Below are 56890 nucleotides of genomic sequence, written 5' to 3'. Positions count from 1 at the left end.
TGGCGATTTTCATCAGGGTTCCGGCCAGGGTCTTCAATGCGCCGGAAAGCGCTGCAAGCGGCTCGTGACCGGCCAGTGCGGCGAACTTGTTGGGCGCAGTGACGAACGGCAGCCCGGACAGTGCAGCCAGCTCTGCTGCAATGGCCTCGGCAAAGCCTTTCGGTGAGTTGAGCCCGGTACCGACCGCAGTACCGCCCTGGGCCAGCTCATAGACGGCGGGCAGCGCAGCGCGAATGGCCTTTTCTGCGTAATCCAGTTGCGCGACGAACCCCGAAAGCTCCTGGCCAAAGGTGATAGGGGTCGCATCCATCATGTGCGTGCGCCCGGTCTTGACCAGTTTCATGTGCCGCGCAGCCTGCTCGGCCAGTCCGCTGGAAAGCTCGGCGATGGCTGGCAGCAGCTGTGCCTTGACCGCCTGAGCAGTGGCGATGTGCATGGCGGTCGGGAAGCAGTCATTGGAGCTTTGCGAGCGATTGACATGATCGTTGGGGTGGACCGGCGATTTGCCGCCACGGCCTTGGCCAGCCAGTTCGTTGGCCCGGCCTGCGATCACTTCGTTGACGTTCATGTTGCTTTGCGTGCCACTGCCGGTCTGCCAGACCACCAGCGGGAATTGCGCGTCGTGCTGACCGTCGAGCACCTCATCGGCAGCCTGTTCGATCAGGCGGGCAATGTCGGCGGGCAGGTCGCCGTTACGGTCGTTGACGCGTGCCGCGGCTTTCTTGATCAGGGTCAGCGCGTGCAGAACGGGCAACGGCATTCGCTGGTCGCCAATCGCAAAATTGATCAGTGAGCGTTGGGTCTGCGCGCCCCAGTAGGCATCTTCGGGGACTTCGATCGGGCCAATGCTGTCGGTTTCGGTGCGGCTCACTGTTCTTACTCCTTTAAGTGCGTTGCAGGGTTAGGTGTCCATATGTCGACAGGGTTCCCGCGCAGTGCTTTTTAACCGCTGGGTGAACCGGGGGTTGAGCCAAAAGCCCAGATAAGCGCAGAATGGTCGGCCCTGGGGTAATGCCTCGTTTGCTAGATAAGGAAACTCGATGACCCGTCTTCGTGCCATTTGTACCGCGGTAGCCCTGGTCTGTGCCAGCGGCCAGGTCTTCGCCGACACCGCCAGTCACAACGCGAGCGCCGAAACGTTCCTGAAGCTTGCCAACGCCGATCGCCTGGGCGCTCCGGTCTATGCACAGGTTCAGCAGATGTTCGCCCAGCGTTTTGCTGAAACCAAGGCACCTGCATCGAAAAAAGCCCTGCTTGAAACCTATCAGGCCAAAGCCAACACGGCTCTGGACCAGGCCATTGGCTGGAACAAGCTCAAGCCTGAGATGGTCAAGCTGTACACCGCCAATTTCACTGAAAGCGAGCTGAAGGACCTGGTTGCGTTCTACCAGTCTCCGCTGGGCAAGAAAGTGATGACCAAAATGCCTGAGCTGGCTCAGCAATCGGCTCAACTGACCCAGAGCAAACTGGAAAGCGCAGTGCCGGTCGTCAACAAGCTTCTGGCTGACATGACTGCCGAACTGGAACCTGCCAAGGCAGCCGCTCCGGCTCCTGCCAAAAAGCCCTGACAGGCGATTGCTGCCATGACCATGCAACAACGAATCGAGTCGGCGCTTGCGCTGCTGCAACCGCACCATCTGCAAGTGCTCGACGAGAGCCACATGCACAGTCGTGGTCAGCAGACCCATTACAAGGCTGTTCTGGTCAGTGATCAGTTTCAGGGCCTGAATTCGGTCAAGCGGCACCAGAAGGTTTACGCCACGCTGGGTGCCCTGATGGGCGAGTTTCATGCGCTGGCGTTGCACACCTACACGCCCGAAGAATGGTCGAAGGTCGGTGCAGCGCCTGCTTCACCGACCTGTGCTGGCGGTCACTGATCAGGCTTTTTGGCTGATTTGCGCCCTTTTACCGGGGCGATTGATCCGCTGACCTGCCTGCTGCACTCCGGTTTTTGCTAGAATCCGCACCGCGCCGCCTGGCCGGTGCGTTTTTTTGTCCGCACATTTTTACCCGGTAGGCCCTTTGCGAGGGTCGCCACTGGAGAGATACATGACTCAAGAGCCGATGACTCAGCCGATCGTCGTAGCTGCGCTATACAAGTTCGTGACCCTCAGCGATTACGTGGCATTGCGCGAGCCGCTGTTACAGGCGATGGTCGACAACGGCATCAAGGGCACGCTGTTGATCGCCGATGAAGGCATCAACGGTACGGTGTCCGGCAGCCGCGAAGGCATTGACGGCCTGATGGCCTGGTTGAAGAGCGATCCGCGTCTGATCGACATCGACCACAAGGAATCCTACTGCGACGAGCAGCCGTTCTATCGCACCAAGGTCAAGCTCAAGAAAGAGATCGTGACCCTGGGCGTAGAGGGTGTCGACCCCAACAAGAGCGTCGGTACGTACGTCGAGCCCAAGGATTGGAACGAGCTGATCACTGATCCTGAAGTGCTGTTGATCGATACCCGCAACGACTACGAAGTCTCGATTGGCACCTTTGAGGGCGCCATCGATCCGAAGACCACGTCCTTTCGCGAGTTTCCGGAGTACATCAAGGCGCATTTCGACCCGGCGGTGCACAAGAAGGTCGCCATGTTCTGCACCGGTGGCATTCGCTGCGAAAAAGCTTCCAGTTACATGCTGGGCGAAGGTTTTGAAGAGGTCTATCACCTCAAGGGCGGGATTCTCAAATACCTGGAAGAAGTCCCTGAGCAGGAAAGTCAGTGGCGCGGCGAGTGTTTCGTGTTCGACAACCGGGTCACGGTGCGCCACGACCTGACCGAAGGCGACTACGACCAGTGCCATGCCTGCCGTACGCCGATCAGTGCCGAGGATCGCGCCAGCGAGCATTACTCACCGGGTGTCAGCTGCCCGCATTGTTGGGATTCGCTGAGCGAGAAGACTCGCCGCAGCGCCATCGACCGGCAAAAACAGATCGAACTGGCCAAGGCACGTAACCAGCCCCATCCGATTGGTCGTAACTATCGTCTACCCTCCGAGGCCTGAGCCATGTCTGCCCGCCTGATCTATGTCATGGACCCTATGTGTTCGTGGTGCTGGGGCTTCGCTCCGGTTGCCGACGCATTGGTGCAACAGGCTCGGGCGGCGGGTGTGCCGCTGCATCTGGTCATGGGCGGTCTGCGCTCTGAGGGTGCAGCGCTGGAACCGGCCAAGCGTCGTTACATTCTTGAGCATTGGCAGGCGGTCGAAGAGGCCACCGGCCAGCCGTTTCTTCGCGACGGTGCGCTGCCGGAAGGGTTTGTCTACGACACCACGCCTGCCTGTCTGGCCGTCACTGCGGCGCGGCAGTTGGACCCGGACCGCGCCTGGGAACTGGTCGGGCTGATTCAACGGGCTTTCTACAGCGAAGGTCGTGACGTAACACGTCCTTCATTGCTGGCCGAACTGGCCGAGCAGGCGGGGCTGTCGCGTCAGGCATTTGCCGATGAATTCGAGAGTAAGGAGCGGCAAGCTGCAACGGCCGCTGATTTCGCCTGGGCGCAGGATCTGGGCATCGCCGGCTTTCCGACTCTGCTTGCCGAGCGCAACGGCCAGCTGGCGCTGTTGACCAACGGTTATCAGCCGTTGAGCAGCCTTTCGCCCTTGCTGGGTCGATGGCTGGAGCGTGCAGCCAGTGCGTGATGAATCGCCCGAGGCCGCCCGACAGTCGCACGCCCCGCATGGCGATGCGTTGAGTTGGGCCGAGATCCGTCGTCTTGCATTGCTGCACAAAAAAGCCCTGTGGCTGGCCAATGGTGTCGCGGTTCTGGCGACGCTGTGCAGCGTGCCGATCCCGTTGTTGCTGCCGTTGCTGGTTGACGAAGTGTTGTTGGGGCGCGGCGATGCGGCACTGAAAGTCATGAATCACTTGCTGCCTGGTGGCCTGCAAAAGGCTGCGGGCTACATCGGCCTGATGCTCTTGCTGACCCTGGTGTTGCGTGTCGGGGCGCTGGTGTTCAACGTTCTGCAGGCGCGGCTGTTTGCCGGGCTGGCCAAGGACATCGTCTACCGTATCCGGCTACGTCTGATCGAACGGCTCAAGCGTATTTCCCTGCGTGAATACGAAAGCCTGGGCAGCGGCACGGTGACCACGCATCTGGTGACCGATCTGGACACGCTGGACAAGTTTGTCGGCGAAACCCTCAGTCGGCTGCTGGTAGCCACGCTGACCCTGGCAGGCACGGCGGGCATTCTGATGTGGATGCACTGGAAGCTGGCGCTGCTGATCATGCTGTTCAACCCGCTGGTGATTCTGCTCACGGTGAAGCTGGGCAAGCGCGTCAAGCACCTCAAAAAGCTGGAGAACGACAGCACGTCGCGTTTTACCCAGGCGTTGAGCGAAACGCTCGATGCAATTCAGGAAGTCAGGGCGGGTAATCGACAGGGTTTCTTCCTTGGCCGCCTGGGCGTGCGGGCGCAGGAAGTGCGGGATTACGCCATCAATTCGCAATGGAAAAGCGACGCATCGGGGCGTGCCAGCGGGCTGCTGTTCCAGTTCGGTATCGATATCTTTCGCGCCGCAGCGATGCTCACGGTGCTGTTCTCGGACCTGTCGATCGGGCAGATGCTCGCAGTGTTCAGCTACCTGTGGTTCATGATGACGCCGGTTGAGCAACTGTTGAATCTGCAATATGCCTACTACGCGGCGGGTGGTGCTCTGACGCGCATCAACGAGCTGCTGGCGCGTGCCGACGAGCCGCAATATGCCGGCGGTACTGATCCATTCGAAGGTAAGGAAACCGTAGGGGTCGAAGTGCGTGGCCTGACTTTCGGCTATGGCGAAGACCTGGTGCTGAACCAGCTGAACCTGAGCATCGCGCCGGGTGAAAAAGTCGCTATCGTCGGGGCCAGTGGTGGTGGCAAGAGCACCTTGGTGCAGTTGCTGCTGGGCCTGTATACGGCCCGCACCGGAGTGATCCGTTTTGGCGGCGTCAGTCAGCAGGATATCGGTCTGGACACGGTGCGTGAGAACGTTGCCGTGGTGCTGCAGCATCCCGCCCTGTTCAACGACACGGTGCGTGCCAACCTGACCATGGGTCGTGACTGCAGCGACGAAGCCTGCTGGCGTGCGCTGGAAGTTGCGCAACTGGAGTCAGCCATTCGCGATCTGCCGCAAGGGCTGGACAGCGTGGTAGGGCGCTCCGGGGTCAGAATGTCGGGTGGGCAGCGTCAGCGCATGGCCATCGCGCGCATGGTGTTGTCCGACCCCAAAGTGGTTATTCTCGATGAAGCGACCTCGGCGCTGGATGCGGCTACCGAGTACAACCTGCATCAGGCCCTCGCCCGTTTTCTGCGTAGCCGCACAACGCTGATCATCGCTCACCGCTTGTCGGCCGTGAAGCAGGCTGACCGGGTTCTGGTGTTTGATGGCGGGCGGATTGTCGAAGACGGTGGACATCAACAGTTGATTGCCGATGGAGGTCTTTACGCAAAGTTGTACGGACACTTGCAACAAATCTGATGTGCGACGCTTCGATCAGCGCACAGGTTGGCTCGATTGCGGGAGAATCACCTGCCATCATTCACGAATCTAGCCTAGTCTCTGCGCTAGACGTTTATTCAGGCATGTGGTGAGGTGAAACCCATGAAACAACCATGGACCTTCTCCAAGCCCCGTCTGTTGGGCATCGTATGGCCATTCATTGCCGTCGCGCTGTTTCAGGCGTTGCTGGGGTGTGTCAGCCTCTACACCATGTCTGCGGTGCGCAGCTATGTGGCGGGCGAGAGTCTCTGGTCCAAGGGCCAGAAAGATGCCATCCATTACCTGAGCCTATACGCCATCACGCATGATGAGCGTGACTATCTGAAGTACCAGAACGCCTTTTCCGTCCCTCAGGGTGGCCACGCCTTGCGCAAGGCGCTCGATCAGCCCATTCCGTCCATGGCAGATGCCAGGGCCGGGATCATCCAGGGCGGCAATCACCCCGATGACGCTAATGGCATCATCTGGATGTACCTGAACTTCCATAACTTCAGCTTCATGAAGCAGGCCATTCACTTTTGGGAGGTGGGTGATGGCTACCTCATGCAGCTCAATGAGCTTGCCCGGCATATTCACGACCGGGTCGGTGAGGGCGGCGTATCTGCCGCCGAGGTCAATCAGTGGCGAGTGCAGATCAATGTCATCAATGAAGGGGTAACGCCCGCAGCACGGGCGTTCAGTGATGCGCTGGGCGAGGGGTCCAGGTTTATCCTCAACCTGCTGATTGCGGTCAATCTGGTCACCGCCGTTCTACTGATTCTTCTGGCGCTGCTGCGTGTGCGTCGTCTGATTGTCCAGCGGCGCGTGTTTGCTGATGCCCTGCAACTTGAGAAAGAGCGCGCCCAGACTACCCTGGAGTCCATCGGCGACGGGGTGATCACCATCGACGTGGCCGGGGCCATTGTCTATATGAACCCTGCAGCCGAGGGCCTGACGCACTGGAAAAGCACCCAGGCCAGCGGGCTACCGCTGACAGCGCTGTTCAATCTGCTGGATGAAAACGATCAGAAGGACACGTCGACGCTGGTCGAACAGATCGTTACCGGCAAGCTCAAGGGCGGCAGCGCCAACAGCAAGCTTATCCAGCGGCTGGATGGCAGTACGGTCTCGGTAGCGCTGGTCGGTACGCCGATCTACAACGAAGGCGTGGTCAGTGGGGCGGTGCTGGTGCTGCATGACATGACACAGGAGCGTCAGTACATCGCCGATCTGTCATGGCAGGCCGCTCATGATCCGCTGACCGGGCTGGTCAATCGCAGTGAATTCGAGCACCGCCTGCAGCGGGTACTGGATACTGTTGACGGTCAGGCAGGCAGCCATTGCCTGATGTTTCTTGACCTTGACCAGTTCAAGCTGGTCAATGACACCGGTGGTCATGCGGCGGGCGATGAGCTGCTGCGCCAGCTTTGCCGGGCACTGCCGCAGGGCTTGCGTGACGGTGACACACTGGCCCGGCTGGGAGGTGACGAGTTCGGCGTGTTGCTGGTCGATTGCCCCGCCGACACGGCCCTCGATATAGCCGAGGCGCTGCGCGAGATCGTGCAGACCCTGCATTTCATGTGGAAAGGTCGGCCATTCATGACTACCGTAAGTATCGGTCTGGTGCAGCTTGGCGATACACCCGCCACGCTTGAGGGGTCGTTGTCTGCTGCCGACATGGCCTGTTATATGGCCAAGGAGAGGGGGCGCAACCGGGTTCAGGTCTACAGTGTTGATGACCTGACCCTGTCGATGCGTTTCGGCGAGATGGCCTGGATACAGCGTCTGCACATGGCAATGGATGAAAATCGCTTTTGCCTTTATGCGCAGGAAATCGCGTCGATCAAAGGTGAAGGCGACGAGGTGCGGCACATTGAAATTCTTCTGCGCCTGCGTGACGAGTCCGGACGAATGGTGGTTCCGGACAACTTTATCCCGGCTGCCGAGCGCTACGGCCTTATGACTACGCTGGATCGCTGGGTGGTGCACAATGTCTTCAAAGTGATCGCCCAATGCCAGAGTGATGATCGGCATCAGGTGCCACAGGCGCTATGTGCTATAAATTTATCCGGTTCAAGTATCGGAGATGATACGTTCCTCGAATACCTGAAGCAGCAGTTCAAGGCGTTTGCCGTATCGCCTGGAATGATCTGTTTCGAGATCACTGAAACCAGTGCCATTGCAGACCTGGACAGCGCAATTCGCTTTATCAACGAGTTGAAAGGGCTGGGCTGTCAGTTTTCCCTTGATGACTTCTGTTCGGGCATGTCGTCCTTTGCCTATCTCAAACACTTGCCTGTGGATTATCTGAAGATCGATGGCAGTTTTGTAAAGGACATGCTCGACAATCCGATCAACAAGGCTATGGTCGAGGTCATCAACAATATTGGTCATGTGATGGGCAAGCGCACCATTGCCGAGTACGTAGAAACGCCGCAGATAGAGTTTGCGTTGCAGGAAATGGGCGTGGATTTTGCACAAGGGTATCTGATAGCACGCCCTGAATTGTTCACTTGCGAGAGTCTTTACATTCAGCCCGTACGGCCTGACCCCCTGATGTTCGGCGCGCCAGGAACGCTACGTTAATCAGTTGAAACCCTATAAGGAGATACCCAGTGATCGACACTTTCGAGAGAACCGGTCCGCTCATGGAAGCCAGCAGTTATCCGGCCTGGGCGCAGCAGTTGATCAAGGATTGCAGCGCTGCAAAGGCACGGGTGGTCGAGCACGAGTTGTACCAGCAGATGCGTGATGCAAAGCTGAGCCCGCAGATCATGCGCCATTACCTGATCGGCGGTTGGCCGGTTGTCGAGCAGTTCGCGGTGTACATGGCCAAGAACCTCACCAAGACCCGCTTTGGTCGTCATCCCGGCGAAGACATGGCGCGCCGCTGGCTGATGCGCAATATTCGCGTCGAACTCAATCATGCCGACTACTGGGTGAACTGGTGTGCGGCGCACGACGTGACGCTTGAAGATCTCCACGATCAACGAGTTGCGCCTGAGCTGCATGCACTGAGCCACTGGTGCTGGCAGACCAGCTCTTCGGATTCACTGGCTGTTGCGATGGCGGCCACCAACTATGCCATTGAAGGGGCGACGGGCGAGTGGTCGGCAGTGGTCTGCTCCAATGGGGTCTACGCCGAAGCATTCCCTGAAGAAACCCGCAAGAAAGCCATGAAGTGGCTCAAGATGCATGCACAGTACGACGACGCGCACCCTTGGGAGGCGCTCGAGATCATTTGCACACTGGTGGGTAACAAGCCGAGCCTGCAGCTGCAGGCCGAGCTGCGTCAGGCTGTTACCAAGAGCTACGATTACATGCATTTGTTCCTTGAACGCTGCATGCAGCTGGACAAGGTCAAGCCTGCGCGTGGGCGTGTTGCCGCGCTGGAAGTGTAGAGGCAGGGCGAGAGAGGCAGAAAAAGTGCTAGCTGGCCATGGCGAGTCGGTTGCGACCTTCGCGCTTGGCGACATACAGAGCGTTGTCTGCCCTGCGCAGCAGGCTGTCGGCGGTTTCTGCCGGCAGCAGTGTCGAGCATCCCAGGCTGACGGTCATGGTCAGTGCCGGGTCAAGCTCGCGAAACTCGAGGTTCCGCACAGCCTGGCGCAGGCGTTCGCCGATCAGTTCAGCCGAACTGGCTCCGGTGTTGGAAAGAATCACCACGAACTCTTCGCCGCCGTAGCGGAACACACGATCAATATTGCGCAGTTGCGCTTTCAGGCTTTGCGCAACGGTTTTCAGTACATCATCGCCAGTATGATGGCCGTACTCGTCGTTCACTTTCTTGAAATGATCGATATCCAGCATCAGCAATGAAAGCGGTTGCTTGTGACGACGCGATATCTCTATCTCGCGAGCCAGGCCCTGATCCATTGCGATACGGTTACCGGTACTGGTCAAAGGGTCGCGCAACGCCGTCTGTGTCGCAATGCGATACAGCAGGGCGTTCAGCAGCGGGTACACCAGACAGACCAGCAGCGATTCAAGGTCGCTCAGCTGCCGGGTATCAAATGGCTTGGCGCCTTGAAACTCCAGCTCACCGATGCACTTGCCCTCGTGACGCAGGTGAAAAGTGGCGCTGTCGGATGACATCTCGCCCAGACGCAGATTCAGGTCACTTTCGATATGTCGATAGGCCAGACCACTCAATGGCAGGAACCGTTGCACACCCTGAAAAAACAGGGTCAGTATCCGCTCGGCTTCCAGGCTGGTCTGCAATTGTCGCCCAAGCTGATAAACCAGCTCGGGCAGTGACGGGGGTGGAAGTATGGCGTCGGGTCGATTTCGAAAACCCAGGCGTTGCAGTTCAGCCGTATCGAAATCGATTGCATGGGTCTGGGTAGGAAAATTCATCTCTTCGCTCCTCAGCACATATTGCTGGCTTGGCTGGGTTAGAGGGGATGTCGTGCCATTCGGTTCATTTTTGCCCGGACTTATTAAAATCAGTGGTTTAGCTGACGCCATCTCTCTGACAGTGAGGGCGAGTCGGCAATTCCTTGACTTAAAATGCCGCTAAAAACGCCTGCCGTGACAGTTTTCCGTCACGGCAATGTCTGGTTATTTTTGCTCACTGAGCATTCAGCGCCTGCCCGTTTATGCCCTTACTGTCCGGCCCCATCAAGTACAGGTAGACCGGCATGATGTCTTCGGGCGCGGGATTATTCTGCGGGTTTTCGTCAGGGTAGGCCTGCGCACGCATGCCGGTGCGGGTAGCACCCGGGTTGATGCTGTTGGCTCGCACGCTGGTAACGCCTTCAAGCTCGTCGGCGAGGGTTTGCATCAGGCCTTCGGTAGCAAATTTCGACACCCCGTACGCGCCCCATTGTGCGCGACCCTTGCGGCCCACGCTGCTGGAGGTGAAGGCTATCGATGCATCCGTTGAACGCTGAAGCAGCGGCAGCAGTGCCTGGGTGAGCATGAAGGTGGCATTGACGTTGACGTGCATGACCTGCATGAAGTCTTCGCCTGGCAGGTGTTCCACTGAAGTGCGCGGGCCGATGATCGAGGCGTTGTGCAGCAGCCCGTCAAGACGGCCGACTTTGCGCTCGATCATGGTCGCCAGGTCGTGATACTGCGCGGGGTCGGTGCTTTCCAGGTCGAAGGGTATGACCAACGGCAGCAGATGACCTGCTGCCTGTATCTCGTCATGGACCTGAGCCAGGCTGGCTTCAGTCCTGCCCAGCAGCAGAACAGTCGCGCCGTGGGCTGCGTAGGTTTTTGCGGCTGCAGCACCGATGCCGCGAGCGGCACCGGTGACTAGAATGATCCGGCCCTTGAGCAGTTCCGGGTGCGCGGAGTAGTCAAACATGTAAAAACCTCGTTCAGCAGCTGCACAGTGCGTTATCCAGCACCTTGCGCAGTTCCAGCGGATGATCGACCACCACGTCGGCACCCCAGTGATCGGGGTTGTCGTCGGGGTGGATATAGCCGTAGCGCACGGCAGCGGTCTTGGTGCCTGCGTCGCGACCGGACTCTATGTCGCGCAGATCGTCGCCTACGAACAGGACGCTGGCCGGGTCGAGGTCGAGCATCTTGCAGGCCAGAATCATCGGCTCGGGGTGCGGCTTGCTGTGCGTGACATGGTCAGGGCAGATCAATACGGCGGAGCGTTCGGCCAGGCCGAGTTGTTCCATGATCGGCTGAGCAAAGCGCACCGGCTTGTTTGTCACCACACCCCAGATCAGGCCGGCCTTCTCGATGTCGGCCAGCAACTCGGCCATGCCATCGAACAGCTTGCTGTGGACGGCGCAGTCACGCTGATAGCGCTCCAGAAACTCGAGGCGCAATGCTTCGAATTGCGGCGCTTGCGGCGACATTGCGAAGGCCGCTGCCACCATGGCCCTGGCACCCCCTGAAACTTCATCGCGGATCAGTTTTTCCGGTACCGGGGGAAGGCCGCGGTCAGCCAGCATCGCCTGAGCAATGGCGATGAAGTCCGGTGCGGTGTCGAGCAGGGTGCCGTCCATGTCGAATAAAACCGCTCTCAAACGCATCTCTCACGCCTCCCGCAGGGTCTGGATCATGTAGTTGACGTCGACGTCGGAGGCCAGCTTGTAATGCTTGGTCAGCGGGTTGTAGGTCAGGCCGATGATGTCCTTGACCTGCAAGCCTGCATCGCGGCTCCAGGCACCCAGCTCGGAAGGGCGGATGAATTTTTTGAAGTCGTGAGTCCCGCGCGGCAGCAGGTTGAGGATGTACTCGGCACCGACCACGGCGAACAGATAAGCTTTCGGGTTGCGGTTGATGGTCGAGAAAAACACCTGACCGCCCGGCTTGACCATGCGGTAGCAGGCACGGATCACCGACGATGGGTCCGGTACGTGCTCAAGCATTTCCAGGCACGTCACCACATCGAATTGCTCGGGCATCTCTTCGGCCATGTCCTCGGCGGTAATCTGCCGATATTCGACGCTGACGCCTGATTCAAGCTGATGCAGCTGTGCAACGGCCAGCGGCGCTTCGCCCATGTCGATGCCGGTGACTGTTGCGCCGCGCAGGGCCATCGCCTCACTCAGAATGCCGCCGCCGCAGCCGACGTCCAGTACTTTCTTGCCTGCCAGACCGACACGCTCGTCGATCCAGTTGACGCGCAGCGGGTTGATGTCATGCAGCGGTTTGAATTCGCTTTCGCGGTCCCACCAGCGATGGGCCAGGGCCTCGAATTTAGCGATTTCTGCGCGGTCGACGTTGCTCATGGGTGTCCCTCTTGAACTCAAAATTCTTTTTCATCAGTCAGGCTTATAGATAAGCCTGACTGGCATGTGTTCGGTCCGAATCGAATTATTCGGCTTTACCGGAAATACGCTTGCCCCACGCAATCGCGTTGTCGCGCAGTGCGGGTTCATCCATGCGGGTCAGCCGGCGAGCGTCGAGCAATTGCTTGCCGGCCACCCAGACATGGCTCACGCAATCGCGGCCAGTGGCATATATAAGCTGCGATACCGGGTCGTAAATCGGTTGCTGGGCAAGGCCCGACAGGTCGAACGCGACCATGTCCGCAGCCTTGCCAATCTCCAGCGAGCCGGTCTCGGCCTGAATGCCCAGTGCGCGGGCACCGTTGAGGGTCGCCATGCGTAGCGCGCGGTGGGCATCCAGCGCCGTGGCCGAACCAGCGACAGCCTTGGCCAGCAAGGCCGCGGTGCGGGTTTCGCCGAGCAGGTCCAGGTCATTGTTGCTGGCCGCGCCATCGGTACCCACTGCAACGTTCACACCGGCCTGCCACAATCGCTCGACCGGGCAGAAACCGCTGGCCAGCTTGAGGTTGGATTCGGGGCAATGAATGACGTTGGTATTGCTTTCCACCAGCAGGGCCAGATCGTCGTCGTTGATCTGCGTCATGTGCACGGCCTGGAAGCGCGGGCCGAGCATGCCGAGGCGATTCAAGCGGGCGAGAGGGCGCTCCTGGCGCTGTTCGACAGCCTGCTCGACTTCGAATGCGGTCTCGTGGACATGCATCTGAATCATGGCGTCCAGTTCATCGGCGATAACCCGGACCTTTTCGAGGTTTTCATCACCCACGGTATAAGGCGCATGCGGGCCAAAGGCGATCTTGATGCGTGGATGATGAGCGAGGTCGTTGAACAGCTCGATACCGTTGTGCAGTGCTTCATCGGTGGTGTGAGCCCCCGGAATCGGGAAATCCAGCACCGGAACGGTGATCTGTGCGCGCATGCCGCTGGCGTGGACGCGCTCGGCAGCTACCTTGGGGTAGAAATACATGTCGGAGAAGCAGGTGATGCCGCCCTTGAGCTGCTCGGCGATGGCCAGGTCGGTGCCATCGTGGACGAAGTCTTCGTTGACCCATTTGCCTTCGGCAGGCCAGATATGGTCCTGCAGCCAGGTCATCAGTGGCAGGTCATCGGCCAGTCCGCGAAACAGCGTCATGGCTGCATGACCGTGGGCGTTGATCAGGCCGGGGCTGAGCAGCATGCCGGGAAGCTCCTGCACCTGCACCGCATTCTGCCTCAATGCCTCGGCCCGTGGGCCTATATAGACGATACAGCCATCGCGCACGCCGATGCCGTGGTCCTTGAGCACCACGCCTGCGGGCTCGACCGGCACCAGCCAGGCGGGCAGGAGCAAAAGGTCGAGCGGTGCTGTAGCGTTCGGCATGAGAAGGTTTCCATCGTTTATTACGTTGATGGCGAAGTATACCCGAGCGTCTTCGCAGGCGGCTCGCTATAATCAGCGGCTTTTGATGCTGGGTTTCGGATGTTCAAGATGGAGTTGGCGATGCGCGATCGACTGTTGGCTGCAGAGAAAGTTAAGGCCATCGATTGGCGAGACGACGCTCTGTACCTGCTGGACCAGCGGGTACTGCCGTTCGAGGAAGTCTGGCACCGCTATACCACCGCCGAGGGAGTCGCCGAGGCGATTCGCACGATGGTCGTGCGCGGGGCACCGGCTATCGGTATCAGTGCCGCCTACGGCGCGGTGCTGGGCGCACGTGCGCGCATTGCCGAAGGCGAAGACTGGTATCCGGCGCTGGAAGAAGACATGCAGTTGCTGGCCGATTCACGCCCGACTGCCGTGAATCTGTTCTGGGCATTGAACCGGATGCGTGATCGTCTGATGCGTGTCAAGGACGGCGACGATCCGCTCGTGGCTCTTGAGGCAGAAGCCGTGGCGATTCACCTGAGTGATCGCGAGGCCAACCTGACCATGGCGCAACTGGGCGCAGACCTGATCCGCAGGCATCAGGGCAATCTGCAGACAGTGCTCACCCACTGCAATACCGGAGCGCTGGCCACCGGTGGTTTCGGGACTGCGCTGGGTGTGATCCGCGCAGCGCATCTGGAAGGCATGATCGAGCGGGTCTATGCCGATGAAACCCGGCCCTGGCTGCAGGGTTCGCGGCTTACCGCCTGGGAGCTGGCCAATGAAGGCATTCCGGTCACCTTGAATGCAGACTCTGCCGCTGCGCACCTGATGCGTACCAAGGGCATTACCTGGGTCATCGTCGGGGCCGACCGCATCACCGCCAATGGTGACGTGGCGAACAAGATCGGCACCTATCAGCTTGCCGTAGCCGCGATGCACCACGGGGTGCGCTTCATGGTGGTGGCACCGAGTTCGACCATCGACATGGAAATGGCCAGCGGCGACGACATCATCATTGAAGAACGCGACGGTCGTGAGCTGCTTGAAGTGGGCGGTCAGCGGGTCGGCGCGGATGTCGAGGCCTTCAATCCGGTGTTCGATGTGACACCGGCAGACCTGATCGATGCCATTGTGACCGAGAAGGGCATTGTCGAGCGTCCCGATACCGCGCGCATGGCGCAATTGATGAGTCGTAAACACCTTCACTGATGCGCACAGGCTCGAGCCGTTGCCGCTGTGCAATGCGGCTGGGCGGGCCTGTAAGCGTTTCTCAGGCGTCTTGCACGCCGGTGGCTCGTTTTCAGCGCCTGCAAAGGATGTGAGCACCTCGGCGATTGTGGTAATATCCGGCGGTTATCGGGGACACTGATTGTAGTCGCCCACGCTGCGTAGATTCATGGCATAACTCGTTGATTTGTCGTAAGTCGCTGCCCTGCACATGCTGGCAGCGGCGAGCTTCGTATACCCCGAATGGGTTTGCGAGGTTTCACCAGAAAAAGGAATCAGGCTTCTCATGGGCGAACTGGCCAAAGAAATCCTCCCGGTCAATATCGAAGACGAGCTGAAGCAGTCCTACCTCGACTACGCGATGAGCGTAATCGTCGGTCGGGCACTGCCCGATGCACGCGACGGCTTGAAGCCCGTGCACCGGCGCGTGTTGTTCGCAATGAGCGAGCTGGGTAACGACTGGAACAAGCCGTACAAGAAATCCGCCCGTGTGGTTGGTGACGTGATCGGTAAGTATCACCCGCACGGCGATACAGCCGTGTACGACACCATCGTTCGTATGGCTCAGCCATTCTCGCTGCGCTATCTGCTGGTAGACGGTCAGGGCAACTTCGGTTCGGTCGACGGCGATAACGCTGCGGCCATGCGATACACCGAAGTGCGCATGACCAAGCTGGCGCACGAGCTGCTGGCCGACCTGCACAAGGAAACCGTGGACTGGGTGCCGAACTACGACGGCACCGAAATGATCCCCGCGGTCATGCCGACCCGTATTCCCAACCTGCTGGTCAACGGCTCCAGCGGTATTGCTGTGGGCATGGCGACCAACATTCCGCCGCACAACCTCGGTGAAGTCATCGACGGTTGCCTGGCACTGATCGACAACCCAGAGTTGACGGTCGACGAACTGATGCAGTACATCCCCGGCCCGGATTTCCCGACAGCGGCGATCATCAACGGCCGTGCGGGCATCATCGAAGCCTATCGCACGGGTCGTGGACGCATTTACATGCGTGCCCGCTCCATCGTCGAAGACATCGACAAGGTTGGCGGTCGTCAGCAGATCGTCATCACCGAGCTGCCTTACCAGCTGAACAAGGCACGTCTTATCGAGAAGATCGCCGAGCTGGTCAAGGAAAAGAAACTCGAAGGCATTACCGAGCTGCGCGACGAGTCCGACAAGGACGGTATGCGCGTGGTTATCGAGCTGCGTCGTGGCGAAGTGCCGGAGGTTGTTCTCAACAATCTTTATGCCCAGACCCAGCTGCAAAGCGTTTTCGGTATCAACATCGTTGCCCTGATTGACGGCCGTCCACGCATCCTTAACCTCAAGGACTTGCTGGAAGCCTTTGTTCGTCACCGTCGCGAAGTGGTTACCCGCCGTACCGTATTCGAACTGCGCAAGGCCCGCGAGCGTGGCCATATCCTTGAAGGCCAGGCTGTTGCGCTGTCCAACATCGACCCGGTCATCGCCCTCATCAAGGCCTCTCCGACACCTGCAGAAGCCAAGGAAGCGCTGATCAAGACGCCTTGGGAATCGAGCGCAGTGGTCGAAATGGTCGAGCGTGCCGGTGCCGATTCGTGCCGCCCCGAGAACCTCGATCCGCAATACGGCCTGCGTGAAGGCAAGTATTTCCTGTCGCCGGAACAGGCTCAGGCCATTCTGGAACTGCGTCTGCATCGCCTGACCGGCCTGGAACACGAGAAGCTGCTGGGCGAGTACCAGGAAATCCTCAACCAGATCGGCGAGCTGATCCGCATCCTCAACAGCGCAACGCGCCTGATGGAAGTGATCCGCGAAGAGCTGGAAGTGATCCGCTCCGAGTACGGCGACGCCCGTCGTACCGAAATTCTCGATGCACGTCTGGACCTGACCCTGGGTGACCTGATCACCGAAGAAGAGCGCGTGGTCACCATCTCCCATGGCGGCTATGCCAAGACCCAGCCATTGGCGGTCTATCAGGCTCAGCGTCGTGGCGGCAAGGGCAAGTCGGCCACCGGCATCAAGGATGAGGACTACATTGCTCACCTGCTGGTCGCCAACAGCCACACCACGCTGCTGATGTTCTCCAGCAAGGGCAAGGTGTACTGGCTCAAGACCTACGAGATCCCGGAGGCCTCCCGCGCTGCCCGTGGGCGTCCGTTGGTCAACCTGTTGCCGCTGAGCGACGGCGAATACATCACCACCATGCTGCCGGTCGACCTCGAAGCGATGCGCAAGCGTGCCGACGAAGAAGGCGAAGCCCTTGAAGGCGAGCTGGACGACGCGGAAAACAGCAGCGAGACCGAAGAAGAGCGCAAGGCCCGTATCAAGGCTGCCGACAAGAAGAAGGCTCCGTTCATCTTCATGTCCACCGCCAACGGTACTGTCAAGAAGACCCCGCTGGTTGCATTCAGCCGTCAGCGCAGCTCGGGCCTTATCGCCCTTGAGCTGGACGAGGGCGACATCCTGATCTCTGCGGCCATTACCGATGGCGAGCAGGAAATCATGCTGTTCTCCGACGGTGGCAAGGTGACCCGTTTCAAGGAATCCGACGTGCGCGCCATGGGCCGTACCGCTCGCGGTGTTCGTGGCATGCGTCTGCCAGAAGGGCAAAAGCTGATTTCGATGCTGATCCCGGAAGAAGGCAGCCAGATTCTGACTGCTTCCGAGCGCGGCTACGGCAAGCGTACGGCCATTTCCGAGTTCCCTGAGTACAAGCGTGGCGGTCAGGGCGTCATCGCCATGGTCAGCAACGAGCGTAACGGCCGTCTGGTCGGCGCGGTTCAGGTGCTTGATGGCGAAGAAATCATGCTGATTTCCGATCAGGGCACGCTGGTGCGTACCCGGGTCGGCGAAGTGTCCAGTCTGGGCCGTAACACCCAGGGCGTTACCCTGATCAAGCTGGCCAGCGACGAGAAGCTGGTCGGTCTGGAGCGTGTTCAGGAGCCGTCGGAAGTCGAAGGCGAAGAGCTTGAAGGCGAAGAGGTTATCGACGGCGTGATCGTCGATGCCGCTGAAGCTGAAGTGGACGATGCCGGTGAAGACCTGCAGGCGGACGCTGCGCCAGATGAAGACGAACCGCAGAACTGAGCTGTAACGTAAATCAGGTAAGGGCTGGCTCGTCTGTGAGTGCATGTGCATTCCAGGCAAGTCCAGCCCTTGCAACATTCGGCCAGCCCTGCAGCCGGATCAGAATTTCAGCAAGGAGCTGCCAGTCGCTGCGGCGTCTGTCTGCTCGTGGCAAGCAACCAGAAACAAGCGCGTACAGACCCAACGTATTTGACGAGAGTGGATATGAGCAAGCGAGCCTTTAACTTCTGCGCAGGTCCTGCTGCGCTTCCTGAAGCTGTTCTGCTGCGTGCCCAGGCGGAACTCCTCGACTGGCACGGCAAAGGCCTTTCCGTCATGGAAATGAGCCACCGCAGTGACGAGTTCGTCTCCATTGCCACCAAGGCCGAGCAGGATCTGCGCGATCTGCTGTCCATCCCCTCCAATTACAAAGTGCTGTTCCTGCAAGGCGGCGCGAGCCAGCAGTTCGCCCAGATTGCGCTGAACCTGCTGCCGGAAAACGGCAAGGCCGACTACATCGATACCGGCATCTGGTCGCAGAAGGCTATCGACGAGGCATCGCGCTATGGCACGGTCAACGTCGCCGCCAGCGCCAAGCCTTACGATTACTTTGCCATTCCCGGTCAGAACGAGTGGAAGCTGTCCAAGGATGCTGCCTACGTTCACTACGCGCCAAACGAAACCATTGGTGGTCTGGAATTCAACTGGATTCCCGAAACCGGCGACGTGCCGCTGGTTGCCGACATGTCTTCGGACATCCTCTCGCGCCCGGTGGACATCTCGCGTTTCGGCATGATCTACGCTGGCGCCCAGAAGAACATCGGCCCCAGCGGCATCGTGGTGGTGATCATTCGCGAAGACCTGCTGGGTCGCGCGCGCTCGCTGTGCCCGACCATGCTCGACTACAAGGTCGCTGCCGACAACGGCTCGATGTACAACACGCCGCCGACTCTCGCCTGGTACCTGTCGGGGCTGGTCTTCGAATGGCTCAAGGAGCAGGGCGGTGTCGAGGCAATCGGCAAGCGCAACGAAATCAAACAGCGCACGCTCTATGACTTCATTGACGCCAGCGAGCTGTACAGCAACCCGATCAACAAGCCCGATCGCTCGTGGATGAACGTGCCGTTCCGTCTGGCTGACGATCGTCTCGACAAGCCGTTCCTGGCCGGTGCCGATGCAAACGGTCTGCTCAACCTCAAGGGCCATCGCTCGGTGGGCGGCATGCGTGCATCCATCTACAACGCAATCGATATCAACGCCATCAACGCGTTGGTGGCCTACATGAAAGACTTCGAGAAGGAGCACGGCTGATGTCCGAGCAAGAACTCAAGGCGCTTCGCGTCCGTATCGACAGCCTCGATGAAAAGGTTCTGGAACTGATCAGCGAGCGTGCCCGCTGTGCCCAGGAAGTGGCCAGGGTCAAGATGTCCTCGCTGGCGGAAGGCGAAGTGCCTGTGTTCTACCGTCCGGAGCGCGAAGCTGCGGTGCTCAGGCGAGTCATGGACCGCAATCGTGGTCCGTTGAGCAACGAAGAGATGGCGCGGCTGTTCCGCGAAATCATGTCTTCCTGCCTCGCGCTTGAACAGCCGCTCAAGGTCGCCTATCTCGGCCCTGAGGGTACGTTTACCCAGGCCGCCGCGATGAAGCATTTCGGGCATGCAGTCATCAGTCTGCCGATGGCTGCGATTGACGAAGTGTTTCGTGAAGTGGTTGCCGGTGCCGTGAATTTTGGCGTGGTCCCGGTGGAAAACTCCACCGAAGGTGCGGTCAACCACACGCTCGACAGCTTTCTTGAACACGACATGGTCATCTGTGGCGAAGTCGAGCTGCGTATCCACCACCATTTGCTGGTGGGCGAAAGCACCAAGACGCAAAGCATCACGCGCATCTATTCCCACGCTCAGTCGCTGGCCCAGTGCCGCAAATGGCTGGATGCCCATTACCCGAATGTCGAGCGCGTCGCCGTTGCCAGCAACGCCGAAGCCGCCAAGCGGGTCAAGGGCGAGTGGAACTCGGCGGCCATCGCTGGCGATATGGCAGCAGGTCTGTATGGTCTGACGCGTCTTGCAGAAAAGATCGAAGATCGCCCGGACAACTCCACGCGCTTCCTCATCATCGGCAATCAGGAAGTGCCGCCGACCGGCGATGACAAGACCTCGATCATTGTGTCGATGAGCAACAAGCCGGGTGCGCTGCACGAGCTGCTGGTGCCGTTTCACGAGAGCGGTCTGGACCTGACACGCATCGAAACCCGCCCGTCGCGCAGTGGCAAGTGGACCTACGTGTTTTTCATCGACTTCGTCGGCCATCACCAGGACCCGCTGGTCAAGGCCGTGCTGGAAAAAATCAGCAGTGAAGCCGTTGCCTTGAAGGTGCTGGGTTCCTACCCGAAAGCGGTTCTTTGAGGGCGTTGTACATGATCCGTTTGTTTGTTGTCTTGTCGGGCTGTCAGGTGTGTTCGCGTGGTTGATGTAATTTCGGAACAAGCGGCCCGGCCGTTGATCGGTCGTCTGGTGGTCGTGGGGCTTGGGCTGATCGGCGGCTCCTTCGCCAAGGGCGTGCGCGAAAGCGGCCTGTGCCGCGAAGTCGTCGGCGTCGATCTTGATCCGCAGTCGCGAAAGCTGGCAGTCGAATTGGGCGTTGTGGATCGCTGTGAAGCCGATCTTGCCGTGGCCTGTCGTGGCGCCGACGTGATTCAGTTGGCGGTGCCGATTCTGGCTATGGAAAAGCTCCTGGCGCTGCTTGCACCGCTGGATCTGGGTGACGCAATTCTCACCGATGTTGGCAGCGCCAAAGGCAATGTGGTCAGCGCTGCACGCCAGGCATTCGGCCATATGCCGTCACGTTTTGTGCCTGGGCATCCGATTGCCGGGTCCGAGCAGAGTGGCGTTGAAGCGTCCAATGCGGCGCTGTTCAGGCGTCATAAGGTCATTCTGACCCCGCTGGCTGAGACCGATCCTCAAGCGGTGACGATTGTCGACCGGCTGTGGTCTGCCTTGGGTGCCGATGTCGAGCACATGCAGGTCGAGCGTCACGATGAGGTGTTGGCTGCAACCAGCCACCTGCCACATTTGCTGGCATTCGGTCTGGTCGACTCACTGGCCAAGCGTAATGAAAACCTCGACATATTCAGGTATGCCGCTGGCGGCTTCCGTGATTTCACGCGTATCGCAGGCAGCGATCCGACCATGTGGCACGATATCTTCATGGCCAATCGGCAAGCAGTACTGCGCACGCTGGACAGCTTTCGTACGGATCTCGATGCCTTGCGCGACGCGGTAGATGCAGGCGACGGCGCACAACTGATGGACGTGTTCACACGCGCTCGCGCAGCCAGGAAGCACTTCGGCAGAATTCTGGCCAGTCGTGCCCGGGTCGATACAGCGTCTGGCGACCATCGTGAGGTTCGCGGCGGGCCTGCGGATGGCGTGAGCCACCACATCAAAGGGCCGGTGGATGTCATGTCTGCGGTGCTGTTCATGGTGGCGACGTCGATCAGCGAAGGGTGCGACTTGCTGCTCGAGGACGTTCCGGTCAGTTCCCCTTGTGAGGGGGCGATCGATATCCTGCGCCTGATGGGCGGCGATATCGTGCTGCAAAATGTCCGCAAACTGGCGAGCGGGACGCTCGCAGACCTGCATGTCCGCTCCGCCCGGCTGAAAGGGGCTGATATTCCTGAAGCGCTGGTGCCGTTGGCGATCAATACATTTCCGGTGCTGCTTGTTGCCGCAGCGTGTGCAGAAGGGCGTACCATTCTGCGCGGCGCACAGGCGCTGCAAGCCGACGAGTCAGAGTGCGTCAGGCTGATGGCCGATGGTCTGCTGGCTCTGGGTATCGAGGCCGAGCCAGTGCTGGATGGCATTATTATCGAAGGCGGTGTGCCGGGTGGCGGCGAGGTTGATGCTCGCAGCGATCAGCGTATCGTCATGGCGTTTCGCGTTGCATCGTTGAGGGCTTCGGCGCCCATCCGTATTCAAGCGTGCGCGGATGCCGCCGCATCGTTTCCCCATTTTCTGGCGCTGTGCGCTCAAGTTGGCATGCGTGTAGCGCAAGAGGACAAAAAGTGAAAATCAAAGCTCCCGTTATCACCATCGACGGACCCAGCGGTTCCGGAAAGGGCACTGTAGCCGGATTGCTGGCCAGAAAACTCGGCTGGTGCCTGCTTGATTCCGGTGCCTTGTATCGCCTGCTGGCTTTTGCCGCGCGCAATCATGGCGTCGACCTGACCAATGAAGAAGCGCTCAAGCTTCTGGCCGCTCATCTGGATGTCCAGTTCGAAGCGACTGCGGCCGGGCAGGGGCAGCGCATCATTCTGGAAGGCGAGGATGTCACCCACGCCATTCGCAACGAGCAGGTAGGCAGCGGCGCGTCGCAGGTGGCTTCGCTGCCGGCGGTGCGCGACGCCTTGCTGTTGCGCCAGCGCGCTTTTCAGGAGGAGCCGGGCCTTGTTGCGGATGGTCGCGACATGGGCACCGTGGTGTTCCCGGATGCGCCACTGAAGATTTTCCTCACTGCCAGTGCCGAGGAGCGTGCGCGTCGACGTTACTTGCAGTTGAAGGCCAAGGGCGATGATGTTAGTCTGTCGAGTCTGCTAGATGAGATATGTGCACGCGACGAGCGTGACACCCAGCGAGCGGTAGCCCCGCTGAAGCCGGCGCACGACGCCATACAGCTGGATTCCACTGAATTGTCCATCGAGCAGGTGCTGGAACGCATTCTGAGCGAAATCGCGCTTCGCGGTATCGCCGGATGACGAAGAAGCGTGTGGGAGACCAGTCATAGTCCCGCAGGCTTTCTTTTACTTGAACGAAACCCACGTTGTCTGGAGCGTGGCAGATGGGCGTATTCTTCGCCCTTGATCAACAGGAATTAAAATGAGCGAAAGCTTTGCAGAACTTTTTGAAGAAAGCCTAAAGACCCTCAACCTTCAGGCTGGTTCGATCATCACCGCTATCATCGTTGATATCGACTACCAGGCAGGTTGGGTTACGGTTCACGCCGGTCTGAAATCTGAAGGCCTCATCCCGCTGGAACAGTTCCACAACGACGCTGGCGAGCTGACCATCAAGATCGGCGATGAAGTTCACGTTGCGCTGGACGCGGTCGAAGATGGCTTTGGCGAAACCAAGCTGTCCCGCGAAAAAGCCAAGCGTGCCGAGTGCTGGATCGTTCTGGAAGCGGCTTTCGCAGCTGAAGAAGTGGTCAAGGGCGTTATCAACGGTAAGGTTAAAGGCGGCTTCACTGTCGACGTTAACGGCATCCGTGCGTTCCTGCCTGGTTCTCTGGTTGACGTCCGCCCTGTGCGTGACACGACTCACCTGGAAGGCAAAGAGCTCGAGTTCAAGGTCATCAAGCTGGACCAGAAGCGTAACAACGTTGTCGTTTCCCGTCGCAGTGTTCTGGAAGCCGAGAACAGTGCCGAGCGCGAAGCTCTGCTCGAGTCCCTGCAGGAAGGTCAACAGGTCAAGGGTATCGTCAAGAACCTCACCGATTACGGCGCATTCGTCGATCTGGGTGGCGTCGATGGCCTGCTGCACATCACCGACATGGCCTGGAAGCGCATCAAGCATCCATCGGAAATCGTCAACGTTGGCGATGAGATCGATGTAAAGGTCCTGAAGTACGATCGCGAGCGCAATCGTGTTTCCCTGGGTCTGAAGCAACTGGGTGAAGATCCATGGGTTGCTATCAAGGCTCGCTACCCGGAAAGCACCCGCGTTACCGCGCGTGTTACCAACCTGACCGACTACGGCTGCTTCGCAGAGCTGGAAGAAGGCGTGGAAGGCCTGGTACACGTTTCCGAAATGGACTGGACCAACAAGAACATCCACCCTTCGAAAGTCGTTCAGGTTGGCGACGAAGTGGAAGTCATGGTTCTGGACATCGACGAAGAGCGTCGTCGTATCTCCCTCGGCATCAAACAGTGCAAATCCAACCCATGGGAAGATTTCTCTGGCCAGTTCAACAAGGGCGATAAAATCTCCGGCACCATCAAGTCGATCACCGATTTCGGTATCTTCATTGGTCTGGACGGCGGCATCGACGGCCTGGTTCACCTGTCCGACATCTCCTGGAACGAAGTGGGCGAAGAAGCCGTACGTCGCTTCAAGAAGGGCGACGAGCTCGACACCGTGATCCTGTCTGTTGATCCTGAGCGTGAGCGCATCTCGCTGGGTATCAAGCAGCTGGAAAGCGATCCGTTCTCCGAGTACGTCACTGTCAATGACAAGGGCGCTATCGTTCGCGGTATCGTTAAAGAAGTTGACGCCAAAGGCGCCATCATCACCCTGGCCGACGACATCGAAGCGACCCTCAAAGCCTCCGAAATCAGCCGTGACCGCGTTGAAGACGCGCGTAACGTTCTGAAAGAAGGCGAAGAGATCGAAGCCAAGATCATCAGCGTTGACCGCAAGAGCCGCGTAATCAGCTTGTCCATCAAGTCGAAAGATGTTGAAGACGAGAAAGAAGCCATTCAGAGCCTGCGTAGCAAGCCTGAAGTCGCTGAAAGCACTGGTCCTACCACCATTGGTGACCTGCTGCGCGCGCAAATGGAAAAACAGAACTAAGTTCTGCTTGACCACAAAAAGGACGACTTCGGTCGTCCTTTTTTATTTCTGCTGCTAAGGCCTTACAGGCTCTTGTTTCAGGAATGTCTGCACAGGCACTGCCCAGGCTGCCAAATGTCCTCAGTGGCCTCTCAGGCCGTCTCTATTCTTCGAATGCTTCAGCTCCCTTCCGATACGTCTCGCCTGTAATGTGGGTGTAATCTTTTCATGCCTGGTAGACAGTATTGAACATAAGTCAATAGATGGGCTGTTCAAATTCATCCGGTCATGCTAAAACCTTCCAAGCGCTGATCTAGCTGCTTGAAAAAGAAGGGAAAAATATGACGAAGTCGGAGTTGATCGAACGAATTGTCACCCATCAAGGGCTGCTCTCATCCAAGGATGTCGAGCTGGCCATCAAGACCATGCTTGAACAAATGTCCCAGTGCCTGGCGACCGGTGACCGAATCGAAATTCGGGGTTTTGGCAGCTTTTCACTGCATTACCGTGCACCGCGAGTAGGGCGCAACCCGAAGACCGGCCAGTCGGTTAGTCTCGACGGCAAGTTTGTCCCGCATTTCAAACCAGGCAAAGAGCTGCGGGATCGGGTCAATGAGGATGAAGAAGAGGGCTTTTGAAGCCATTTACCACAGGATCACCAGATGCGTATCTTCAAACGAGTCATTTTGATCGTCGCCGTGTTGCTTGCTGTTTTGGCAACAACCGTGTTCGTGCTTGAAAACAGGCAATCTGTCGCGGTAACTTTTTTCGGCTGGTCAGCGCCTCAGCTTCCGTTGGCATTGCCAGTTGTCCTGGCTCTGCTGCTGGGCATGGTTATCGGTCCGGTGCTGACATGGATATCCAGTCTTCGCAAAAAACGTACGCCTTCCCCTCGCTCCGTTTGAGCAGCGCTGATCAGGCTTCGCCGAATGCATTTCTGGCGACGTAATATGCGTATTCTCCACGCCCTTGCACCCCATCGAATGGCATGCGGCGTTTCGAGGCTGGCGTTTGCTTCACGCTTATCGTCGGTATTCTTCAAAAAATCGGGCTTATAATTCTGTCAGTTTATTCTTCTGTTGTACGAAGAGTAGTTACTTTAGTGTGTAGGATTAATCTCTTTTTTAATTCAGGTGCCCATTCTAAAGGGGTAGCCGGTTATCTTCTTTAGCAGCGCCGATTGCTGCTGTCCTGACAGCTTTGTGTCAAGTCTTGAAAATAAGCCTTTCACGTGCAGAATGCGCCGAAACTTACTGTTCAGATCCGATGCCGGATGTTGCAAACATCAAGTACAGGCTGGCAAGAAAAGGTAACTGCATGTCTTATCCGGAAATCATTCATCACGGTGCTGTCGATACGGTAACCGGTTCCTGTCATCAATTGTGTATGGACGCCTCGAGCAACCTGTTGATCGACTGCGGCTCGGTGCAGGAGCGCGGTGAGCGTGCCGCCTCATTCGGGTTCGACCCAGAGACTATCAGGGCGCTGCTGGTCACCCATGTGCACAATGACCATGTCGGGCGTATCCCCGAGTTGCTGGCCTCTGGCTACAAGGGACCCATACTGTGCAGCGAGCCCAGCGCCCATCTGCTGCCACTGGTCATGGAAGATATCCTGAAGATCGAGTTTGCGCATGACCCCGAACAAATACAGCGTTACCTGGAGCTCATCAACAAGAGAATCATCGCGCTGCCATTCGATAACTGGTTCAGTCTGGTCGAACACGAAACATTGCACTGCCGGGTTCGTCTGCAGCGTGCCGGACATATACTCGGTTCTGCCTATATCGAGTGCGATCTGCACTACCCTGCGCAAGGGCGTTCCCTGCGTGTAGTGTTCTCCGGTGATCTCGGCGCAAGTCACACACCGTTTCTGCCAGCCCCCAAGCCCCCGGAACGCGCGGATGTTCTGATTCTGGAAAGCACTTACGGTGATCGCCTTCACGAGGATCGCAGCATTCGCCAGCAGGCACTTGAGCAGATCATAGACAAGGCACTCGAAGATAACGGCACGGTTCTGATACCGGCGTTCAGCATCGGTCGTACTCAGGAATTGCTCTACGAGCTGGAGGATATTCTGCGGCGCAAAATGCCGTCGAATCATTCTGCTGAAAACAGTGTGCTCCCGTCTGGAGGTGAAATACCGCCTGCCGATTGGTCGAGGTTGCCGATCATTCTTGACTCGCCTCTGGCGAGCCGGTTCACGAAGGTCTATCAGGCATTCGAAGACTATTGGGATGAGGATGCCCGGCTAAGACTCGATGTCGGCAGAAAACCGCTGGGCTTCGAGCAACTGATCACTGTCGATACGCATGAGGAGCACCTGCGTACCGTCAACTACCTGACCAGCACTGCGCGTCCGGCCATCGTGATTGCCGGCAACGGCATGTGCGCCGGAGGCAGAATTGTCAATTACCTGAAAGCCATGCTGGGCGACGCCAGGCATAACGTGGTGTTTGTGGGCTATCAGGGCAAGGGCACATCTGGTGCAGCCATTCAGTTGCACGGTCCGTTGGGCGGCTATGTCGAACTGGATCGTGAACGCTTTGATATTCACGCAGGGGTTCATACCGCCAAAGGCTATTCTGCTCATGCTGATCAGGCCGGACTCGTCGGTTTCGTCACGGGCATGAAAGAGTGGCCTGTGCAGATTCGATTGGTGCACGGCGAGGCAACTGCGAAAAAGGTGCTGGGGAATATTCTGGGTCGTAAATACGCGCTTGAAAAAAGAACGGTAGAGCTGCTTATTCCTTGATAGGCGAGCGCGCTAGTTATCAGTTGAAGGCGTAATTGAATTTTCAAGGTGTGCACCTGGCCCTGGTTAATGTAAATCACCTACGTCCCATACGGGAGGACCGAGGGTCACTGATGCAGGCATTTATACAGTTGATTCAGGTGCACTGCCGAAAAGGGTTTTTTACGCTGACGGGAAAGTTATAAAATGGATTGAAGATATTTTCAGTTGTCAAAAAGCGTCACATACGGAATATTTGGCCAATTTTGAAGGGCGTTCTTGCATGAGCGGTGATGTTGCATTGGTTGCAATAACAGGTGCGACAGGTTTCGTGGGCAGTGCTGTTGTGCGCCGATTGATCGAGCGCACCGGTCATTCTGTTCGGGTTGCGGTGCGGGGTGCCTATGCCTGCTCTTCAGAACGCATCAAGGTTGTCAGCGCACAGTCGCTGGCTCCGGATAACCAGTGGTCTGATCTTGTAACCGGGGCGCATGTGGTTATTCATTGTGCTGCCCGGGTCCATGTACTCAACGAGACCGCTGATGAGCCGGATCAGGAATACTTTCGCGCCAATGTCACTGCGACGCTGAATCTTGCCGAGCAAGCCGCAGCGGCGGGGGTCAGGCGCTTTATCTTCCTCAGCTCCATCAAGGCCAACGGCGAGTTTACCCATCCCGGTGCGCCGTTCAGAGCCGACGATCCATGTAATCCACTGGATGCTTATGGCGTTTCCAAGCAGAAAGCCGAGGAGGGGTTACGCGAGCTGTCTGCCCGAACCGGTATGCAGGTTGTGATCATTCGCCCGGTTCTGGTCTACGGCCCGGGAGTCAAGGCCAACTTCAAGAGCATGATGCGCTGGCTCGACAAAGGGCTGCCGCTTCCGCTCGGGTCCATCAATAATCGTCGAAGCCTGGTGGCGGTGGATAATCTGGCTGATCTGGTCATGGTCTGCATCGATCATCCTGCAGCAGCTGACCAGACATTTCTGGTCAGTGACGCGGATGACCTGTCCACAGCCCGGCTTTTGCGTGAAATGGGCAAGGCCCTTGGAAAACCGGCCCGCTTGCTGCCGGTGCCTGAAGCGCTGTTGAAAAGCGCTGCAGCATTGCTTGGCAAGAAAGCCTTCTCACAACGGTTATGCAGCTCGCTGCAGGTCGACATCAGTAAAACCTGTACGATGCTGGACTGGCATCCACCTGTGAGTATTGAACACGCCATGCAGGATACTGCTCGATATTATCTGGAACACGACAAGCATGATTGAGTGGCTGTCAGTAATTGCTATTGCCTTTGTGTCTCTGCTTTTAACGGCGTTGCTGCGCAAGTATGCCCTCGCCAGAAGTTTGATCGATATTCCAAATGCCCGCAGCTCACATTCCATACCTACACCCAGGGGCGGCGGCGTTTCCATCGTCGTTGCCTTTGTCATTGCGATGGCAATTCTGGCCTGGGTGGGGCATCTGTCTGCATCGGTTTTTTTCGCAGTTGTTGGCTCGGGGGGACTGGTCGCCGTGATCGGTTTCATGGACGATCATGGGCATATCGCTGCACGATGGCGCCTGCTGGGGCATTTTCTTGCCGCTGCCTGGGCCTTGTTCTGGCTCGACGGGCTCGCTCCGGTTGACATCCTGGGGTGGACATTCACCCCCGGTGCTGTCGGCCAGGTACTCGCAGCGTTCTACCTGGTATGGATGTTGAATCTTTATAACTTCATGGACGGCATCGACGGTATCGCCGGTATCGAGGCAGTTACGGTGTGTCTGGGCATGAGCATCATTTATGCGCTGGGTGATTATGTCGGGCTGTCGTGGGAGGTGCTTCTGCTTGCCGCTGCCGTTGCCGGTTTCCTTTACTGGAATTTTCCGCCGGCGAAGATATTCATGGGCGATGCAGGCAGCGGATTTCTCGGAATTGTGCTCGGTGTGCTATCCATTCAGGGTTCCTGGGCCTCGCCTCAGTTACTCTGGTGCTGGCTGATTCTGCTGGGTGTGTTTATTGTCGACGCCACGGTAACGCTTGTCCGGCGTCTGTTGCGCAGAGAAAAGCTCTACGAGGCCCATCGCAGCCATGCGTATCAGTTCGCGTCACGTCATTACGGCAGGCATTCGCCGGTCACACTGACTGTGGGGCTGATCAATCTGGTCTGGCTGCTACCTATAGCGATGTGGGTGGCGTTGGGCGATGGCGAAGGGCTGATATGGACGGTAATTGCTTACGTCCCCCTTGTATTACTGGCGCTCAGGTTCCGCGCCGGTGAGGCGGAAATCGGGTAACGAAGCGGTTTTCTGGTTGTCTCAGACTCGCGGTTGTTTCACAAATACCGGTTTGAGGTGATATTTCAACCGGTAGCATAACGGAGCATTAAACAATTGATGAGCAGGTTGCGGGCCAGTTTGCTGGCCCTACCACGCCGCAAAAAGCGAATAATTCAGGTAGCTGCTGACGTTGTTCTCGTCTGGCTCGCCCTGTGGATGTCGTTTCTCGTGCGGTTGGGAATTGATGAGTTGATCAATCCTCTGGAGAAACATACCTGGCTGTTCATCAGTGCACCGCTTGCAGCTATTCCACTGTTCATTCGTTTTGGCATGTACCGAGCGGTGATGCGCTATTTCGGCAACGACGCCCTGATTGCGATCATCAAGGCCGTCACGATGTCTTCGTTGATCCTCGGCTGCATGGTCTACGTTTACAGCAATCACCAGCAATTGGTCCCGCGCTCGGTCATCTTCAACTACTGGTGGCTGAGCATGGTGATGATCGGCGGCCTGCGGCTGGCCATGCGCCAGTATTTTCTCGGCGACTGGTTCGCGGCAGCGCAACACGTCCCCTTTGCCAAGAGCGACAATGGTCTGCAGAAAGTCGCCATTTACGGCGCGGGCGCGGCAGGAAACCAGTTGGTTGCTGCCTTGCGCATGGGACGTCTGATGCATCCGGTGGCGTTCATTGATGATGACGAATCGATTTCCAATCGGGTGATTTCCGGCCTGCAGGTCTACAAACCCCGAAATATCCAGCGAATGATAGATTCCACCGGTGCTCAGGAAATCCTGTTGGCGATCCCGTCTTCATCGCGCGGGCGTCGCCGGGAAATTCTGGGCTTTCTGGAAGGCTTTCCGTTGCACGTACGAAGCGTTCCCGGCTTCATGGACCTTGCCGCCGGCAGGGTCAAGGTAGACGACCTTCAGGAAGTCGATATCGCTGACCTTCTGGGGCGCGACGCGGTACCGGCCCGAGACAACCTGCTAGAGCACTGCATCAAGGGCAAAACGGTGCTGGTAACCGGGGCAGGTGGCTCGATCGGCTCAGAACTGTGCCGACAGATATTACTGTTGCAGCCCACCCAGTTGCTGTTGCTCGACCACAGCGAGTTCAACCTCTACAGCATTCTTACCGAACTTGAGCAGCGAGCGGCTCGCGAGTCTCTTTCGGTCAAGTTACTGCCCATACTCGGTTCGGCACGCAATCATCCCAAACTGCTGTCGATCATGAAAACCTGGAAGGTCGACACGGTCTATCACGCTGCAGCCTACAAGCACGTCCCGATGGTCGAGCACAATATTGCCGAGGGAGTCATCAATAACGTTGTCGGTACGCTCAATACCGCACAGGCGGCGTTGCAGGCGGGTGTTTCCAACTTCGTTCTGATCTCTACCGACAAGGCCGTGCGCCCGACCAACGTGATGGGCAGCACCAAGCGCCTTGCCGAACTGATACTGCAGGCGCTGAGCCGCGAGACCGCGCCGGTGATCTTCGGTGACAAGGCCAACGTTTATCAGGTCAACAAGACGCGTTTCACGATGGTTCGTTTCGGTAATGTGCTCGGGTCGTCCGGTTCGGTCATTCCGCTGTTTCACAAACAGATCCAGTCAGGCGGACCGTTGACGGTGACGCATCCCAAGATCACCCGTTACTTCATGACCATCCCCGAGGCCGCGCAATTGGTCATCCAGGCGGGTTCCATGGGGCATGGCGGGGATGTATTCGTTCTGGACATGGGCGAGCCGGTCAAGATTGTCGAACTGGCCGAGAAAATGATCCACCTGTCCGGTCTGTCCATTCGCTCCGAAAAAAACCCGCAGGGCGATATCTCCATCGAGTTCACCGGGTTGCGTCCCGGTGAAAAACTCTATGAAGAGCTATTGATCGGTGACAACGTCGTCGCCACCGAGCACCCGATGATCATGAGTGCGAATGAGGATTTCCTGCAGTGGGATGTCTTGAAGGGCCGTCTTGTAAAACTGCTGGATGCGGTGGACCGCGACGATTACAACAGCGTGCGTCAATTGCTGCGAGAAACCGTAAACGGGTATGCGCCGGAAGGTGAAATCGTTGACTGGATGTATCAGGAACGCAGCGGCGAACCGTGATTTGATCAACGATTACCGAAGGCCCGGCAACGGCAGACATACGTTGATTGATCTGGACATAGGCAGCAACGCTCGACTTCTTTTCCAGGCGGCGGCAGTGCTCTAAGTTTCAGGCACAGCATGTGAAATGCTGCCTCGAACTGTTATGGAGCCTTATCTATGCGAACCCGTATCTTCAGTGCTTTGATCTTTGCCTTGCTCACCAGTGCCTCGGTTGCGGTCAACGCCACTGCGGCACCGTCTTCCTCCGCCGTGTCGCCCGCCACCATGGAAAACGCAGCGCCCGCGGCCGTTCACGAGCAACGTAACGATAAGGTCAATCTCAATACCGCCGATGCGCAAATGCTTCAGAAAGAACTGGCAGGTATCGGAAAAAACAAGGCCGATGCCATCGTTGCTTACCGGGACGCCAATGGCGAGTTTACCTCCATCGATGAATTGATCGAAGTAAAGGGCATTGGCAAGGCTATTCTGGAGAGGAATCGCGAGAAGCTGGCAATTGATTAAGCCTCGCTCTATCCATTAAAAAAAACAGGCCGATCAATGATCGGCCTGTCTGTTTATGCACGCTTTATCGAGAACGGATCTTGATAACGTTCTGTTTTCGATAAGTCAGTTGGCGCTCTTCTTTATCTCCTGTTTGAGATAGTCCCGGGTCGTGTCCAGAATGCGCTGCGACAGTTCTTCGTCAAAAGCACTACGGGCAAGTACCAGGCCGCCTACCAAGGTAGACAGTACCGGCAGGCTCTTGGATTCAGTACCCGTCTGCGCCAGAGACTGATCGAACAGTTCCAGCAAGTGAAGAATGATTTTATCCGTCGTCGCGCTGGGCTGGTCGCGCTGACCCAGTTCCAGGCACATGGTCGGTAGTGGACAACCGCCGTCTGGCGAATCGCGACTGTCTATAGAGAGGTAGAGATCAATGAATTCACTGAGCGAGTCCTGTCTGGCGAAAACGTCGCTGGTGATTCCTTTTACATTGTCGAGGGCGTGACTCAATGCCTGTTCAACAAGATCATCCTTGGATTTGAAATGCGCGTAGAAACCGCCATGGGTCAAGCCCAGTGCCTTCATCAAAGGTTGTAGGCCCGTAGCACCAATGCCATCGCGACGAAAGCGCATGGACGCTTCCTTGACGATACGTTGATGGGTTTGGGCCTTATGATCGAGCGCGTAACGCATGCGCTGAGTCTCCAGAGATGGGCCAATGTGTAACCGCATTTATACATGGATAGATGAATCGATGCAGCAGGCTTTCAATCGTGATGAGAACTTGTGCCGGAATCAAGTGAAAGAACGCCTGTCTGCTTATCCAGCTAATGAGTGAAGCTGGCTGAAAAACGCAAACTGTTCCCGCGCAGAATGCAGGCCCTCGTTGCTTGAATGAGCGCGCTGCCCTGTAAAACCACGACGTCGTCGACAAGAGGTCGATCATTCTCCAGCCCTTTGTGCAGAAGGCGTGCACGGGATTGCCTGCCTACAGTCCGGAAATTGTTGTCCTACAAGCCTTTGACTTCTGGCGTCAATCCCGGAGAATCTCGCCCGCTGTTTTCGAGGGGAGCGCTGAACTGCCGGCTTTTTCGACGCGCTGCCCTTTTTGATAAACCGGCCACGGAGAGTCGACCGGATGAATGATCAGGCTAACGGCGTCGTAGAACGCCTGGATGTAGCTCCCGAGAGCATCGCCTCTTGGAACCGTAATGACACCACCTGGATGCTCGGATTGTTCGGTACTGCCATTGGCGCAGGTACGCTGTTCCTGCCCATCAATGCAGGCATCGGTGGTTTCTGGCCACTGATGGCGCTGGCGTTGCTGGCGTTTCCCATGACGTTCTATGCCCACCGCGGGCTGACCCGTTTCGTACTGTCCGGGCGTGAAGGGGCCGATATCACTGAAGTGGTCGAGCAGCATTTCGGCAAAAGCGCCGGCGCGATGATCACCTTGCTGTATTTTTTTGCGATCTTTCCGATTCTGCTGATCTACAGCGTGGCCCTCACCAATACCGTGGGCAGTTTTCTTGAGCATCAGTTGCACATAGCGCCGCCGCCACGCGCAGCGCTGGCGTTCGTGCTGATCATGGGCCTGCTGGCCGTGGTGCGTTGTGGCGAGCGGATCATCGTCAAGGCGATGAGCCTTATGGTTTACCCGTTCATCGTCGCACTGCTGTTTCTGGCGGTATTCCTGATTCCGCACTGGACCGGTGGCATCCTGAGTACCGCGACCACCTTTCCCGAGCCTTCAGCGTTCCTGCCTACCCTGTGGCTGGCCATTCCGGTAATGGTATTTTCGTTCAACCACACGCCGATCATCTCGGCGTTTGCCGTTGATCAGAAACGTCAGTACGGCGAAAACGCCGAGGTCCGCAGTTCGCAGATACTGGCCCGCGCTCACGGCTTGATGGTCGTGATGGTGCTGTTCTTCGTGTTCAGTTGCGTATTGACGCTGTCGCCAGCCCAATTGGCCGAGGCCAAGGCACAGAACATTTCGATCCTCTCCTACCTGGCCAACCACTTCAACAACCCGACCATCGCCTTCGTGGCGCCGCTGATTGCGTTTGTGGCTATTTCCAAATCGTTTCTCGGTCACTACATCGGTGCAAGCGAGGGCCTGAAAGGGCTGATTCTGAAAACCGGGCGGCGTCCTGCACCGAAGGCGCTGGATCGTCTGACAGCAGCATTCATGCTGGTGGTGTGCTGGCTGGTAGCAACGCTGAACCCGAGCATTCTGGGCATGATCGAGACCTTGGGCGGGCCGGTGATTTCGGCGCTGCTGTTCCTTATGCCGATGTATGCCGTCTACAAAGTACCCGCCATGCGTAAATATGCAGGTGCATGGTCGAACTACTTTGTGGTGGCCGCCGGTGTGGTGGCGATCTCTGCACTGATCTTTTCGCTGACACGCTGAACCCCGCAGACATGACCCTGGAAGCTGCGCTGATATAACAGCGCAGCCTTTGGCCGGGCTCTGCAATCAGGGTCAATCCACAGGTTCGGGATATAACGGCCTGGACAAATGCATGATGCTGGCATAGTCGTAGACGTACTGGCGTCCCGCATGGCTGGTCGAACGCAGTTGGTCGATCAGCTGTCGCTCTTTCTTGTTCAGGTATCTCAACGCCGGATCTTGACTGGACTTCAGGCGATCACGTTCATGGGCGTCAGGGAAAGCGATGACGTTCGTCATGAAAAATCTCCTTGGGTTTTAGTCCTTGTTTGCTTTGATGTTGCCCCGGTTGCGGTGGTGATGGCGACGCTTCACCTTACCCACAAAAACTTGGTGCGATCAACCCTGCAGATGCCGGGTGTGTCACATCGTTTGTATGATCTCGTAGGATTGTCCGCTGCCGTTGATGACAATCTGTACGGCATCGTCTTCGAATTTGCCCAGCAGGCTCTGCCCCAGCGGGGCCCTGGCAGTGATGACTGTGACCAGTTGCTCACCTGCGCTGACCTTCAGACCAGCAGCATCAGGGCCGAGAAACAGGTATTGCGTTTGACCGCTCAGGGCTTCGACAGCGATCAGATCACCGGTCTGAATGCCGCGTGATTCATCGAATGGCTTGAGCGACCATTTCCGATACGCCGCCAGCGACTGGCGAATCTCCTCGACACGCCGTGCCTGGCCTGCTGCCAGATACGATGCTTCCAGTCCCAGCGTGTCGTATTTGTTCTCGGCAATGTTCTCTTCGTGGGTTGCCGTTTCGTAGGCGGTCTGTGCCGCCCGTTGCGCGATGTCCAGATCGATTTCCAGCTTGTCGATGATCGATTGCAGCACGTCCTGCTTGTTCATGGTTTATCCGCAGTACTGATTGATGCTGGCGCGACTTTTTTCGCTCGGCGCAGTGCGGTCCTGCTGAATCCAGAAATCACACTTGGAACGGTTGAAGGTACGCTGTTGTTGTTCCTGAGCCTGTTCACGGGCCTGACGGGCCTCGCTTTCACGCAGGCTTTGCTCGTATTTGCGGAACATTTCAGTCTCCGGGGCGGACGGCGCGGCATTTTTTTGTGCAGGCGGGGCGGTGAGCTGGGCGGCGGCGTTTTCCAACGCCTGGGTTTGCGCCGGGGGCAGGCTTTTGTAATACAGCAGAGCGGTCAGGAACACCGCCATTGCGCCCAGCCAGATACCCAGCGCAATGCAGACAATCAATTTCAACGACACATACAGGTCGCGACGGCGGGTAGTGGATGACATGGCTGAACTCCTTGCAGGGCAACAGATGCGATTGTGCCATGCCTGATGGCCGGGCACGAAAACTGTGCTGTCCAGTGGCATCAGGCTGGTGGCAACGGGGCGTTCTGAACGACAATCAACGTTTTTTGCCATCCAGCCTCAGGGAGCCACGATGAAAGTCTCGTGGGACATTTTTTGCAGCGTAGTCGACAACTACGGTGATGCCGGCGTGACCTGGCGTCTGGCACGCCAGCTGGTTGCCGAGCAGGGTCTGCATGTGCGTTTATGGATCGACGACCTGTCGGCTTTCGTTCGCTTGTGTCCCGACGCTGATCTTAAGGCTCAGCAGCAATGGCAAGAGGGCGTGAGGGTGTGCCAGTGGCCCGCTGAATGGGTAAACAGCGATATTCCTGACGTGGTCATCGAGGCCTTTGCCTGCCGCCTGCCGACGCCCTATACCGAATCGATGCTGCAGCGTTCGCCAAGGCCGCTGTGGTTGAACCTTGAGTACCTCAGCGCCGAAGACTGGGTCTCGGGTTGCCACGGTTTGCCTTCGCCACAGTTGAACGGTTTGAAGAAGTTCTTTTTCTTTCCCGGATTTTCCGACGCCACGGGCGGCCTGCTGCGCGAAAGAAACCTGATCGAACAGCGCCAGCGATTTCAGCAAGACAAGGCCGCGAGGCAAGGTTTCCTGCAGGGGTTGGGTGTCGAGCCGTTGCCTGATGCCCGCTTGATCTCGGTATTTGCCTATGAAAATCCCGGGCTGGGCAGCTGGCTTGACGCGCTGGCCAGCGACACTCGGCCCAATCACATGCTGGTGCCGGAGGGACGCATCCTCACCGATCTGCAGCGCTGGCTGGGTGTCGGCGATGAGTTACACGCAGGTTTCATGCAGGTAAGGGGAGGGCTGACCGTGCAGGTGTTACCGTTCATCCGCCAGGAACGCTACGACCAACTGCTGTGGAGCTGCGATTTCAACGTCGTGCGCGGCGAAGACTCATTCGTCCGTGCGCAATGGGCGGGGCGGCCGATGCTCTGGCACATCTATCAGCAGGAAGACGACGCGCACCTGCCCAAGCTTGATGCGTTTTTAGCGCTCTACCTGGCGGGTCTTGAGCCTGAGGCGGCGCATGCTGTGAATCAGTTCTGGCAGAAGTGGAATATCGGCAGCGACCTGAGCGAAAGCTGGCTGGCACTCACCGAACACTGGGCTGAACTCGAAAAGCACGCCGGGCACTGGTGCCAGCAACAAGCCGCACAGACTGATCTTGCCACGGCGCTGGTGCAGTTTTATGGAAATTCGCTATGATACGCGGCCTTGATACAAGGCTCTGTACGAAAAAGGCCTGCGCAGGTTGTTTCTCGTACAGAGCCTTTGGTTAATTTCATCCAAATTCGGATATATGCAATGAAAACTGGTAAAGAGCTGAAACCCGGTACTGTGATCCGTCTCGAAAACGATCCTTGGCTGGTTCAGAAAGCTGAATTCACCAAATCCGGTCGTAACAGCGCGATCATGAAAACCAAGCTGAAAAACCTGCTGACCGGTTACAAGACCGAGATCGTTTACAGCGCCGACGACAAGCTGGACGACGTGATCCTTGATCGCAAGGAAGCCACCCTGTCTTTCATCAGCGGTGACACCTACACGTTCATGGACACCACTGACTACACCATGTACGAGCTGAACGCTGAAGACATCGAAAGCGTTCTGCCTTTCGTCGAAGAAGGCATGACCGACGTTTGTGAAGCCGTATTCTTCGAAGACCGTCTGGTTTCCGTAGAACTGCCGACTACTATCGTGCGTCAGGTCGACTACACCGAAGGCTCTGCTCGTGGCGACACGTCGGGCAAGGTCATGAAGCCTGCCAAACTGAAAAACGGTACCGAGCTGAGCGTTGCTGACTTCATCGAAATCGGCGACATGATCGAGATCGATACCCGTGAAGGCGGTTCCTACAAAGGCCGTGCGAAGTAAGCATGGTTTTGTAACCCCGTTACGCAAAAAACCCGCATCGCTGCGGGTTTTTTTACGGCTGAAGTTTGAGCCCCTGCCGTTATTTCGGGCGCTATTTCAGGTGTTCTTTCAACTCCTGAGACGCCTGCAGGATGGCAGAGCGGACAGCCGGGACCTGGCTTACCACGTTGAGCAGACCGTAGTCATGGATCATGCCGTTGTAACGTACCGCCGTGACCGGCACGCCCGCCTGATCCAGCTTGCGCGCATAGGCTTCGCCTTCATCACGCAGCACGTCGGCACTGGCGGTCTGAATCAGCGCCGGTGGCAGACCTTTCAGTTGTTCGGTGGTGGCGCGCAGCGGCGAGGCATAGATCTCGTTACGTTGTGCGGCATCGGTGGTGTAGTTGTCCCAGAACCACTTCATCATGTTACGGGTCAGGAAGTGGCCTTCGGCGTATTGGTTGTATGAACCGTTATCAAAGTTGGCGTCAGTCACCGGCCACAGCAGCACCTGATACCTGAGCGCCGGAGTGCCTTTGTCTTTGGCCATCAGTGCAACGACCGCTGCCATGTTGCCACCCACGCTGTTACCCGCCACAGCCAGGCGCTTGCCGTCGACGTTGATTTCCTTGCCGTGCTCAGCTACCCATCTGGTCGCTGCGTAGGCCTGGTTGATTGCCGTCGGGTAATGTGCTTCGGGTGAAGGCGTGTAATTGACGAACACCGCTACCGCGCCCGAGCCCACGACCAGGTCGCGGACCAGTCGCTCGTGGGTCTGGAAATCACCCAGTACCCAGCCGCCGCCGTGGAAGAACATGAAAACCGGCAAGGTCCCTTTTACGCCAGCAGGGCGCACGATATTCAGGCTGATCGGCTGGCCATCGACATTGATGGTCTTTTCGCTGACATCGGCTTTGGGCAGCGTCAGTTTGACCCCCGCCTGTGCTCCGACCAGCACGGCCCTGGCATCTTTGGGCGACAACTGCTCGATGGGTTTGCCAGTGCCCGAATTCAAGGCATCGAGAAAGGCCTGAGTGTTGTGCTCGATGGCAGGATCGCCTGCGGCAAACGCGCTGCCGATCGACAGTGCGAGAAGCGTACCGGTCATGACTTTGCTGAAGTTCTTCATGTTCGTTCCCTTGCTCATGTTCGTATCTGTGGCCGGTGAGTTAGACGGTTACATGCAGGCGCACATCGACGTTGCCGCGCGTGGCGTTTGAGTAAGGGCAAACCACGTGAGCGGCATCGACCAGTTGCTGAGCGTCGGCTTGTTCAAGGCCAGGCAGGCTGACGTGCAGGTCGATGTCCAGACCGAAACCACCGGGAATCTGGCCGATCCCTACGTGGGCGGTAATCGAGGCGTCTGCCGGAATGCTGCGTTTGCTCTGACCAGCGACGAATTTCAGGGCACCGATGAAGCAGGCCGAATAACCGGCAGCGAACAGTTGCTCAGGGTTGGTGGCTGCGCCGCCAGCACCGCCGAGTTCTTTCGGAGTGGCCAGTTTGACGTCGAGAATCTTGTCGCTGGAAACGGCACGACCATCACGGCCGCCGGTGGCGGTTGCAACTGCGGTGTAAAGAGTGTCCATGATTTTTCCTCGTTTGATAGGGATTGTTGCGAAAAATACTTGCGCGCTAACTAATTGCAAGGCAAAGGTAGTTCACGGATAGTTAGCGCGCAAGCTAAATTTTGCGAAAAGTCGAAAGAGGTCGTTTTCGGGAGGAAGAAAGCTACCAGGGCGGGTAGCTGGAAATCTTGCCAGCCCCGTGGTGCACGGGGCTCTGGCGCAACGAACGGGAGGTCAGTCCGGGCCGGCGTGAGCCTTTTTCTTAAAGGCTCTGGTGCAGATGGTCACGCAAGTCCAACAGCTGTGTCTGCAGGTCACGAAGCCTTTCCATGTTCAGGCCGCTCGCCGACAGAATACAGCCGGGTATGCTCAGTGCCTGGTGTTGCAGTGCACGACCTTGTTCAGTCAGGTGCAGCAATACCACGCGTTCGTCCTCTTTGCTGCGGGTGCGGCTGATAAAGCCCTCGCCCTCAAGACGCTTGAGCAAAGGTGTCAGAGAACCCGGATCGGTGAGCAGGCGCGTGCTGACATCACCGACGGTAAGCCCGTCTTTTTCCCACAGCACCATCATTGCCAGGTACTGCGGATAGGTCAGTCCCAGCGCCTGCAGCAGCGGCTTGTAAACCTTGGTCATCATCAATGAGGTGGAGTACAGGGCGAAACACAATTGGTTATCCAGCAGCAGCGAATCGCAATCGGCAGGTGCAGCGTGGGCAGGGTTTTCTTCGGCACTCATATCAGGTCCTCAAACTCAGTCGAATGAGTTTAACTTAGTGTTGCATTCTTTAATGTGCCAGATAATTCCTAGCGCGCAGGCTCAAAGCGCTGACAGCTTGCGCCGCGCGCAAAAAAACAGGTAACACCGGGTGTTGGTTGCGCGCAGGACTGCGTAGCATTTGGCCATTGACTGGGCGGGGACGTAGTGTGATTGAAATTGTGATGTTTGTGTTACTGGGTGCAGCGATGGGCACCTTGGGGGGGCTGTTCGGAATCGGTGGTGGTCTTGTGGCAATTCCTGCGCTGGGGGTGCTGTTCGGTCTGGATCAGCAACTGGCGCAAGGGACTGCGTTGTTGATGGTGCTGCCTAACGTGTTACTCGCCTTGTGGCGCTATAACCAGCGCAACCGGATTTTGCTGCGTAATGCGTTGATGTTGATCATTCCCAGTTTTATTTTTGCCTGGCTGACGTCGCTGCTGGCGGTGCGCGTGGATCCGCAAAGCATGCGCCTGGGCTTTGTCGGCTTTCTGGTGGTGCTGACCGTGTTCAACGTGGCGCAGATGTATTGGCGCAGCCATCAGGTCGGCAGCGGGTTACGCCACGAAAAGTGGCTTTGGCTGCTGGGTGTCGGGTCGGGCATGACCGGTGGTCTGTTTGGCGTTGGCGGGGGAGTGGTGGCCACGCCGATCCTGACCAGCGTGTTTGGCACGACACAGGTTGTGGCGCAAGGGTTGGCGCTGTCCCTCGCGGCCCCGAGCACCGGTATCACGCTGGTCACCTACGCGCTGCACGATCACGTCAACTGGTCGATGGGCATTCCATTGGCCATTGGTGGTCTGGCCAGCATCAGTTGGGGTGTCAAGCTGGCGCACTCGCTGCCGGAGCGAACGCTGCGCCTGATGTTCTGCGTGTTTCTGGTGCTCTGTGCAGTGATTCTCGCGCTCAAGGTTTGAAGCCGTCGATGATGTAATCGGCCATGCATTCGGTGATGGGCGAGGGGTTTTTCGGATTGCGCAGCAGTACGATGCTGGCCGTAGGCAGCTCGGGCAATTGTTCGGCCGCGCCGATGATGCGCAAATCTGCAGTGATCAGGCTTTGAAACTGTGCAGTGACTGCCAGGCCCGCGCTGACCACTGCTGTGATTGCTGCCATGCTGGAGCTGCTGTAGGCGATGCGGTAATCACGCTCCACGCTGTCCAGGGCGTTGCACGCCCAGTCGCGACAGAAGCAGTGTGTATTGAACATCGCCAGCGGAATGGGGTTTTGCTCATGCGGAGCAAAACCGCTGGCTTCCATCCAGACCAGGCGCTCGTGACGCAACAGCGTACCGATCTCGGTGCCGGGCTTGCGCGTGACGATGGTCAGGTCCAGGTCATTGCGTTGCAGCAGCAGGTCGGAGGGTTCGCAATGCACCTCTACCTGAACCAGCGGGTAGGCCTGTGCGAACTGCGAAAGTATGCCGGGCAGAAAGCGCATCACGTAGTCGTCGGGCGAGCCGATTTTTACCACGCCAATCATGTGTGGCTCGCGCAGCGTATTGAACACCTCACTGTGCAGCTTGAGGATGCGCCGCGCATAGCCAAGTAACACCTGGCCCTCTGCCGTCAGGTTCAGGGTCCGGCCTTCACGCTGGAACAGTTGACGCTGTACGACATCCTCTTCGAGGCGTTTCATCTGCATGCTGACCGCCGATTGCGTGCGGTTGACCACCTCGCCTGCGCGAGTGAAACCGCCGTGATCGGCAATAGCCACAAAGGTGCGCAGCAGCTCGGTGTCTATGCCTGGGTAACGGGTGCCCGAATAGCTGGCCAATACATCAACCTCCCAGATGCACTGCATAAGAAACATTCGTTGGATTGATCTTATGTCAGGCGCGAGACTTTAGTCATCTCACACGGAGGGCAAGATGATGAATGGTCAAAAAGAGTCTGTATTGATCGCAAGACCTGCCGGGCATGCTCAGCCTGGCAAGGCGTTGGTGTGGTTGAAGCATCACTTGCAGCGCTGGCTGGAGCTGTACCGTCAACGCCGCTATCTGGCGCGGATGAGTGATGACACGCTGAAGGACCTGGGGCTGAGTCGGGCCGACATTCAGCAGGAAGCCGAGCGTCCGTTTTGGGATGACCCGCTCAAGCGCTGAGCGGGCGGCTTGCTCTGCTTAGCGCCGGACCTGCTTCAGGGTTTCGGCAATCAGGAACGCCAGCTCCAGCGACTGATCGGCGTTCATGCGCGGGTCGCAGTGGGTGTGGTAGCGATCCGAAAGACCATCTTCAGTGATGGGGCGGGCGCCGCCGATGCATTCGGTGACGTTTTGCCCGGTCATTTCGATATGGATGCCTCCGGCATAAGTGCCTTCAGCCTGATGTACTTGAAAGAACTGCTTCACTTCGCCGAGGATCTGCGCAAAGTCGCGGGTTTTGTAGCCGCTGCTGGCCTTGATGGTGTTGCCGTGCATCGGGTCGGAGCTCCACAGCACTTTGCGGCCTTCGCGCTCGACCGCACGAATCAGCTGTGGCAGGTGATCGCCGACCTTGTTTGCACCCATCCGCGCGATCAGGTTGAGACGGCCCGGATCGTTGTCAGGGTTGAGGATGTCGATCAGACGAATCAGGTCGTCGGTGTTCATGCTCGGGCCGACCTTGACGCCGATCGGGTTGTTCACCCCGCGCAGGAATTCGACATGCGCGCCGTCCAGTTGCCGGGTACGGTCGCCGATCCATAGCATGTGTGCCGAGCAATCGTAGTAATCATTGGTCAGGCTGTCGCGCCGCACGAAGGCTTCTTCGTAATTGAGCAGCAATGCCTCGTGGGCGGTGAAAAAGCTGGTTTCACGCAGTTGCGGCGAGCTGTCCATGCCGCAGGCGCGCATGAACGCAAGCGTTTCATCGATGCGTCCGGCCAGCTGGCTGTATTTTTCGGCCAGCGCCGAGTTGGCGATGAAGTCCAGATTCCACTTGTGCACCTGATGCAGGTCGGCAAACCCGCCCTGGGCGAAAGCGCGCAACAGGTTCAGGGTGGCGGTGGACTGGTTATAGGCTTGCAGCAGGCGTTCGGGGTCCGGCACACGGCTTTTCTCATCGAAACCGATACCGTTGACGATGTCACCGCGATACGCCGGGAGCGTTACGCCGTCGATGATTTCGTCGTTGGCCGAGCGAGGTTTGGCAAATTGTCCGGCCATGCGTCCGACTTTCACCACCGGGCAACCGGCGGCGAAGGTCATAACGATGGCCATCTGCAGCAGCACCTTGAACGTGTCGCGAATCTTGGCTGCGGAAAACTCCATGAAGCTTTCCGCGCAGTCGCCGCCCTGTAGCAGGAACGCGCGACCCTGGGTCACTTCGGCAAACTGGCGGCGCAACTCTCGGGCTTCGCCGGCAAACACCAGCGGCGGATAGCTGGCCAGGGTCTGTTCGACCTTCAGCAGGTGCGCGGCGTCAGGGTAGTGAGGTTGCTGCTGAATCGGCAGTGCCCGCCAGCTGTCGGGGCTCCAGGGTTGGCTCATTATTGGCTCTAGGGTTGTGCAATCGGGCCAGCATGTTAGCAGTTCGCCGTTGCTCTGCCAGCGTAGGGCAGACCACCGGGATGGCATAGCGCCCGGCAATGTGTGACAAAGCCGCGCGCTTGCCGGACAATTCGCGTTTTGCGCTCGGCGCAGCGATGACCAGGAACGGTAATGACGGAAGAGCGTGAGCGCGTAGAACGAATTCTGGCCGAGGTCCACGACGACTTCGGCATGATCCGCGTGCTGGAAGTGGAGGATTACCGCTTTCTGGAGTTTGGCGAGGCCATCGAGCAGAGCTGCACGTTTACGGCTGACCCGAGCTGGCTGGAATACGACTATACCCGCGCGATGCTGATCGGCGCACTGTGTCACGATGCGCCGGACAGCGCGCTGTTTCTGGGGCTGGGTGCGGGTACGCTGACCCAGGCCTGCATGAAGTTCCTGCCGCTTGAAGACGTTGAAGTCATCGAGCTTCGCCCTGATGTGCCGCGCCTGGCCATGGAGTTCATGGGGCTCGATGACGATCCGCGTCTGTATATCCGCATCGGCGATGCGCTGGAGTTGCTGGACAGCGCAGAGCCTGCCGACCTGATCTTTGTCGACCTTTACACCGATGTCGGGCCGGGCGTCGGGCATTTGGCCTGGAATTTTTTGCAGGGCTGCCAGCAACGCCTCAATCCCGGTGGCTGGCTGATCATCAACCAGTGGGCCACCGACGACGGCAAACCGCTGGGTGCGGCCTTGCTGCGGGGTTTGTACCACCGTCATTACTGGGAGCTGCCGGTAAAGGAGGGCAACGTCATTCTGATCGTGCCTGCCGACCTCGATCAGACGCTGGATATCGAGGCACTGAGTTCGCGTGCCGAGGCACTTGCGCCGCATTTGGGGTACTCGCTGGAGTCGTTGATCAGAGCGGTCCGTTCCGCGACCTGAAAGGGCGAAGCATGTGCTGACTGTTCTGAAATCAGGGGTGAGACAATTCGCCACACCCCGCAGGTCGGGATGCCGGCCATCCGCAAGAGCAGATTAAACGTTTAAGCGGCAACGCCCGCAATCTCGGGCCCGCGCCCTTGTCGGCCAGCCCTCTGCCCGGACCAAGGGCCTTGGGTTGCTCAAGGATGGCGCAATGTTTCGCAAAAAAAGACTCACTAAGGTGCGTATTTCCGGTATAGTGCGCGCCGGCCTTAACAGGGCCCTCGTCAAGGTATTGCAGTACCCCGAAGCCAGCTTCGGTTGCTTGTTCGCACAACGGACTAGCCTGGACGATCCATTCATCAAACGTTTTCGCAAATCCCCGCCGACAAAGCAGCCAGGGTGACCTCAAGGTCGTACACGGCACGCGCAGCTTTGAAGCATGGGTCTTTGCGGATGCACTAGAGGCAGACCCATGACCCAGGAAATCGGCGGCTTCGCCGCTCTCGAACTTCATCCAAATATCGTTGCAGCAGTCGTCGCCACTGGCTACGAAGAGCCTTCGGCCATTCAGCAGCAATCGATCCCGATTATTCTCGCCGGTCACGACATGATTGGTCAGGCGCAAACCGGTACGGGTAAAACCGCCGCGTTCGCACTGCCTATCCTGCATCGCATCGACCCGAGCAAGCGCGAGCCGCAAGCACTGATCCTGGCCCCGACCCGCGAACTGGCACTTCAGGTTGCCACCGCGTTCGAGACCTACGCAAAACAAATGCCGGGCGTGACCGTTGTAGCGGTCTACGGCGGCGCGCCAATGGGCCCGCAGCTCAAGGCTATCCGCAACGGCGCACAAATTGTTGTCGCCACCCCTGGCCGTCTCTGCGACCACCTGCGTCGTGACGAGAAAGTCCTGGCAACCGTGAACCATCTGGTTCTCGATGAAGCAGACGAAATGCTCAAGCTGGGCTTCATGGACGACCTCGAAGTCATCTTCAAGGCCATGCCTGAAACCCGCCAGACCGTACTGTTCTCGGCAACGCTGCCACAGTCGATCCGTGCCATCGCCGAGCGCCATCTGCGTGATCCGAAGCACGTCAAGATCCAGACCAAGACCCAGACCGTTACCGCGATCGAGCAGGCTCATCTGCTGGTTCACGCTGACCAGAAGACCTCGGCTGTATTGAGCCTGCTGGAAGTCGAAGACTTCGACGCCCTGATCATGTTCGTCCGCACCAAGCAGGCGACCCTGGACCTGGCAAGCGCCCTTGAAGCCAAAGGCTACAAGGCTGCTGCACTGAACGGTGACATCGCTCAGAACCAGCGCGAGCGCGTTATCGATTCCCTCAAGGATGGCCGTCTGGACATCGTTGTAGCGACCGACGTTGCTGCCCGTGGTCTTGACGTTCCGCGTATCACCCACGTATTCAACGTGGACATGCCTTACGATCCAGAGTCCTACGTTCACCGTATCGGCCGTACCGGTCGTGCCGGTCGCGAAGGTCGTGCACTGCTGCTGGTAACTCCTCGCGAGCGCCGCATGCTGCAGGTGATCGAGCGTGTTACCGGTCAGAAGGTTGCGGAAGTCCGCCTGCCGGATGCCCAGGCCGTTCTGGATGCACGCATCAAGAAGCTGACCAACAGCCTGTCGCCACTGGTCGCTGATGCCGAATCGACTCACGGTGATCTGCTCGATCGTCTGACTGCCGACATCGGCTGCAGCCCGCGTGCCCTTGCTGCTGCACTGCTGCGCAAGGCTACCAACGGTCAGGCACTGACCCTGGCAGCCATCGAGCGCGAGCGTCCACTGGTTCCGAACAACGCCCCGCGCGGTGATCGTCCAGAGCGCAGCAGCGACCGTGGTGATCGTCCTGAGCGTGAGCGTCGTGCGCCGGTTCCATTGGCCGAAGGCCGTGCTCGTTGCCGTACCGCGCTGGGTGCGCGTGATGGTATCGCTGCCAAGAACCTGCTGGGTGCCATCCTCAACGAAGGCGGCCTGGCCCGCGAAGCTATCGGCCGCATCCAGGTGCGTGACAGCTTCAGCCTGGTCGAGCTGCCGGAAGATGGTCTTGAGCGTCTGCTGACCAAGCTCAAGGACACCCGTGTTGCTGGCAAGCAGCTCAAGCTGCGTCGCTATCGCGAAGACTGATCGGCTTCTGAGCTGATAGGTCAATAAAAAATCCCCGACTGGTTCGGGGATTTTTTTGCGCTGAATTCAGGCGACTCGGCGTTTTCGGATTCAGCCGAACCGATAGATATCCATTCCGAGCGCCCCCATAGTGAAGCCTTGATGGGCAACACTGAATGCTCCGCCTGCGCCCCGTGCGAAATACAGCGGCAGCAAATGCTCGTCACTCGGGTGCGCTCGCATCGCATGGGGGGCGAGACTGCGGTAGTGGTGCAGGGCGGCTTCATCTTCTTTTTGCAGCTTGTCGATCATCCAGTCACGAAATGTCACAGCCCATGGCTCTGCGCTTCCGGGGCCGGCGTTCCAGTCCAGATCGCGCAGGTTATGCGTGATGCTGCCAGAGCCGATAATCAATACACCCTGTTCGCGCAGGCTGGCCAGCGCGCGGCCCACCCGTGTCTGGAGCTCGGGCCCCTGAAGGCTAGGCAGTGAGATCTGCACCACCGGAATATCGGCGTTCGGGTACATCAACGACAATGGCACCCAGACGCCGTGGTCGAACGGTCGTCTGCTGTCGATGCGTGCGGGCAGATCGCTGGCGGCCAGCAGCTCGACTATTGTGCGGCTCAGTTCAGGCAGACCTTTCGCCGGGTATTGCACCGCAAACAATTCTGCCGCAAAGCCGCCGAAATCATGCCAGGTCTCGGGTTGTGGGTTGCCGTTGACGATCAGTTCGTGGCTTTCCCAGTGTGCAGACACCACTACGATGACGCGAGGCCTGGGCAAGCTGGCGGCCAATCGCGTCAGGGCGGGGCCACTCTCGCCGGGCTCCAGCGCGAGCATGGGGGAGCCATGGGAAATAAACAGGCTTGGGAACATTTAACGCTCCAGAATATGAGAATGCCCCATAGTCGTTCATTCTCATGATCTAAATCTAATATAAGTTATGGCGCTTTTTGATCGAATTTTCAGGAGGTTTCATGCAGGCGGATTTTTGGCTGCAGCGTTGGCAGGCAGGACAGATTGGCTTTCATCAGGCGCAGGTCAATCAGGACCTGCGACAGCATTGGCCTCTTTTGAGACTTGAGTCTGGGGCTCGGGTTCTGGTGCCGTTGTGCGGCAAAAGCCTGGATATGAACTGGTTGATCGAGCAAGGTTGCTACGTAGTCGGCGCAGAGCTTTCCGAGGCAGCGGTAGCAGGCTATTTCAATGAGCGCGGTGTGCAACCGCAGATCACGCGCAAGGGCGACTTCAGCGTCTATGCAGCGCCGGGCATCGAAATCTGGTGCGGCGATTTTTTCGCCCTCACGGCGCACGATATTGGTCACTGCACAGCCTTTTATGACCGTGCCGCCTTGATTGCCTTGCCTGCTGACATGCGCGAGCGCTATGTGCAGCAGCTTGAAGCGTTGATGCCTCGGGCATGCAGTGGCCTGCTGGTCACCCTTGAATACGACCAAAACCTGCTCGAAGGCCCGCCATTCTCCGTGCCGCACACGTGGCTGCAGGCGTTTGTATCCGGAAGCTGGGAAATCACGAAGGTCAGCGAGCAAGATGCGCTACACAGCAGTCCCAAGGCGTTGAGGGCCGGATTGGAGCGCATGGATGAGCACGTTTATAGGTTGGAGCGTCAATCGCGCTGAGTTGGGCCTGAATTCTTCTCCGATCGCAGAGCCGTTTGGCGCAGAACGTCACGAACTGCATTCCCATGTGGAGCGTGAGCAACGAGAGGTGTCCGGTAGAACACCTCTCATTGCTGTGCGCGGGGCGAAAGCTATCGCGTTGGTAGGATCAACCGCGGCGGCGCAGGGCCTCGATGCGTTGCTCCAGCGGCGGGTGGCTCATGAACAGCCCTGCCAGGCCTTTCTTCAGACCGGCGTTGATACCGAACGCCGTCAGGCTGTCAGGCATGTTCACCGGTACGCCCTGTTCGGAACGCAGGCGTTGCAGCGCACCGATCATCGCGTCCGTGCCGGCCAGTCGGGCACCTGCGTCGTCAGCGCGGAATTCGCGTTTGCGCGAGAACCACATGACGATGGCGCTGGCCAGAAAGCCCAATACCAGCTCGGCGAAAATCGTCGTGATGTAGTAGGCAATGCCCTGACCGTTCTCGGTCTTGAAGATCACCTTGTCGACGAAGTTGCCGATGATGCGGGCAAAGAACATCACAAACGTGTTCACCACACCCTGCACCAGCGCCAGTGTGACCATGTCGCCGTTGGCAACGTGGCCGATTTCGTGCGCCAGTACGGCTTTCACCTCATCCGGCGAGAACCGCTCGAGCAGGCCTTGGCTTACCGCAACCAGTGCATCGTTCTTGTTCCAGCCCGTGGCGAATGCGTTGGCTTCATACGCCGGGAAAATACCGACTTCCGGCATCTTGATGCCCGCATCGCGGGACAGTTGTTCAACGGTCTGCAGCAACCATTGCTCATGGCGGGTGCGAGGCTGACTGATGATCTGAGTGCCGGTACTCATTTTCGCCATCCACTTGGAGATGAACAGCGAGAACAACGAGCCCGCGAAACCGAACACAGCGCAGAAAACCAGCAGCTGATTGAGGTTCAGATCAACCCCGTTGGCCGCCATGAACCCATTGAAGCCAAAAAGGCTCAGGGTGATGCTGGCAATCAGCACGACCGCAAGGTTAGTGGCCAAAAACAGCAAAATGCGCATCATGGTCGAAACGTTCTCCTCAGGTAAATATGTAACTCGATGCCGGGTATATAAGGTGATGCCCGCTGCTATTCAACAGAGGGACTATTTCAAACTGTGTCCTCTTCACGCAATCGATGGTAATCCCGCAAAGCTGAACGGCGCCTGAGCCAGAGTGGTCGACGCCTGAGGGGGTGAGGGCAGGGCGGTGATGCTGTTTTGGCAGGGCACAAATAAACTGCCCCGAACAGGTCGGGGCAGGGATGCGTTGCGAGAGGGGCGGTGTCTGTTTACTGACGATAACCCTTCAGGAAGTTACCGATGCGGCCAATGGCCTGCTCCAGCTCATCAACGCGCGGCAAGGTCACGACGCGGAAGTGATCAGGGTAGGGCCAGTTGAACGCCGTGCCCTGAACCACCAGCAGTTTTTCCGAGAGCAGCAGATCGAGGACGAACTTCTCGTCGTTGAAGATCGGGCAGACCTTCGGGTCGATACGCGGGAACGCATACAGCGCGCCCATCGGCTTGACGCAGCTGACGCCGGGAATATCGTTGAGCAGCTCCCAGGTGCGGTTGCGTTGCTCCAGCAGACGGCCTGGCGGCAGGATCAGGTCATTGATGCTCTGATAGCCGCCCAGTGCGGTCTGGATGGCGTGCTGGCTCGGCACGTTGGCACACAGGCGCATGTTGGCCAGGATGTCGATGCCCTCGATGTAGCTCTGCGCGTTGTGTTTCGGCCCGGAAATGGCAATCCAGCCGGAGCGGAAGCCAGCGACCCGATACGACTTGGACAAACCGTTGAAGGTCAGGCACAGCAGGTCCGGCGCCAGCGAGGCAGTGCAGATGTGCACGGCGTCGTCGTAGAGGATCTTGTCGTAGATTTCGTCGGAGAACACCACCAGATTATGCTGGCGAGCCAGCTCCAGCATGCCCAGCAATACCTCGCGGGAATACACTGCGCCGGTCGGGTTGTTCGGGTTGATGATCACCATGGCCTTGGTGTTCGGCGTGATTTTGGCCTTGATGTCTTCAAGGTCCGGCCACCAGTTGGCCTGCTCGTCGCACAGATAATGCACCGGGCTGCCGCCGGACAGCGCCACTGCTGCGGTCCACAAGGGATAATCGGGTGCCGGAACCAGCACTTCGTCGCCGTTGTTGAGCAACGCCTGCATCGACATCACGATCAGCTCGGACACGCCGTTGCCCAGATAGATGTCTTCGATGCCGACGCCTTCGACCTGCTTCTGCTGGTAATACTGCATCACAGCCTTGCGGGCGCTGAACAGGCCCTTGGAGTCGCTGTAGCCCTGGGCAGTCGGCAGGTTGCGGATCACGTCCTGCAGGATTTCGTCCGGCGCCTCGAAACCAAACGGTGCCGGGTTGCCGATGTTCAGCTTGAGGATGCGATGGCCTTCCTCCTCCAGGCGTTTGGCGTGCTTGAGCACCGGCCCGCGAATGTCGTAGCAGACGTTTGCGAGCTTGTTCGATTTGTTGAACTGCATGGTGATGATCCCGAAAATGGACGAGCTGTTGCCGGCTTGCAATGAAGGTCGCAGCACGTTCGCCATGAAAATGGGTTTGTATGCGACAAACGCGGGTGCCAGACTGACGTCTGACCTGGCGCAATCATACGTGCCACCTGATCTGTGGAAAAGGTACAGATCGGGGTTTTTCGAATTCGGAGGTGTACCTGTGGACAAGTTGCAGAAAACGCTTGAAGAGTGGAAAGAGATGCTCGACCCGGCGCAGTATCAGGTTTGCCGCCTGAAAGGCACCGAGCGGCCGTTTTCCGGTAAGTACAACGAGACAAAGACAGAAGGCGTCTACCACTGCATCTGCTGCAATGAGCCGCTGTTCGATTCCACGACCAAGTTCGATTCGGGCTGCGGCTGGCCCAGCTTCTACGCACCGCTGGAAGGCAGCGCGGTGGTCGAAGTGCGCGATGTCAGCCACGGCATGATTCGTACCGAAGTGGTCTGTGCCAAATGCGACGCCCACCTGGGTCATGTGTTTCCCGATGGTCCGCCACCGACCGGGCTGCGTTACTGCATCAACTCGGTATGCCTGGACCTGGTCCCGCGCCAGTAGCCGTGAGATTGTTGTGCCGCTGCGTGCAGCGGCTCCGGGCTTATCGACCCGTATCAATACCGAAAATTGGCGTGCGCCACGCTTCGTTGCAGGCTAACGTCAGTGCTTACATTCCGCTCCAGCCACCGCCTGGTCTTGAGGCCTCTTTTGATGAGTGAAAACCTGCTGAGTATCCCGGTCACTACGATCAAGGGAGAACAGAAAACCCTGGCCGATTACGCTGGCAAGGCGGTGCTGGTAGTCAATACAGCCAGCAAATGCGGCTTCACCCCACAATATAAAGGCCTGGAAAAACTCTGGCTGGACTACAAGGATAAAGGGCTGGTGGTACTGGGGTTCCCTTGCAATCAGTTCGGCAAGCAGGAGCCGGGTGACGAGGGCGCTATTTCAGGGTTTTGTGAACTGAACTACGGGGTCAGCTTCCCGCTGTTCAAGAAGATCGACGTAAACGGCGCTCAGGCCCATCCCTTGTTCGTTCAACTCAAACAGCAGGCACCGGGGTTGCTGGGGAGCGAGCGAATCAAGTGGAATTTCACCAAGTTCCTGATTGGCAGGGATGGCGCGCTGGTCAAGCGTTTCGCGCCGTTGACCAAGCCCGAGGAACTGACCGGTGAAATCGAAGCGCTGCTGCGCTAAGCCGTTTCAGCGGATGTCAGCGATGGGAATCCACTGGTCCAGAATGCCCGCCAGTTCGGCGCGCCGGAACGGCTTGGCGAGGTAGTCGTTCATGCCTGCCGCCTTGCAGCGCTCTCGCTCATCGGGCATGGCGTTGGCGGTAAGCGCCACGATCGGCAGGTTTGGCCAGCGGCCGCTGCTGCGGATCTGGCGGCTGGCTTCATAGCCGTCCATGACCGGCATGTTGCAGTCCATCAACACCAAGTCAAAGTGGCCTTGCTCCAGTTGTTCCAGGGCCTCGCCGCCGTGACTGCTGATGATCACTTCGCACCCCAGCTTGCCGAGGATGCCCTTGGCCACTAGTTGATTGACCGGGTTGTCTTCCACCAACAGTACTCTGGCCATCCGTTGAGCCGTTTGCTCTGGCGCTTTTGTGTCCCTGACGCCTGTATCTTCCTGACCGAGTACGCGCCGCAGCGTGTGGTAAAGCGCGTTGCGCGCCAGCGGTCGAGCCTGCTGTTGCAGCGGGGCAAGGGCCGTAACCTGTTCGCCGGGCATGAAATTGCCATAGGCGGTGACCAACAGGATCGGCACGGGGGTAGTGGGGCGGATCGCAAACAGGCACTCAGGGCAGTCGGTAATGACCAGGTCCGGGCTGCTGTCGAGGTCCGCGTCTTCCGGGCGATCATCAATGCTGCGTCGTTTTAGATCGACCCCCCAGGTTGGCAGCAGGTTGCCAAGCAGTTCCACCAGGCCGCTGCCGGCCGAGCTGACCACAGTGACCCGGCCCCTGAGCGCGGTCTGAGTGACTGCGGATACATGCACCGGCAACGGCAGTTCGGCGCAGAACTGACTGCCGAAGCCGGACTGCGACTGAATACTCAGCGTGCCATTCATGGCTTCACAGAGATTATTGGTCAACGCCAGACCCAGCCCGGTGCCGCCATACTGCCGAGTGATGGCGGTTTCTGCCTGAGTGAACGGCTGGAAGATTTTCGCCTGGGCGTCCTGCGCAATCCCGATGCCGGTGTCGCGGACTTCGATGCGCACCCGGTTTTCTCCGCTGACATCCTTATGGTGAGTCAGACGTACATCCACGCGCCCGAAACGGGTGAATTTGAGTGCGTTGGACAGCAGGTTGCTGACGATCTGCCGCACACGGGTCGGGTCGCCGGTAACCATGGCCGGAAAGTCCGGCGCAATCAGGCAGGTCAGCTCTACGCTGGGCGCCGCGTTTTGTGACAGCAGGTTGGCGGTGTCTTCGATCAACACCCCCAGGTCGAAGGGAATGCGCTCGATCTCCAGATGACCGGCATCGAATTTGGACATGTCGAGAATATCGTTGAGCAGTTCGACCAGCACCTTGCCGGAGTCGTGGGCGATCATCAGTTGCTGGCGCTGCTCGGCGCTGAGCGGGCTGTCCAGTGACAGCGCGAGCATGCCCAGCAAGCCGTTGAGCGGCGTGCGGATTTCGTGGCTCATGTGCGCCAGAAACGCCGAGCGCGCATGGGCCATGTCCAGCGCCGTACTGCGTGCTATCTGCAGTTCCTCGTTGGATTCGCGCAGGCGTATGTTGCTGGCCTTGAGCTCATTGGTGCGTGCCGAAACAATGTTTTCCAGCTCGTTGAGATGTTCGGTCAGCCGATCTTCGGCCGCGCGCCGTCTGGAGAACTCGCTGCTCATGGTTTCGAACTGACGATTGAAGGTCGCGACCAATACGCCGATTTCATCCTGCTCATGGTGAGGCGGGCAGGTTATTTTCCCTTGGTCGGGGTTGCGCGGGTCGCGACTGCTCAGTTCGCGGATCACCCTTACCAGCGGTTTGGTCAGGGTGGCATAGAACAGAATGGTCAGAATGCCGGCCAGCGCCAGGCTGCGCACGAAGCCGTTGAGCAGAGTAATCTCGGCGCGCTGCAGAAAGTGGCTGCCGAACGCGAAGGTGTCCACGGTCAGGTACAGTGTGCCGATGGTTTCATCCGGCAAATGGTTGAGGTGCAGTTTTTCCTGAAACTGGCGGCTTTCACCGAACAGCCAATCGCTGAACACCCGATAGCGCCCTGTCGCCATGGGGCGTTCGACGCTTGCGAGCACGGCGTCATTGTTATCGGTCAGTCTGGCGCTGACCACGGCAGGGGAGCGCAGCAGCCCGAGTGTCAGCTCCTGAGCCAGCTCCGAGTCGATGTTGTAGGCAATGCGCGATGCCGGGTTCTGGATGATTTCCAGCAGTGATTTGATTTCGCGATTGATGGACGCGTCTTCGCTGGCATAATCGATTGCAATCTGGAACAGGCTCAGCAAGGTGCCCAGCGCGAAGCCGATCAATACAGCCAGGCGCGCCTGCTTGAACGAAAGCCTGTTTTTGAGCGATATATCCATGAGTACTTACTGCCACTTCTGGTTGGCCAAGCATAGCTGATAGGCACTGCTGACCAATCAGTTAAATATAAGGAGATCCCGTGGATTCTCGGTTGGATGCTTTTCTGCAACGCGCCGATGCCGTGCTGGCCCGGCTGGAACCGCTGTTGCCAGCCGTGCGCGAGCCGGTCGACTGGTCACAGACGCTTGCCGCGCGCTGGGTGCAAGAGGGCCGTAGCGGCTACCTGATGCCGTTGCAGGTGAGCCTGGATACGCGCCTGACCGATCTGATCGGCGTCGACCTGCAGCGCGACCAGTTGGGGCGCAATACACGTCAGTTCATCGATGGCCTGCCTGCCAACCATGCCTTGCTCTGGGGTTCTCGCGGCACCGGCAAGTCGTCCCTGATCCGCGCTCTGCTGGCCGAGCACGCTTCGGCCGGTTTGCGCCTGATCGAGATCGAGCGCAATCACCTGGGCGACTTGCCCCGCGTGGTCGAGCAATTGCACAAGCTGACGCAGCGTTTCGTACTGTTTTGCGATGACCTGTCGTTCGAGTCGGGTGAAGGTGACTATCGCGTGCTGAAAAGCGTGCTTGACGGCTCGCTGGAGCAGGCGCCGGATAACGTGTTGCTGTATGCCACCTCCAATCGCCGCCATCTGGTGCCCGAGAAGGAAAGCGACAACGTTGACTGGAAGCACGTCGACGGCGAGCTGCACCCCAGCGAAGCCGTGGAAGACAAGATCGCATTGTCTGACCGCTTCGGCCTGTGGCTGTCGTTTTATCCGTTTACCCAGGAACATTACCTGAACGTGGTCGAGCACTGGATCACGCAACTGGCAGACAAGGCCGGCTTGCAATGGCAGCGCGACGAAAGCCTGGAAAAGGCCGCGATTCGCTGGGCGACCGCGCGTGGCAATCGCAATGGCCGCTGCGCGTATCAATTTGCACGTTACTGGGTAGGACTTGAATTGTTGGAGCAACACACATGATCGATTTGCAAAACACCGGTGCCGGCCTCAATGGCTACGGTCTGCTGGCCGCCCAGCTTGAGGCATTGCTGGCAGACGAGTGCGACTTCATCGCCAATGCGGCGCAGTTCTCGGCATTCCTCTATACGCAGATCGACGATCTGAACTGGGCGGGTTTTTACCTCAATCGCAACGAAGAGTTGGTGCTGGGTCCGTTTCAGGGGCAGATTGCGTGCGTACGCATTCCCTTTGGTCGCGGCGTTTGCGGGGCGGCGGCGCAGAGTCGGCAAACCCAGCGTGTTCAGGACGTTCACGAGTTTCCCGGGCACATCGCCTGCGACAGCGCATCGAACAGCGAGCTGGTGGTGCCGTTGATCAAGGACGGGCGTCTGATCGGCGTGCTGGACCTGGACAGTCCGAGTGTGGGGCGTTTCAACGAGGTGGATCAGGCGGGGATCGAACGTCTGGCGGCTATCTTTCTGGCATCGACCGACTGTTGAGCCGCTCGACCTGCCGCTGTCCGGAGCATAGGTCCGGCAGCGGCGGGGCAGTCATCAATCGTAGATGACTTTCTTCTTCCATTCGGATTCGGTTTCGTCTGCCTTCAGGCCTTCGGTCAGCGCGTTGTCGTCGTCTTCGGATGGCGCGGTATTGGTCAGTACCATCGAGTTGGCGCGGGCCAGTTGTTTTTCCATCGCCAGCAACTGCTGTTGGTACGTCACCGGGTCCGGCTGGTTGCGCAAATACTGCACGCCGCGTTCGAACGCCAGACGAGCCTGGCCCGGCTGGTCCTGGCTGAGGGCCATCTGACCGAGGTTGTTGAAGAACTCTATGTGCAGCGTGACCAGAATCGTGCGGATTTCGCGGATCCAGTGTTTGGCTTCGCTGGTTTGCAGAAAGCCGTCATGCGCAGCGCGGGTCACCTGACCATGCAGGGCTTCCAGAAGGAAACGCACGTCCTTGGCCTTGGCTTCGGTCTGGATCGGCGTGACCGGGTTGGGGATGTCGATGCGTTCGCCCTTGCCGATCTGCTCTTCCAGCTCGCCGATGCGGTGCTTGAGTTGAGCGTTACCCTTGTCCAGGCTGAGCATGCGCTGCACGACGTTCAGTTCCAGACGCGTAAGCAGCAGCTTCAAGGCTGGCGACATCAACTGGCCGGGGAATACTTCGGTGATTTCGCTGCAGCGACGCAAGCGATCACTGAGTTCGACCTTGGTGCGGGCCTTCTCCAGTTTGCCGTTTTCAGCGACGTGATTCAGGTAGCCGATCGCGATGAGCAGAGCGATACCTGCTACTACCATCAGCGTGATCATGAGTGGAGTCACTGTGCAAACCTCATTTGTTCAATTAGTTTTAGTGCGAGTGTAGTGGCTAAGCACTACTGCGCATAGATGTCCCTCCTGGAGTTTGTCGGCATCTCTTCTATATAGATTAGGCAGCTGAATGATTGGCGACAGTCGGTCAGCGTCTGAACGGCATCGAAGTTATTGATTTCAATAAATTTTCACATGGGGGTTGACGACCCCTCAATCCATCCATAGAATGCGCGCCACTTACAGCGTAAAGCACACAGCGTAGCGCAAATAAGTAGTGAATGTTGTACGTGTGTCCCCTTCGTCTAGTGGCCTAGGACACCGCCCTTTCACGGCGGTAACAGGGGTTCGAGTCCCCTAGGGGACGCCATTGCGGGAATAGCTCAGTTGGTAGAGCACGACCTTGCCAAGGTCGGGGTCGCGAGTTCGAGTCTCGTTTCCCGCTC

At 58.2% G+C, this 56890-nt stretch carries 53 protein-coding genes and 2 tRNA genes (1 of these 55 cut by a window edge); 35 read left to right on the top strand and 20 right to left on the bottom strand.

Going from position 1 to position 56890, the window contains the following annotated elements; genetic code table 11:
• Positions 1-871, bottom strand: partial view of a class II fumarate hydratase gene (locus tag RYB09_RS17320; RefSeq protein WP_054096977.1) — the 5' portion only. The gene continues 524 nt to the left of window position 1, outside the view; the window shows 871 of its 1395 coding nt (coding positions 1-871); its start codon is at positions 869-871; its stop codon lies beyond the left edge, outside the window.
• Between the two features lie 169 nt (positions 872-1040).
• On the opposite strand from RYB09_RS17320, the gene RYB09_RS17315 reads away from it, so the two are divergent.
• The 7 genes from RYB09_RS17315 to RYB09_RS17285 all read left to right on the top strand — a co-directional run bounded on the left by RYB09_RS17315 (position 1041) and on the right by RYB09_RS17285 (position 8859).
• Positions 1041-1568 carry a DUF2059 domain-containing protein gene (locus tag RYB09_RS17315; protein ID WP_003314637.1) on the top strand — a complete coding sequence of 176 codons (528 nt, stop codon included), beginning with the start codon at positions 1041-1043 and terminating at the stop codon, positions 1566-1568.
• A 15-nt stretch (positions 1569-1583) separates the two neighbouring features.
• Entirely contained in the window at positions 1584-1877 is a 294-nt protein-coding gene (locus RYB09_RS17310; protein ID WP_002554579.1) for a BolA family protein, read from the top strand.
• Positions 1878-2064: 187 nt separating this feature from the next.
• Positions 2065-3003, top strand: a complete 939-nt coding sequence (locus RYB09_RS17305) for a rhodanese-related sulfurtransferase (protein WP_032701549.1) — start codon at positions 2065-2067, stop codon at positions 3001-3003.
• A 3-nt stretch (positions 3004-3006) separates the two neighbouring features.
• The gene (locus RYB09_RS17300) at positions 3007-3639 is read left to right on the top strand and encodes a DsbA family protein (protein ID WP_005731278.1); all 633 of its coding nucleotides are present in this window, start codon (positions 3007-3009) and stop codon (positions 3637-3639) included.
• Positions 3632-5458 carry an ABC transporter ATP-binding protein gene (locus RYB09_RS17295; protein ID WP_316889498.1) on the top strand — a complete coding sequence of 609 codons (1827 nt, stop codon included), beginning with the start codon at positions 3632-3634 and terminating at the stop codon, positions 5456-5458. Before RYB09_RS17300 ends, RYB09_RS17295 begins: the two co-directional genes overlap by 8 nt.
• A gap of 123 nt (positions 5459-5581) precedes the next feature.
• Positions 5582-8044, top strand: a complete 2463-nt coding sequence (locus RYB09_RS17290; RefSeq protein WP_057407809.1) for an EAL domain-containing protein — start codon at positions 5582-5584, stop codon at positions 8042-8044.
• Positions 8045-8073: 29 nt separating this feature from the next.
• The gene (locus RYB09_RS17285) at positions 8074-8859 is read left to right on the top strand and encodes a TenA family transcriptional regulator (protein WP_058401266.1); all 786 of its coding nucleotides are present in this window, start codon (positions 8074-8076) and stop codon (positions 8857-8859) included.
• A 28-nt stretch (positions 8860-8887) separates the two neighbouring features.
• On the opposite strand, the gene RYB09_RS17280 is transcribed toward RYB09_RS17285, so the two are convergent.
• From RYB09_RS17280 to RYB09_RS17260, 5 genes are all read right to left on the bottom strand, one after another.
• Positions 8888-9814, bottom strand: coding sequence for a GGDEF domain-containing protein (locus RYB09_RS17280; protein ID WP_002554573.1), 927 nt, complete (start codon positions 9812-9814; stop codon positions 8888-8890).
• Positions 9815-10028: 214 nt separating this feature from the next.
• Positions 10029-10769, bottom strand: coding sequence for a YciK family oxidoreductase (locus RYB09_RS17275; RefSeq protein WP_058408399.1), 741 nt, complete (start codon positions 10767-10769; stop codon positions 10029-10031).
• 13 nt (positions 10770-10782) lie between these two features.
• A complete protein-coding gene (mupP, locus tag RYB09_RS17270) occupies positions 10783-11454 on the bottom strand; it encodes an N-acetylmuramic acid 6-phosphate phosphatase MupP (protein WP_058401268.1) in 672 nt (223 codons plus the stop codon).
• Positions 11455-11457: 3 nt separating this feature from the next.
• The gene (gene ubiG, locus RYB09_RS17265) at positions 11458-12156 is read right to left on the bottom strand and encodes a bifunctional 2-polyprenyl-6-hydroxyphenol methylase/3-demethylubiquinol 3-O-methyltransferase UbiG (protein ID WP_002554570.1); all 699 of its coding nucleotides are present in this window, start codon (positions 12154-12156) and stop codon (positions 11458-11460) included.
• Between the two features lie 85 nt (positions 12157-12241).
• Positions 12242-13573: a TRZ/ATZ family hydrolase gene (locus RYB09_RS17260; RefSeq protein ID WP_316889494.1), complete on the bottom strand. Its 1332-nt coding sequence runs from the start codon at positions 13571-13573 to the stop codon at positions 12242-12244.
• Positions 13574-13693: 120 nt separating this feature from the next.
• Here RYB09_RS17260 and mtnA point away from each other — a divergent pair, with 120 nt between their 5' ends.
• From mtnA to RYB09_RS17190, 14 genes are all read left to right on the top strand, one after another.
• Positions 13694-14770, top strand: coding sequence for an S-methyl-5-thioribose-1-phosphate isomerase (mtnA, locus tag RYB09_RS17255; RefSeq protein ID WP_058401270.1), 1077 nt, complete (start codon positions 13694-13696; stop codon positions 14768-14770).
• A 304-nt stretch (positions 14771-15074) separates the two neighbouring features.
• Positions 15075-17861 (top strand): DNA gyrase subunit A, encoded by a 2787-nt coding sequence (gyrA, locus tag RYB09_RS17250; protein ID WP_058401271.1) that lies wholly within the window; start codon positions 15075-15077, stop codon positions 17859-17861.
• Between the two features lie 204 nt (positions 17862-18065).
• On the top strand, positions 18066-19151 hold the full coding sequence (gene serC / locus RYB09_RS17245) for a 3-phosphoserine/phosphohydroxythreonine transaminase (RefSeq protein ID WP_002554566.1): 1086 nt from the start codon (positions 18066-18068) through the stop codon (positions 19149-19151).
• Positions 19151-20245, top strand: a complete 1095-nt coding sequence (gene pheA, locus RYB09_RS17240) for a prephenate dehydratase (protein WP_316889490.1) — start codon at positions 19151-19153, stop codon at positions 20243-20245. The genes serC and pheA overlap by 1 nt, the downstream gene beginning before the upstream one ends.
• A gap of 57 nt (positions 20246-20302) precedes the next feature.
• Positions 20303-21907 carry a prephenate dehydrogenase/arogenate dehydrogenase family protein gene (locus tag RYB09_RS17235; protein WP_316889488.1) on the top strand — a complete coding sequence of 535 codons (1605 nt, stop codon included), beginning with the start codon at positions 20303-20305 and terminating at the stop codon, positions 21905-21907.
• The gene (gene cmk, locus RYB09_RS17230) at positions 21904-22593 is read left to right on the top strand and encodes a (d)CMP kinase (protein WP_002554563.1); all 690 of its coding nucleotides are present in this window, start codon (positions 21904-21906) and stop codon (positions 22591-22593) included. Before RYB09_RS17235 ends, cmk begins: the two co-directional genes overlap by 4 nt.
• Positions 22594-22714: 121 nt before the next feature.
• Positions 22715-24406, top strand: a complete 1692-nt coding sequence (gene rpsA / locus RYB09_RS17225; RefSeq protein ID WP_002554562.1) for a 30S ribosomal protein S1 — start codon at positions 22715-22717, stop codon at positions 24404-24406.
• Between the two features lie 320 nt (positions 24407-24726).
• Positions 24727-25023, top strand: coding sequence for an integration host factor subunit beta (gene ihfB, locus RYB09_RS17220; RefSeq protein ID WP_002554561.1), 297 nt, complete (start codon positions 24727-24729; stop codon positions 25021-25023).
• 24 nt (positions 25024-25047) lie between these two features.
• Entirely contained in the window at positions 25048-25290 is a 243-nt protein-coding gene (locus tag RYB09_RS17215; RefSeq protein WP_002554560.1) for a lipopolysaccharide assembly protein LapA domain-containing protein, read from the top strand.
• Positions 25291-25702: 412 nt separating this feature from the next.
• A complete protein-coding gene (locus RYB09_RS17210; RefSeq protein WP_316889485.1) occupies positions 25703-27139 on the top strand; it encodes an MBL fold metallo-hydrolase in 1437 nt (478 codons plus the stop codon).
• Positions 27140-27401: 262 nt separating this feature from the next.
• The gene (locus RYB09_RS17205; protein WP_058408394.1) at positions 27402-28382 is read left to right on the top strand and encodes a UDP-glucose 4-epimerase family protein; all 981 of its coding nucleotides are present in this window, start codon (positions 27402-27404) and stop codon (positions 28380-28382) included.
• Positions 28375-29391 carry an MraY family glycosyltransferase gene (locus RYB09_RS17200; protein WP_058401275.1) on the top strand — a complete coding sequence of 339 codons (1017 nt, stop codon included), beginning with the start codon at positions 28375-28377 and terminating at the stop codon, positions 29389-29391. Before RYB09_RS17205 ends, RYB09_RS17200 begins: the two co-directional genes overlap by 8 nt.
• Before the next feature lie 99 nt (positions 29392-29490).
• On the top strand, positions 29491-31485 hold the full coding sequence (locus tag RYB09_RS17195) for a nucleoside-diphosphate sugar epimerase/dehydratase (protein WP_316889481.1): 1995 nt from the start codon (positions 29491-29493) through the stop codon (positions 31483-31485).
• A 159-nt stretch (positions 31486-31644) separates the two neighbouring features.
• Positions 31645-31992 (top strand): ComEA family DNA-binding protein, encoded by a 348-nt coding sequence (locus tag RYB09_RS17190; protein ID WP_044345380.1) that lies wholly within the window; start codon positions 31645-31647, stop codon positions 31990-31992.
• Positions 31993-32097: 105 nt separating this feature from the next.
• Here the strand turns inward: RYB09_RS17190 and RYB09_RS17185 are convergent, their stop codons facing one another.
• A complete protein-coding gene (locus tag RYB09_RS17185) occupies positions 32098-32667 on the bottom strand; it encodes a TetR/AcrR family transcriptional regulator (protein WP_058401277.1) in 570 nt (189 codons plus the stop codon).
• Positions 32668-33112: 445 nt separating this feature from the next.
• Here RYB09_RS17185 and RYB09_RS17180 point away from each other — a divergent pair, with 445 nt between their 5' ends.
• Entirely contained in the window at positions 33113-34390 is a 1278-nt protein-coding gene (locus RYB09_RS17180; protein WP_122258062.1) for an aromatic amino acid transport family protein, read from the top strand.
• Between the two features lie 72 nt (positions 34391-34462).
• On the opposite strand, the gene RYB09_RS17175 is transcribed toward RYB09_RS17180, so the two are convergent.
• The 3 genes from RYB09_RS17175 to RYB09_RS17165 form a co-directional block, all read right to left on the bottom strand.
• On the bottom strand, positions 34463-34669 hold the full coding sequence (locus tag RYB09_RS17175; RefSeq protein WP_002554553.1) for a hypothetical protein: 207 nt from the start codon (positions 34667-34669) through the stop codon (positions 34463-34465).
• 123 nt (positions 34670-34792) lie between these two features.
• Positions 34793-35275: a transcription elongation factor GreAB gene (locus tag RYB09_RS17170; protein WP_057413385.1), complete on the bottom strand. Its 483-nt coding sequence runs from the start codon at positions 35273-35275 to the stop codon at positions 34793-34795.
• Between the two features lie 3 nt (positions 35276-35278).
• Positions 35279-35677 (bottom strand): hypothetical protein, encoded by a 399-nt coding sequence (locus RYB09_RS17165; protein ID WP_058401280.1) that lies wholly within the window; start codon positions 35675-35677, stop codon positions 35279-35281.
• 151 nt (positions 35678-35828) lie between these two features.
• On the opposite strand from RYB09_RS17165, the gene earP reads away from it, so the two are divergent.
• Positions 35829-36965 carry an elongation factor P maturation arginine rhamnosyltransferase EarP gene (gene earP, locus RYB09_RS17160; protein ID WP_122258063.1) on the top strand — a complete coding sequence of 379 codons (1137 nt, stop codon included), beginning with the start codon at positions 35829-35831 and terminating at the stop codon, positions 36963-36965.
• A 99-nt stretch (positions 36966-37064) separates the two neighbouring features.
• Positions 37065-37634: an elongation factor P gene (locus RYB09_RS17155; RefSeq protein WP_002554550.1), complete on the top strand. Its 570-nt coding sequence runs from the start codon at positions 37065-37067 to the stop codon at positions 37632-37634.
• Between the two features lie 91 nt (positions 37635-37725).
• Here the strand turns inward: RYB09_RS17155 and RYB09_RS17150 are convergent, their stop codons facing one another.
• The 3 genes from RYB09_RS17150 to RYB09_RS17140 form a co-directional block, all read right to left on the bottom strand.
• Positions 37726-38745 (bottom strand): alpha/beta hydrolase, encoded by a 1020-nt coding sequence (locus tag RYB09_RS17150; RefSeq protein ID WP_058401282.1) that lies wholly within the window; start codon positions 38743-38745, stop codon positions 37726-37728.
• A gap of 40 nt (positions 38746-38785) precedes the next feature.
• A complete protein-coding gene (locus RYB09_RS17145; RefSeq protein ID WP_003373293.1) occupies positions 38786-39205 on the bottom strand; it encodes an organic hydroperoxide resistance protein in 420 nt (139 codons plus the stop codon).
• Positions 39206-39446: 241 nt separating this feature from the next.
• Positions 39447-39920, bottom strand: coding sequence for a MarR family winged helix-turn-helix transcriptional regulator (locus tag RYB09_RS17140; RefSeq protein WP_002554546.1), 474 nt, complete (start codon positions 39918-39920; stop codon positions 39447-39449).
• Positions 39921-40108: 188 nt separating this feature from the next.
• On the opposite strand from RYB09_RS17140, the gene RYB09_RS17135 reads away from it, so the two are divergent.
• A complete protein-coding gene (locus RYB09_RS17135; protein WP_193601364.1) occupies positions 40109-40855 on the top strand; it encodes a sulfite exporter TauE/SafE family protein in 747 nt (248 codons plus the stop codon).
• Here the strand turns inward: RYB09_RS17135 and RYB09_RS17130 are convergent.
• Positions 40845-41741, bottom strand: a complete 897-nt coding sequence (locus RYB09_RS17130) for a LysR substrate-binding domain-containing protein (RefSeq protein ID WP_058401284.1) — start codon at positions 41739-41741, stop codon at positions 40845-40847. The genes RYB09_RS17135 and RYB09_RS17130 overlap by 11 nt on opposite strands.
• A gap of 67 nt (positions 41742-41808) precedes the next feature.
• On the opposite strand from RYB09_RS17130, the gene RYB09_RS17125 reads away from it, so the two are divergent.
• The gene (locus tag RYB09_RS17125) at positions 41809-42042 is read left to right on the top strand and encodes a DUF1127 domain-containing protein (protein WP_058401285.1); all 234 of its coding nucleotides are present in this window, start codon (positions 41809-41811) and stop codon (positions 42040-42042) included.
• Positions 42043-42060: 18 nt separating this feature from the next.
• Here the strand turns inward: RYB09_RS17125 and RYB09_RS17120 are convergent, their stop codons facing one another.
• On the bottom strand, positions 42061-43407 hold the full coding sequence (locus RYB09_RS17120; RefSeq protein WP_002554540.1) for a class II 3-deoxy-7-phosphoheptulonate synthase: 1347 nt from the start codon (positions 43405-43407) through the stop codon (positions 42061-42063).
• 171 nt (positions 43408-43578) lie between these two features.
• Here RYB09_RS17120 and RYB09_RS17115 point away from each other — a divergent pair, with 171 nt between their 5' ends.
• Both RYB09_RS17115 and RYB09_RS17110 read left to right on the top strand, forming a co-directional pair.
• Complete coding sequence (locus RYB09_RS17115; protein WP_002554539.1) at positions 43579-44340, top strand: spermidine synthase; 762 nt, start codon at positions 43579-43581, stop codon at positions 44338-44340.
• A gap of 421 nt (positions 44341-44761) precedes the next feature.
• Positions 44762-46468: a DEAD/DEAH box helicase gene (locus tag RYB09_RS17110; protein WP_177342374.1), complete on the top strand. Its 1707-nt coding sequence runs from the start codon at positions 44762-44764 to the stop codon at positions 46466-46468.
• A gap of 90 nt (positions 46469-46558) precedes the next feature.
• Here RYB09_RS17110 and RYB09_RS17105 read toward each other — a convergent pair whose 3' ends face one another.
• Positions 46559-47326: a class III extradiol ring-cleavage dioxygenase gene (locus RYB09_RS17105; RefSeq protein ID WP_316889469.1), complete on the bottom strand. Its 768-nt coding sequence runs from the start codon at positions 47324-47326 to the stop codon at positions 46559-46561.
• Between the two features lie 101 nt (positions 47327-47427).
• Here RYB09_RS17105 and RYB09_RS17100 point away from each other — a divergent pair, with 101 nt between their 5' ends.
• Positions 47428-48090 (top strand): thiopurine S-methyltransferase, encoded by a 663-nt coding sequence (locus RYB09_RS17100; protein ID WP_316889467.1) that lies wholly within the window; start codon positions 47428-47430, stop codon positions 48088-48090.
• A gap of 148 nt (positions 48091-48238) precedes the next feature.
• Here RYB09_RS17100 and htpX read toward each other — a convergent pair whose 3' ends face one another.
• Both htpX and RYB09_RS17090 read right to left on the bottom strand, forming a co-directional pair.
• Entirely contained in the window at positions 48239-49126 is an 888-nt protein-coding gene (htpX, locus tag RYB09_RS17095; protein WP_003418061.1) for a protease HtpX, read from the bottom strand.
• A gap of 266 nt (positions 49127-49392) precedes the next feature.
• The gene (locus RYB09_RS17090; protein WP_004657364.1) at positions 49393-50604 is read right to left on the bottom strand and encodes a pyridoxal phosphate-dependent aminotransferase; all 1212 of its coding nucleotides are present in this window, start codon (positions 50602-50604) and stop codon (positions 49393-49395) included.
• A gap of 190 nt (positions 50605-50794) precedes the next feature.
• On the opposite strand from RYB09_RS17090, the gene msrB reads away from it, so the two are divergent.
• Both msrB and RYB09_RS17080 read left to right on the top strand, forming a co-directional pair.
• The gene (gene msrB / locus RYB09_RS17085; protein ID WP_002554534.1) at positions 50795-51190 is read left to right on the top strand and encodes a peptide-methionine (R)-S-oxide reductase MsrB; all 396 of its coding nucleotides are present in this window, start codon (positions 50795-50797) and stop codon (positions 51188-51190) included.
• Between the two features lie 150 nt (positions 51191-51340).
• Positions 51341-51826 carry a glutathione peroxidase gene (locus tag RYB09_RS17080; RefSeq protein ID WP_316889464.1) on the top strand — a complete coding sequence of 162 codons (486 nt, stop codon included), beginning with the start codon at positions 51341-51343 and terminating at the stop codon, positions 51824-51826.
• A gap of 6 nt (positions 51827-51832) precedes the next feature.
• Here RYB09_RS17080 and RYB09_RS17075 read toward each other — a convergent pair whose 3' ends face one another.
• Positions 51833-54181 carry an ATP-binding protein gene (locus RYB09_RS17075; RefSeq protein WP_316889463.1) on the bottom strand — a complete coding sequence of 783 codons (2349 nt, stop codon included), beginning with the start codon at positions 54179-54181 and terminating at the stop codon, positions 51833-51835.
• Between the two features lie 80 nt (positions 54182-54261).
• Between RYB09_RS17075 and RYB09_RS17070 the strand changes: the two genes are divergently transcribed.
• Together RYB09_RS17070 and RYB09_RS17065 are read left to right on the top strand one after the other, a co-directional pair.
• Positions 54262-55152, top strand: coding sequence for an ATP-binding protein (locus RYB09_RS17070; RefSeq protein WP_058401290.1), 891 nt, complete (start codon positions 54262-54264; stop codon positions 55150-55152).
• Positions 55149-55631, top strand: coding sequence for a GAF domain-containing protein (locus tag RYB09_RS17065; protein WP_316889460.1), 483 nt, complete (start codon positions 55149-55151; stop codon positions 55629-55631). Before RYB09_RS17070 ends, RYB09_RS17065 begins: the two co-directional genes overlap by 4 nt.
• A gap of 54 nt (positions 55632-55685) precedes the next feature.
• Here RYB09_RS17065 and RYB09_RS17060 read toward each other — a convergent pair whose 3' ends face one another.
• Complete coding sequence (locus tag RYB09_RS17060) at positions 55686-56444, bottom strand: hypothetical protein (RefSeq protein ID WP_058401291.1); 759 nt, start codon at positions 56442-56444, stop codon at positions 55686-55688.
• A gap of 294 nt (positions 56445-56738) precedes the next feature.
• Between RYB09_RS17060 and RYB09_RS17055 the strand changes: the two genes are divergently transcribed.
• Positions 56739-56814, top strand: a tRNA-Glu gene (locus RYB09_RS17055).
• Between the two features lie 2 nt (positions 56815-56816).
• Positions 56817-56889, top strand: a tRNA-Gly gene (locus tag RYB09_RS17050).
• The last annotated feature ends 1 nt before the right edge of the window (position 56890 follow it).

Source organism: Pseudomonas syringae group sp. J254-4, from assembly GCF_032586855.1.
Taxonomy (GTDB): Bacteria; Pseudomonadota; Gammaproteobacteria; order Pseudomonadales; family Pseudomonadaceae; genus Aquipseudomonas; species Aquipseudomonas amygdali.
Note: the sequence above shows the minus strand (reverse complement) of the source record. Positions and strands in the feature narration are given on the sequence as shown.

Coding starts and splice junctions, on each gene's coding strand:
- RYB09_RS17315 (WP_003314637.1), top strand. CDS start 1,041: ATGACCCGTCTTCGTGCCATTTGTACCGCGGTAGCCCTGGTCTGTGCC.
- RYB09_RS17310 (WP_002554579.1), top strand. CDS start 1,584: ATGACCATGCAACAACGAATCGAGTCGGCGCTTGCGCTGCTGCAACCG.
- RYB09_RS17305 (WP_032701549.1), top strand. CDS start 2,065: ATGACTCAGCCGATCGTCGTAGCTGCGCTATACAAGTTCGTGACCCTC.
- RYB09_RS17300 (WP_005731278.1), top strand. CDS start 3,007: ATGTCTGCCCGCCTGATCTATGTCATGGACCCTATGTGTTCGTGGTGC.
- RYB09_RS17290 (WP_057407809.1), top strand. CDS start 5,582: ATGAAACAACCATGGACCTTCTCCAAGCCCCGTCTGTTGGGCATCGTA.
- RYB09_RS17280 (WP_002554573.1), bottom strand. CDS start 9,814: ATGAATTTTCCTACCCAGACCCATGCAATCGATTTCGATACGGCTGAA.
- RYB09_RS17275 (WP_058408399.1), bottom strand. CDS start 10,769: ATGTTTGACTACTCCGCGCACCCGGAACTGCTCAAGGGCCGGATCATT.
- mupP (WP_058401268.1), bottom strand. CDS start 11,454: ATGCGTTTGAGAGCGGTTTTATTCGACATGGACGGCACCCTGCTCGAC.
- ubiG (WP_002554570.1), bottom strand. CDS start 12,156: ATGAGCAACGTCGACCGCGCAGAAATCGCTAAATTCGAGGCCCTGGCC.
- RYB09_RS17260 (WP_316889494.1), bottom strand. CDS start 13,573: ATGCCGAACGCTACAGCACCGCTCGACCTTTTGCTCCTGCCCGCCTGG.
- mtnA (WP_058401270.1), top strand. CDS start 13,694: ATGCGCGATCGACTGTTGGCTGCAGAGAAAGTTAAGGCCATCGATTGG.
- gyrA (WP_058401271.1), top strand. CDS start 15,075: ATGGGCGAACTGGCCAAAGAAATCCTCCCGGTCAATATCGAAGACGAG.
- serC (WP_002554566.1), top strand. CDS start 18,066: ATGAGCAAGCGAGCCTTTAACTTCTGCGCAGGTCCTGCTGCGCTTCCT.
- pheA (WP_316889490.1), top strand. CDS start 19,151: ATGTCCGAGCAAGAACTCAAGGCGCTTCGCGTCCGTATCGACAGCCTC.
- rpsA (WP_002554562.1), top strand. CDS start 22,715: ATGAGCGAAAGCTTTGCAGAACTTTTTGAAGAAAGCCTAAAGACCCTC.
- ihfB (WP_002554561.1), top strand. CDS start 24,727: ATGACGAAGTCGGAGTTGATCGAACGAATTGTCACCCATCAAGGGCTG.
- RYB09_RS17215 (WP_002554560.1), top strand. CDS start 25,048: ATGCGTATCTTCAAACGAGTCATTTTGATCGTCGCCGTGTTGCTTGCT.
- RYB09_RS17210 (WP_316889485.1), top strand. CDS start 25,703: ATGTCTTATCCGGAAATCATTCATCACGGTGCTGTCGATACGGTAACC.
- RYB09_RS17205 (WP_058408394.1), top strand. CDS start 27,402: ATGAGCGGTGATGTTGCATTGGTTGCAATAACAGGTGCGACAGGTTTC.
- RYB09_RS17200 (WP_058401275.1), top strand. CDS start 28,375: ATGATTGAGTGGCTGTCAGTAATTGCTATTGCCTTTGTGTCTCTGCTT.
- RYB09_RS17195 (WP_316889481.1), top strand. CDS start 29,491: ATGAGCAGGTTGCGGGCCAGTTTGCTGGCCCTACCACGCCGCAAAAAG.
- RYB09_RS17190 (WP_044345380.1), top strand. CDS start 31,645: ATGCGAACCCGTATCTTCAGTGCTTTGATCTTTGCCTTGCTCACCAGT.
- RYB09_RS17185 (WP_058401277.1), bottom strand. CDS start 32,667: ATGCGTTACGCGCTCGATCATAAGGCCCAAACCCATCAACGTATCGTC.
- RYB09_RS17180 (WP_122258062.1), top strand. CDS start 33,113: ATGAATGATCAGGCTAACGGCGTCGTAGAACGCCTGGATGTAGCTCCC.
- RYB09_RS17175 (WP_002554553.1), bottom strand. CDS start 34,669: ATGACGAACGTCATCGCTTTCCCTGACGCCCATGAACGTGATCGCCTG.
- RYB09_RS17170 (WP_057413385.1), bottom strand. CDS start 35,275: ATGAACAAGCAGGACGTGCTGCAATCGATCATCGACAAGCTGGAAATC.
- RYB09_RS17165 (WP_058401280.1), bottom strand. CDS start 35,677: ATGTCATCCACTACCCGCCGTCGCGACCTGTATGTGTCGTTGAAATTG.
- earP (WP_122258063.1), top strand. CDS start 35,829: ATGAAAGTCTCGTGGGACATTTTTTGCAGCGTAGTCGACAACTACGGT.
- RYB09_RS17155 (WP_002554550.1), top strand. CDS start 37,065: ATGAAAACTGGTAAAGAGCTGAAACCCGGTACTGTGATCCGTCTCGAA.
- RYB09_RS17150 (WP_058401282.1), bottom strand. CDS start 38,745: ATGAAGAACTTCAGCAAAGTCATGACCGGTACGCTTCTCGCACTGTCG.
- RYB09_RS17145 (WP_003373293.1), bottom strand. CDS start 39,205: ATGGACACTCTTTACACCGCAGTTGCAACCGCCACCGGCGGCCGTGAT.
- RYB09_RS17140 (WP_002554546.1), bottom strand. CDS start 39,920: ATGAGTGCCGAAGAAAACCCTGCCCACGCTGCACCTGCCGATTGCGAT.
- RYB09_RS17130 (WP_058401284.1), bottom strand. CDS start 41,741: ATGCAGTGCATCTGGGAGGTTGATGTATTGGCCAGCTATTCGGGCACC.
- RYB09_RS17125 (WP_058401285.1), top strand. CDS start 41,809: ATGATGAATGGTCAAAAAGAGTCTGTATTGATCGCAAGACCTGCCGGG.
- RYB09_RS17120 (WP_002554540.1), bottom strand. CDS start 43,407: ATGAGCCAACCCTGGAGCCCCGACAGCTGGCGGGCACTGCCGATTCAG.
- RYB09_RS17115 (WP_002554539.1), top strand. CDS start 43,579: ATGACGGAAGAGCGTGAGCGCGTAGAACGAATTCTGGCCGAGGTCCAC.
- RYB09_RS17110 (WP_177342374.1), top strand. CDS start 44,762: ATGGGTCTTTGCGGATGCACTAGAGGCAGACCCATGACCCAGGAAATC.
- RYB09_RS17105 (WP_316889469.1), bottom strand. CDS start 47,326: ATGTTCCCAAGCCTGTTTATTTCCCATGGCTCCCCCATGCTCGCGCTG.
- RYB09_RS17100 (WP_316889467.1), top strand. CDS start 47,428: ATGCAGGCGGATTTTTGGCTGCAGCGTTGGCAGGCAGGACAGATTGGC.
- htpX (WP_003418061.1), bottom strand. CDS start 49,126: ATGATGCGCATTTTGCTGTTTTTGGCCACTAACCTTGCGGTCGTGCTG.
- RYB09_RS17090 (WP_004657364.1), bottom strand. CDS start 50,604: ATGCAGTTCAACAAATCGAACAAGCTCGCAAACGTCTGCTACGACATT.
- RYB09_RS17080 (WP_316889464.1), top strand. CDS start 51,341: ATGAGTGAAAACCTGCTGAGTATCCCGGTCACTACGATCAAGGGAGAA.
- RYB09_RS17075 (WP_316889463.1), bottom strand. CDS start 54,181: ATGGATATATCGCTCAAAAACAGGCTTTCGTTCAAGCAGGCGCGCCTG.
- RYB09_RS17065 (WP_316889460.1), top strand. CDS start 55,149: ATGATCGATTTGCAAAACACCGGTGCCGGCCTCAATGGCTACGGTCTG.
- RYB09_RS17060 (WP_058401291.1), bottom strand. CDS start 56,444: ATGATCACGCTGATGGTAGTAGCAGGTATCGCTCTGCTCATCGCGATC.